A 40,945-nucleotide genomic window follows, 5' to 3' on the forward strand; every position below is an offset into this window, starting at 1 on the left:
AGGAACTCCTCTGCCACGGCGACAACCCGCTCGCGATCGCGGGGCACCAGGCCGATGCGGGTCCGACGGTCGAGGATGTCGTCCACGTCGAGCGCGCCCTCATGGGTCACCGCGTATTCGAACTCCGCCCGGGTGACGTCGATGCCCTCCGCGACAGGGTCGGTCGGCCGCTCACAACTGGCGGTGGTGATGACGTTGGACGCCTCAGCCCCGTAACGATCCACCAGCGAAGCGGGCCAACCCGCACCCGGACCTGCGGCTGGCCCGGGGTTTGCCGGCGCTCCGATCAGCGGCAGGTCGCGAGTCCGGCAATCCGCGGCGCGCAGGCCCCGCAACTGGATTGCGCGGTCGAGGACATCCTCTGCCATGTAACGGTATTCGGTCAGCTTGCCGCCGATCACGCTGATGACACCGGAGGGCGACTCGACCACGGCGTGATCGCGGGACACGTCGGCGGTACGACCTTCGCCGGCATCGATCAGCGGTCGCAGGCCGGCGTAGGCGCCGATGACATCGCTGGATTCCAACGCGGTCCCCAACGCGGTGTTCACCGTGTCGAGCAGGAACGCGACCTCTTCCGAAGAAGGTTCTGGCACATCGGGAATCGGCCCGGGGGCGTCTTCGTCGGTAAGCCCGAGATAGACCCGGCCCAACTGCTCGGGCATGGCGAACACAAAGCGGTTCAGCTCGCCTGGGATCGGAATGGTCAGCGCCGCAGTCGGATTCCCAAAGGCTTTGGCGTCGAACACGAGATGTGTTCCGCGGCTGGGGCGTAACTTCAGTGCGGAATCGATCTCACCCGCCCACACACCTGCAGCGTTGATGACGGCACCGGCCGACACGTCGAACGACTGTCCCGTGCGCTGGTCGGTCAACCGCACCGAGGTACCGGTGGCTTCTGACGCCGCCACGTAGGTGAGGATCCGTGCGCCGTGCTGCGCTGCGGTGCGTGCTACCGCGTTGACCAGGCGGGCGTCGTCGATCAACTGCCCGTCGTAGGCGAGCAATCCGCCGGCCAGGCCGTCGCGCCGGACGGTAGGAGCCATTTCCACGACACGCCGCGCTGAAATCCGGCGCGACCGGGGCAGCGTCGATGACGGTGTGCCCGCCATCATGCGCAACGCATCGCCGGCCAGAAACCCGGTGCGCACCAGCGCGCGGTTGGCGTGATTCGTCGACGGCAGCAACGGAACCAGCTGTGCCATCGCATGAACGAGGTGAGGGGCATTGCGTGTCATCAGGATTCCGCGCTCGATGGCGCTACGTCGCGCGATTCCGATGTTGCCACTCGCCAGGTACCGCAGGCCGCCATGGACCAGCTTGGAACTCCAGCGGCTGGTGCCAAAGGCCAGGTCGTGCTTTTCCACCAGTGCCACCCGCAGGCCTCGCGACGCGGCATCCAAGCCGATTCCCACGCCGGTGATACCGCCACCGATCACGACGACGTCGAGTGGTTCGCCGTCGGCAAGGGCCTGGAGTTCGGCGGTCCGACGCACGGCGTTGAGAGCGGTCGGGTCAGTCATCACGACAGGTATCCGTTCAGTGAGTAGGCGAGTTCGGTGGCCAGCGCCTCGGCATCGAGGACGGGCCGGACGATGTCGGCGGATTGAATGGTCGACTGGGCGATGAGCAACACCATGGTCGCGAGCTGCCGGGGGTCCCCGGCTCGGACGCTGCCGTTGTCTTGCGCGACCTTCAACCGCGCCGCCAATCCCTCGATCAGGAACTGCTGGCTGGCCCCCAATCGCTCGGTGATGTACACCCTGGCCAACTGCGAGTGCATTACTTTCGCGATCAGTTCGTCGCCCCGCAACCGGTCGGCCACCGCGACGGTCTGTTTGACCAGCGCCTCGCGGTCGTCCCCGTCCAGAGGCACGGCCCGCATCACCTCGAGGACATGGCCGGTCAGCAGCGCCGACATGATCGACTGCGTATCCGGCCAACGGCGGTATACCGTCGGCCGGCTCACGCCCGCGCGCCGTGCGATCTCGGCGAGCGTCACCCGGTCGACGCCGAAGTCGAGGACACAACTCGCCGCTGCCGCAAGAATGCGGTCCCCGAGATCTTCGGGCGCGTTACTGATTGACAACATGTGTAATACTGTAACGCATGACGCACCCAGAGGAACTCCTTCCGCCGATGAAATGGAACGCGTGGGGAGATCCCGCAGCGGCCAAGCCACTCTCCGACGGAATCAAGGCTCTGCTGAAGCAGGTTGTGGGCCTTGAGGATTCGGGCGAGCCCGAGCTCGGCCCCGACCAGGTGAAGCTGCGCCCGTGCGCCCTGTCGCAACCGGATCAGGACGAACTAGCCAAAATTGTCGGCGCAGAATACTTCCGCACCGCGGATCGCGACCGGTTGCTGCGTGCCGGCGGCAAGTCCACGCCCGACATGCTGCGCCGAAAGGACCGCGGCATCCAGGATGCGCCCGACGCGGTGTTGCTTCCGGGTGACGAGGACACCGTCGCAGCGATCTTGCGCTACTGCTCCGACCAGGGCATCGCCGTCGTCCCGTTCGGCGGCGGCACCAACGTCACCGGTGGGCTCGATCCCACCCGGGGTCCGTTTCGCGCCGTGATCTCGCTGGATCTACGCCGCTTCAACGAGCTCAATTCGCTCGACGAGGTGTCCGGCGTCGCCGAATTGGGCGCCGGTGTCACCGGCCCGGACGCCGAACGCCTCCTGGGCGAACGCGGGTTCTCGCTCGGGCATTTCCCGCAGAGCTTCGAGTACGCCACCATCGGCGGTTTCGCGGCAACCAGGTCGTCGGGCCAGGACTCCGCAGGGTACGGCCGCTTCAACGACATGATCATCGGGCTGCGCATGGTCACGCCGGTGGGCGTGCTCGATGTGGGCCGGGTGGCGGCCTCGGCGGCCGGCCCCGACCTGCGCCAATTGGCGATCGGCTCGGAAGGCGTCTTCGGCGTCATCACCAAGGTGCGGTTGCGGGTGCACCGCGTGCCGGAGACCACCCGCTATGAGGCGTGGTCATTCCCGGACTTCGCGACCGGAACCGCGGCCCTGCGTGCCGTCACCCAGATCGGCACCGGACCCACCGTCGTGCGGCTTTCCGACGAGGCCGAGACCGGAGTCAATCTCGCCACCACCGAAGCCATCGGCGAAAACCAGATCACCGGCGGCTGTCTGGGATTGACGCTGTTCGAGGGCACCAAGGAACACACCGAAAGCAGGCACGCCGAAACACGGGCGCTGCTGGAGTCCCTCGGTGGCAAATCGCTGGGCGAAGGACCCGCGCAGGCGTGGGAACGTGGCCGGTTCGCCGCGCCCTACCTGCGCGACTCGCTGCTGGCCGCAGGGGCACTGTGCGAGACGCTGGAGACTGCCACCGACTGGTCCAACCTCCCCGCGCTGAAAGCGGCCGTGACCGACGCACTCACCACCTCACTGGCCGAGTCGGGCACACCCGCGCTGGTGATGTGCCACGTGTCGCATGTCTACCCGACTGGCGCTTCGCTGTACTTCACGGTGCTCGCCGGACAGCGCGGCAATCCGCTCGAGCAGTGGATGGCCGCCAAAAAGGCCGCCTCCGAAGCGATCATGGCCACCGGGGGAACCATCACCCACCATCATGCGGTCGGCGCCGATCACCGCCCCTGGATGCGCGACGAGGTGGGCGAGCTGGGAGTGCAGCTGCTGCGCGCGGTCAAGACGACACTGGATCCGGCCGGAATTCTGAACCCCGGCAAGCTAATTCCGTGAACCGGCGTGAGATCAGCAAGGTCACCGCGCTGACCAATCCCCTGTCGGGGCACGGCGCGGCGGTGACGGCTGCACAACTCGCCATCGCCCGGCTACAGCACCGCGGTGTCGAAGTCATCGAGATCGTCGGCGAAAACGCGGAAGACGCACGATATCTCGTCGCCGCAGCTGTCGAAAAGGGAACCGACGCAGTGGTCGCCATCGGCGGTGATGGCGTCATCTCCAACGCGCTGCAAGTGCTGGCCGGCACCGATGTTCCGCTGGGCATCGTCCCGGCGGGCACCGGCAACGACCACGCTCGTGAGTTCGGCATTCCCACAAAGGATCCCGAAGCCGCCGCGGATGTCATCGTCGACGGGTGGATGAAAACAATTGACCTGGGCCGCATTCGTGACCGCAATGGCGTAACCAAGTGGTTCGGCACCGTGGCGGCAACCGGATTCGATTCTCTGGTCACCGATCGGGCCAACCGGATGACGTGGCCGCACGGGCGGCTGCGCTACTACGCCGCGATGCTTGCCGAACTGTCGCAGCTGCGACTGCTGCCGTTCCGGTTGGTGCTCGACGGAGGACAAGAAATCGAGGCCGATCTCACGCTGACCGCATTGGGTAATACCCGTAGCTATGGCGGCGGGATGATGATCTGCCCAAACGCCGATCCCTCCGATGGCCTGCTCGACATCACCATGGTCGCGTCGGCCTCCCGGACGAAGCTGGTCCGCTTCTTCCCCACCGCGCTCAAAGGAACCCACGTCGAACTGGACGAGGTGACCACCGCGCGCGCCAAGACCGTCGAGGTCGAGTGCCCCGGCATCAATGTGTACGCCGACGGCGACTTCGCGTGCCCGCTACCCGCGGAGATCTCCGCGGTGCCGGCTGCGCTCCATATTCTGCGCCCACACCGCACTAGCGCCTGACTGCCAAATCGCTCGGCCGCCAACGCCCGCCGGGCTCGCTCTAAGCCCCATCGGCCTCAGCATTCCCACCGGCCACTGAAAAGGCCGCTATGTCCGTTCAGGGACGTGATATCGCCGGTGATATCGCATTTCGGAAGAGGTTATGCCTCCCGCGGCGGTGCTGAAGTGACGCCTGTGACTACCAGCCGAAGCGGCCCGACCGCTTACCCGACGCCCCGGCTGAGCCAGGTCACTTCACCGGCGTCGCCGCCGTCGCGATAAACCTCGAGCGCCTCATCCCACGCCGTTCCCAAAACCGAGTCGAGCTCGGCGGCAAGAGTATCGGCACCCTGCGCCATCATCGCCCTCAGCCGCATTTCCCCGACCATGATGTCGCCGTTGGCGCTCATCGACCCGCTCCACAAGCCAAGCTGCGGAGTGTGGCTGAACCGCTGACCGTCGACCCCCGGGCTGGGGTCCTCGGTGACTTCGAATCGCAGCACCGACCAGGAACGCAACGCGTTGGCCAGCCGCGCACCCGTGCCCACCGGCCCGACCCAGTTGGTGACCGCGCGCAGCTGTCCCGGCATCGCCGGCTGCGGCGTCCACACCAGGTTCGCCTTGGATTGCAGGGTCGACGACAACGCCCACTCGACATGCGGGCACACCGCCGCGGGCGAGGCGTGGACATACACCACGCCGGTCGTCACGTCGGCAAATTGATTCGACGCACGCATCTGTTGCTCCTTCGGTTCCACGAGGGACGTCTTCCCCAACGGCCTGGTGGACCCGATAAGCAGGATGCAAATTGATACTTTTGTGTCTTGCGTGTCTATTGTGCCTTGTGAGACCCCTGTTGCGCTAGTGTGCAGTCCCTATCAGATGTATTGCGATATGACTGCGTCGGACAGCGCAGGCCAGATATCCAGCGCCCACTCGCCGAATTCGCGGTCCGTCAGCACCACCAGCGCCAGGTCAGCCTCGGGATCTGCCCAGATGAAGCCGCCTGCCTGGCCGAAATGACCGTAGGTCCGCGCCGAGTTCCGGGCCCCGGTCCAGTGCGGTGATTTCGCATCTCTGATCTCGAAGCCCAGCCCCCAGTCGTTGGGCCGCTGGGCGCCGTATCCAGGCAATACACCGGCCAGCCCGGGAAACTGCACGCTGGTCGCGTCGGCGTGCATCTGCGTCGATACGGTCGACGGCCGCAGCAAGTCTCCGGCGAAGGCGGCCAGGTCAGCCACCGTCGAGGTGGCCCCGAACCCGGCGGCAGATGCGCCGCCGTCCAGCTTGGTGGCCCGCATCGCGAGCGGCTCGCACACCGCCTCAGCCAGGTACCGCCCGAACTCGATCCCCGACTCCTGCTGCACGGTCTCGGCCAGCACGGTGAACCCCGTGTTGGAGTACATCCGCCGGGTACCTGGCTTGGTCAGCGCCTGCTCGGAAGTCATCGCCAGACCCGAGGCATGCGCCAGCAAATGACGGACCGTAGAGCCCGGCGGGCCGGCCGGGGTGTCCAGCTCGACCACCCCTTCTTCGACGGCGATCTGCGCCGCCCGGGCCACCAGCGGCTTGGTGACCGACGCCAATGCGAAAACCCGGTCGGTGTCGCCGTGGGTGGCCAGCACCCTGGTCGGTGCTACTACCGCCGCGGCGGCCGCCGATACCGGCCACTCATCCAAGACCTCGAGAGCGGACATTAACTTCTCGGCTATTTCCGGGCGATGTAGTAGTTGTTGATGGGATCCGACTCGACCTCGGCCACCACCACGTCGTCGAATCCGGCGTCGGCAAGCATCGACGTGGCCAGCTGCCGCCCCCAAACCGCCCCCAACCCGGCGCCGTCCATGGCCAGCGACACCGTCATGCAGTGCATCATCGAGGTGACGTACAGGTACGTGCTCATCGGGACGCCGACGTTTTCCTCGAGTCGGCTGGACGCCTTGATGTCGGCCATCAGCAGGACACCGCCGGGGCGCAGGGCGCGATAGATGTTTTCCAGCACGCGCGCCGGCTGCGCCTGGTCGTGGATGGCGTCGAATACCGTGATCACGTCGTAAACGGCAGCCTTGTCCAATTCGGCCAGATTGTGGCTCTTGAAGCTTGCGTTGGTCAGACCCAGTCCGGCCGCTTCCGACCGGCCGGTAGCGATGGCCTCTTCGGAGAAGTCGATGCCGGTGAATCGGCTGGCCGGGAACGCCCGGGCCATCAGGTTGATCGCATGGCCGCTACCGCAGCCGAAGTCGGCCACGTCGGCTCCGGCCCGCAGGCGCTCGACCAGGCCGTCGACCAACGGCAACACCACATCGATCAGCGCCGCATCGAACACCACACCGCTCATCTCGGCCATCAGCGCATGGAAGCGGGGAAATTCGCTGTACGGCAACCCGCCGCCCACCCGCACGCAATCGATGATCTTCTGCTCGACTTCGCCGAGCTGCGGAAGGAACGTGGCCACCACGGCGAGGTTGTTCGGCCCGGCGGCGCGGGTCAGCACGCCGGCGCGGTGCGCGGGCAACGAGTAGGTCGCGGTCTGTGCGTCGTAGTCGAGGACGTGTCCGGTGGTCATGCCGCCTAGCCATTCCCGGACGTAGCGCTCGTTAAGACCAGCAGCGGCAGCGATTTCGGCGCTGGTGGCCGGCGGCAGCCCGGCCATGGTGTCCAGCAGCCCGGTCTGATGTCCAATGCTCAGCAGAATCGCCAGGCTGGCGCTGTCCAGGGCCGCGGTCATCCGCTCGGTGAATTCCTCGGCGGTCTCGGTCATGCTCAGCGACGCTACACCCGCTCGTGGCCACCACCGCAGCCTCGACAATTGGCTCCGAAGTAGGTTGGTGCCCATGAGTCAGACAGTGCGCGGCGTGATTTCACGTAAAAAGGGTGAGCCGGTCGAATTGGTCGACATCGTCATCCCCGACCCAGGGCCCGGCGAGGCCGTCGTCGACATCACCGCCTGCGGGGTCTGCCACACGGATCTGACCTACCGCGACGGCGGCATCAACGACGAATACCCGTTCCTGCTCGGACACGAGGCCGCCGGGACCGTCGAATCGGTCGGGCCCGGGGTGACCGCCGTACAGCCGGGCGACTTCGTGGTCTTGAACTGGCGCGCCGTCTGCGGCCAGTGCCGGGCCTGCAAGCGCGGCCGGCCTCGCTACTGCTTCGACACCTTCAACGCCGAACAAAAGATGACGCTGACCGACGGCACCGAACTCACCCCGGCGCTGGGCATCGGGGCATTCGCCGACAAGACGCTGGTGGCCGAGGGTCAATGCACCAAGGTCAACCCCGACGCCGACCCCGCCGTCGCCGGCCTACTCGGCTGCGGGGTGATGGCCGGCATCGGTGCGGCAATCAACACGGGCGCCGTCACCCGCGACGACACGGTCGCCGTCATCGGCTGCGGCGGGGTGGGCGATGCCGCGATTGCCGGTGCGGCGCTGGTCGGAGCCAAACGGGTCATCGCCGTCGACACCGACAACACGAAACTGGAGTGGGCCCGTAAGTTCGGCGCTACCCACACCGTCAACGTCCGCGAGCTTGCCGACGGCAAAGACCTGGTCAAGGCTATCCAGGACCTCACCGACGGCTTCGGCGCCGACGTCGTGATCGACGCCGTCGGCCGGCCCGAAACCTGGAAGCAGGCCTTCTACGCGCGTGATCTCGCCGGAACCGTGGTGCTGGTGGGCGTGCCCACGCCCGACATGCGACTGGACATGCCGCTGGTGGACTTCTTCTCCCACGGCGGGGCGCTGAAGTCGTCGTGGTACGGCGATTGCCTGCCCGAACGCGACTTCCCCACCCTGATCGACCTCTACCTGCAGGGCCGGCTACCGCTGGACAAGTTCGTCTCCGAACGCATCGGGCTCGGCGACATCGAGGAGGCATTTCACAAGATGCATGACGGCAAGGTGCTGCGTTCGGTGGTGATCTTGTAATGGTTGCCGTTGACAAGACCGTCACGCACGGGACTTTCGAACTGGACGGTGGCAGTTGGGAAGTCGACAACAACATCTGGCTTGTCGGCGACAACTCCAATGTCGTGGTCTTCGACGCCGCGCACACCGCGGCGCCGATCATCGAGGCCGTCAACGGCCGCCACGTGGTCGCGGTGGTGTGCACGCACGGCCACAACGATCACGTCACGGTGGCGCCCGAGCTGGGCGAGACGCTCGACGCACCGGTGCTGCTGCACCCCGCTGATGACGTGTTATGGCGGATGACGCACCCCGACAAGGACTTTCGCACCGTTTGCGACGGGGACGTGCTCAGAGTCGCGGGCATGGAATTACAGGCGCTGCACACTCCGGGCCACTCTCCCGGATCGGTGTGCTGGTATGCCCCCGACCTGGGTGTGTTGTTCAGCGGTGACACCCTGTTTTCCGGCGGGCCGGGTGCGACCGGACGCTCGTACTCCGACTTCCCGACCATTCTGCAGTCGATATCCGAACGGCTCGGAAAGTTGCCCGGCGACACCGTCGTGCATACCGGTCACGGCGACGACACAACCATCGGCGACGAAATAGTCCACTACGAGGAGTGGGTCGCCCGCGGGCACTAGACCTGGTAAGGCCCGCCCACCACCGCCGACATCGCCGTGCGTCTGGTGCGACCCAGCCACATCACCGAAAGCGCCAGATCCAGCAGTCCCACCACGAACAACCCGACGAACACCCACACCAGATAGCCGTACGAGCTCTGATGGCCGAAGGCCAGCCGCGGGTTGATGTATCCGTTGACCTGGCCGTCGGTGGTGACCTTGTAGGTACCCTCGGCCGGAATATGAACCGCCCAGACCCGCACATGCGCATCGTTGTTGACAGTCGTTGTACTGCCGATGCTTTCGGTGACCACCGGCTGCGCCACACCCTCCGGCGGGATGATCGTCACGCCGAGCGGCGGCACCGGCAGACCGCCGCCGTTGGGACTGCTTATGACGACCGTGTGCAGGCTGGCGGTGACCTCTCCGGCGGGCAGATGCACACTGCCCGACCCCGGGATCGGCACCTCACCGTATGCGTTGTACTCGTCCAGAAAGAATGCGTTGAGGACCAACGTGGTGATGAAGCCGGCCACCGACACCACCAGCAGCACGATGGCTGCGGCCAGCGAGGATTTGGCGAGCCGCCTGCTGGTCATCCACGCAGTGTGCCACGCGCAAGATTTCGACGACGACGCAGTACGGCCAGGCCGACAGCCCCGGCCGTGACCACAAACACGGTCACCACGACCCAGTCGCCCATCCGTTGGTACAGCGTGACATTCGAGCTCAGCGGAACGCTCGCGACGGCGACACCGCGAAAGTCCGACGAACACCACGCCAGCACCCGGCCCCGGGCATCGAAGACCGAGCTGTCGCCGGACAGCCCCACGTGTACGGCCGGGCGGCCCACCTCGACGGCACGCACCGCGGGCTGGGCGGCCAACTGCGGCTGTGCCCAACTCCCTTGGAACGACGATGTCGAACTCTGATACACCAGTAGCTCGGCACCGAGCCGTTCCTCGCGCCTAGTTAGATCAGGAAAGGTTGTCTCGTAACTGATCAACGGGCCGATGGCGAGCTTGCCTGTATGCAGGACCACCGGCTCCGCGCCCCGTTGCCGGTCCTCGGCGGCGGCCTTGCTGTGTCGGGTAATCCAGCCGAAAAGTGGTCGCAGGGGTACATATTCGCCGAACGGCACCAGCCGGGTTTTGCGATAGCTGCCTACTGATCCGTGTTCGCCGACGAGCACCGCCGACTTGTAAATGCCACCGCCGGGTACCGGCGCATCGACGTTCACCAGCAGGTCCGCCCCCACCCGCCGCGACAATCCCTTGAGGCGGTCCAGGATCTCCGGGTGGCTGTCGAGGTCTTGTCCGACACTGCTTTCACCCCAGACCACCAAGTCCACCCGCTGACCGGTCAACGTCGCGGTGAGCGCTTCGCTGGCCGCCAGACGCGCTGCCGCATCGGCGATGTCGCCGGTTTGCACCAACGCCACACGCACCGTCGGAGCGTCGACTGGCACCGGACCCAGCAGGTAGCAGGCCGGGCCGAGTGCCGCGCACGCCAGCGCACACACCGACATGACCAGGCGACCGGCCAGCCCCCTTTGCAGGATCACGCCGACGATCGCGGTATTGGCCGCCACCAGAACGAAACTCGTCAGCCACACCCCGCCCAAGGAGACCGAAGCCAGCGTCACGGGCTGGTTCCACTGCGATGCACCCAACGCTGCCCACGGACCGCCCAACCACGGCAGGGATCGCACCGCTTCGGCCGCCACCCAAGCGTTGGGCACCACCACCAATGCGGCAAGCGTGCGGCCGATGGGCAGCGGCGACGACAGCATCCAGTGCGCAATCCACCCCCACGGCAGCCACAGCGCGCCCAGTCCGACGGCCAACAACACCAGCGCCGGACCGATGCTGCTCGCCAGCCAGTATTGGTTGGTCAGCACGAATGCGCCCATACCCAGCCATGCCCGCCCCGCGCCGGCGCACGACGACGGCGCGGATCGGACCACCAACAGCAATGGGGCCAAACCGATCCAAGCCAGCCACCAGCACGACGGAGCCGGAAGGGCGAAGGCGGGTAAGGTCCCGGAGACGAATGCAGCCACCCAACCGGGGAAGCGCTGTCGAAGTGCCTCCCAGCGCAGGCCCATGCCGACCAGAATGCCGCCCCGATTCGCGTACGGCGAGGGAAAGAGCAAACTAGGACGGGATTACCGGAAAGGAGTCATACGCATGGCCAACGAACTCGTCGCCACGGTGCCCGATCTGTCCGGCAAGCTAGCGGTCATCACCGGAGCCAACAGCGGTCTGGGCTTCGGGCTGGCCCGACGGCTGTCCGCGGCCGGAGCCGATGTGGTCATGGCGATCCGTAACCGCGAAAAAGGTGAGGCGGCGATCGAGAAAATCCGTGCGACGGTTCCCGACGCCAAGCTGACCATCAAGCCCCTCGACGTGTCGTCGCTGGCGTCGGTCGCCGCGTTGGGCGAACAACTCAATTCCGAGGGCCGCCCGATCGACATCCTGATCAACAACGCCGGCGTCATGACGCCGCCGGAACGCGACACCACCGCCGACGGCTTCGAATTACAGTTCGGCAGCAACCATTTGGGACACTTCGCGCTGACCGGACACGTGCTACCACTGTTACGCGCGGCCGACGGCCCGCGGGTCGTCTCGCTCAGCAGTCTCGCGGCCCGGCAAAGCGGCAAAATCCACTTCGACGACCTGCAATTCGAGAAGTCCTACGCGTCGATGTCCGCCTACGGGCAGTCGAAGCTGGCGGTATTGATGTTCGCCCTCGAGCTGGAGCGCCGCAGCCGCGCGGCGGGCTGGGGCATCCTGTCCAGCGCCGCACACCCCGGCTTGACCAAGACCAACCTGCAAATCAGTGGACCTTCACACGGCCGCGAGAAGCCCGCGCTGATGGAGCGTTTGTACAAGACCTCTTGGAAATTCACACCTTTCCTCTGGCAGGAGATCGACGAGGGGATTCTGCCCGCGCTCTATGCGGCCGCAACGCCGCACGCCGATGGCGGCGCCTTCTACGGACCCCGCGGCGCCTACGAGCTCGCCGGTGGCGGCGTGAAACTTGCGAAGGTTCCCAAGCGTGCCCGCAACGAGGCCGACTGCCAAAGGCTGTGGGAGATTTCCGAGCAGTTGACCGGCGTCAGCTTCCCCAAGTCCGGCTGATATGCCGCCAGAGGTCCGGCTGCCCGAATCGAGCATTGTGGTTCGGCCGGAGCCGATGGAGAGCGCGACCTACACCGAGTCCTCGCGGCTGCAGGCCGCCGGCTTGGCGCCGGCCATTGCGTTGTTGCAGCAGGCTGCCCAACAGGTGCCGCTGCCTAAACCACCCCAGCCGATCGTCATCGCCGACTACGGCGCGGCAACGGGCCACAATTCACTCAAGCCGATGTCTGCGGCGATCGAGGTGCTACGTCGGCGTACCCGTCGTGATCACGCAATCTTGTTGACGCACAGCGACGTTCCGCAAAACGACTTCACCGTGATGTTCCAGACGTTGGCCGACGACCCGGACAGTTACCTGCACCGGGACTCGGCCTGCTTCGCGTCGGCCATCGGCCGCTCGTTCTACAGCCAGATCTTGCCGTCCAATAGCGTCAACCTCGGCTGGACGTCGTGGGCAATCCAGTGGCTGAGCCGGATCCCGGCCGGAGCCCCCGAACTCACAGACCATGTGCAGGTCGCCTTCAGCAAGGATGCCGCGGCCCGCGACGCGTACGCTCGCCAGGCCACCACGGACTGGCAGGACTTTCTCGCCTTCCGCGGACGGGAGCTGTGTCCTGACGGCCGGCTGGTGGTGCTGGCGATGGCCCTCGACCAAGACGGTGAATTCGGCTACCGAGCAATGAACGACGCCCTGTATGCGGGACTCAACGATCAGGTCAACGATGGCCTGTTGCGTCCAGATGAGTTGCGGCGCATGGCGATCCCCGTTTTCGCGCGCAGCGAAAAAGACTTTCGCGCCCCATTCTCCCCCCAGGGCCGCTTCGCGGGTCTGACGATCGAGCATCTCGAGGTCTTCAACGCCGATGACCGGTTTTGGGCACGGTTTCAATCGGACGGCGACGCAGAGACTTTCGGCGCACAGTGGGCAGCATTCGCGCGGGCCGCTCTCTTCCCAACCCTGGCGGCAGCGCTGGACGGCGGGGTCGGCGATCAGCGGGCGACCGAGTTCGTCGTGCGGCTCGAGGCCGCCATCGCGCGACGGCTGGCGAGCGCGCCCGAGCCAATGCGAATTCCGCTCGCGTCAATTGTGCTGGCCAAGCGCGAATAGTCCTACGTTTCGACACCACGCTGCAGCGGGTAACCCGGACCGAGGGGTGGTCGCAACCCACAACTCCAAGGGGGTAGAGAGCATGAGCACCCGAGAAGAAGACGAGGTATCCGGCCAGACCGATGGGCCAGAGGATTCGTCTGACAAACCAGAGTCTTCGTCCGATAAGGAAAAGACCCCAACTGACAAAGAAGAGGCTTCTTCGGACAAGTCGGACAAATCAGACAAGTCAGACAAGTCGGACAAGTCAGACAAGTCGGACGAACAGTCCGACAAAGACGAGACCTCGTCTGATTCAGACGCGGAAACCGAGAAGCCAGAGCCGGACGAAGAGGACAAAGAAAAGGCCGCGGAAATGATGACGGCCTACGAATACCGGCCGACTCTGGTGCTGCCAGGCACTGGTGGCGCGGTCTCGGGTACCGCAGTCAATGACTGGCTCGACGATGAGGGAAATCCCAGCGCCATGGGAGATGACGATGCCCCAGCGGCCAAGGCCAAGAACGACGAGGGCGAGTCTGAAGACAAGGGCGGCAAGGACGAGGCCGCAGACCAGGGCGACTCCGCCGAGAGAAGTGAGTCTTCAGACGAGACCCCGTCATCCGATGACCAGAAGTCATCCGATGATGAGTCGTCGGACGAGGGCCTGTCTACCGAAGAACAGATAGAAAAAGACAAGGAATACAACGAGGCGGTCAGGGAGCAGGCTGAACGCGACAAAGACGTCAGCGAGGAAGAGAAGGCCGAAGCCGAAAAAGAGGAGAAGTCCGTAACCCGCTAGTTCAGTGGGTGTCTTCCGGACCGCACGCTGCCCGCAGCGCGCCGCCGACTGCTGCCGTTAGTTGCGGCCGTGGCGTCGTGACCACCGGGACCCGCAGCCGTCCCGACAGTGTGGTGCTCACCGCGGGCACGTTGGCCACGCCCCCCACCGCAATCACCGCTGCCAGATCTGCGCCGCTAATTCCGTTGTGCAGCAAGGTATCTTCCAGCACCGCGGTGAGGTTGTCCAGCGGATCCCGAATGGCTTCGTCGAGTTCGTTCCTGGTCAGCCGGATGTCGCCGCCGGGGCTGTGCGACTCGTCGGACAGCGTGGTCGCCATGCTCGACGACAGCTGCTCCTTGGCGACTCGGCATCCGGCCCGCAGCCGGCTGAGGGAGCCAACCGCTGAGGTACCGGCCCGCACGAACGGGCCCGCACTCGGCATGTTGTCCAGGACCGCAGCCAATAATGCCTGATCTACCAGGCCGCCGGAGAAGTCATGGTGCCGCACGGTCGGGGCCACGGGCTGATATTCCCCGGCGGCGTCGACCAGGGTGATACTGGTGCCGCTGCCGCCGAAATCGCACACCGCAATGATCCCGCTGGCAGGTATGCCCGGGCTGGCCCGCACCGCGAACAACGTCGCCGCGGCATCTGGGATCAGGGTCAGCGGCCGCGCGCGATTCGACCATTCGGACACCCGGCTCAGTGCCGAGCCCAGCGCGTCCACCGCCTTGGGCCCCCAGTGGGCCGGATAGGTCACCGCGACACTTTCCGGCATGGGGCGCCCGCCGGTTGCCGCGTAGGCGAGCGCCCGCAGCCCGTCGGCAACCAGGGCCTCGCTGCGGTGCGCCGAGCCGTCGGCCGCCACGATGCCGACCGGGTCACCCACCCGGTCCACGAAGTCGCTGATCACCAGGCCGGGTTCGTCCAGCCTCGGGTTCTCCGACGGCACGCCAACCTCGGGCGGGCGTTGGCGATACAGCGTCAGGACAGGCTTACGAGTGATGGCCTGATCAGGAGTTACGGCAGCCAGGTTGGTGGCACCAATCGACAACCCCAGCGCGGGTCTCGTCGGCTCAGCCATCTCCAATCCCGTGCCGTCAGCGGATGGTTCCGGCACCGGGTATCAGTGGAAGATCCAGCGGCGTGACCCAGCCCGGCGCCAGCTCGTTGACCGCCGGAACCGCATTCAGCGCCCGCATCCCGGTGGCCAGGCACCCGGCCGCGGCCGGGTCGCGGCCTGAGCTGTCGGTGAACCGGAACGCGGTCTCCTGGAAAATGCTGGGGGTTCCCTCGATATCCACGCGGTAGACGTCGTTGTCGTGACCCATCGGCCAATCGGGAGCGGCGTCGAGGCCGATGCGGTTGACATGTTCCAGCTGTATGCGCGTCTCGCCCTGGTAGATGCCGTTGATGGTGAACCGTACGGCCGCGACGTGGCCGGGCTTGATGACGCCCTTCGCGGTGTTGCGTTCGGTGGGCGTTACCCACTTGTCCCAGGTAGTGGTGATTTCGTCGAGCATGATCCCGGCGGCGTGGGCGATCATCGGGACCGTGGCGCCCCACGCGAAAATCAGGACGTCGCGGTTTTCCAGCATCGGACTGTATTCGGGCTCGCGGCCGATGCCCATCTCGACTTCGTAGTCGCCTTCGTAGTTCGTGTAGTCCAACAGCTCGGAAGCCCGCACCCGCCGCACCTCGGCACATAGGCCCATCAAGGTCATCGGGAACAGGTCATTGGCGAAGCCGGGGTCGATGCCCGTGGTGAAGCACGACGACTCCCCCAGCTCGCAGGCTTGCGTGATGGGCTCGATCCACTGCGGTGGATTCAGGTGCATCGTCGGCCACACCCAGGGCGTCATCGCGGTCGAGCACACGTCGATGCCGGCCCGCAGGAAGCGGGTGATCAGCGAGATGTTCTCCTTGGCCTTCATCGCCGTCGGGCCGTAGTGCACCAACGCGTCGGGTTCGAGCGCGATCAGGGCGTCGACGTCGTCGGTGGCGATGATGCCCACCGGTTCGGCCAGCCCGCAGATGTCGCCGACGTCGCGGCCGACTTTGTCGGGGTTGCTGACGCCGACGCCGACCAATTCGAACGTGGGGTGCTTGACGATCTCGGCGATAACCATCTTGCCGACGAACCCGGTGCCCCAGATCACCACTCGCTTTGTGTCGCGTCCCGACATGCTTCCGTCAGCCACCTTCCGAATCACCAGTCCGCTTGCCCGCTTCAGCCCGATTCACCATAAGCATGTCGTGCGGGTGCGCCGAAGCGTGTCCGGCTGTTGAGAAAAAGCTCGCGTGCGCTCGTGCGTGGTGACAGCATGGGAAACCATGAAACATCTTCGCGGACCCTCGGCCCTGTTCGCTTTGTGCATCGCATTCGCGGCGACGTCGGGTGTGGCACACGCTGGCGACTTTCCGGAGGTCCGCTACGAGGTGAGTGGCAGCGCCGGCGTCGCCGAGCTGATCAACTACCAAACCGATACCGGTCAGCAGCGGGCGGTCAATGCGCAGCTGCCATGGTCGGCGAATTTCACCTCTTTCGGGGGCCAGGTATTCGTGCTCAGCGCACAGTCGCAAGGGACTGTGACCTGCCGGATCATTGTCGACGGCAACGTGGTCAAGGAAGCGACGGCCAACGGGACCCCGGCACGAACCGTCTGCACGCATTGAGTTCTCTGCCGAGCAGAGGCAAAAGCTCCCATTTCGTGCCGAAGTGAGGGGCTTTCGCTGCTCGCCGCCGTAAGACTAGGAGGTTCGTTGTGACGACCGGTATTGCGAGCCGGGTGAACGGAGCCGTGCCGCCGGAGATTCCGCTTGCCGACGTCCAGCTCGGGTCACTCGAGTTCTGGGAGCTCGACGACGATGTGCGCGACGGCGCGTTCGCCACCCTGCGGCGGGAGGCGCCAATCTCGTTCTGGCCGTCGATCGAAATGGAAGGGTTTACCGCGGGCAGCGGACATTGGGCCCTGACCAAGCTCGACGACGTCTTCTTCGCCAGCCGTCATCCGGAGATCTTCTCGTCAAGCCCCAACATCACGATCAACGACCAAACCCCGGAAGTAGCCGAGTACTTCGGTTCCATGATCGTGCTCGACGATCCGCGGCATCAGCGGTTGCGCTCGATCGTGAGCAGGGCGTTCACCCCGAAAGTCGTGGCCCGCATCGAAGCGTCGGTGCGTGAGCGGGCCCATCGGCTGGTCGCATCGATGATCGCGAACCATCCTGACGGAAAAGCCGATCTGGTCAGCGAACTCGCCGGACCGCTGCCGCTGCAGATCATCTGCGACATGATGGGGATTCCCGAGGAGGACCATCAGCGGATCTTCCACTGGACCAACGAGATTCTGGGATTCGGCGACCCCGATCTGGTCACCGATTTCGAGGAGTTCATCAAGGTTTCGATGGATATCGGCGCCTACGCCAGCGCGCTGGCCGAGGACCGACAAAGCAATCACCACGACGATCTGACGTCGAGCCTGGTGGAGGCCGAGGTCGACGGCGAACGGCTGACCTCCGCGGAGATCGCCTCGTTTTTCATCCTGCTGGTGGTGGCCGGTAACGAGACCACGCGCAATGCGATCAGCCACGGCGTGCTGGCTCTGACCCGTTATCCCGAGCAGCGGGAAAAGTGGTGGTCGGACTTCGACGCGTTGACGCCGACGGCGGTCGAGGAGATCGTGCGGTGGGCCTCGCCGGTGGTCTACATGCGGCGCACTCTGACCGAGGACGTCGAGCTGCGCGGCACCAAGATGGCCGCGGGCGACAAGGTCTCGCTGTGGTACAACTCGGCCAATCGCGACGAGTCGAATTTCGCCGATCCCTGGACTTTCGATGTGGCGCGCAACCCCAATCCGCATGTCGGTTTCGGCGGCGGCGGCGCCCACTTCTGCCTGGGCGCAAACTTGGCCCGCCGCGAGATCCGGGTGATGTTCGAGGAGCTACACCGCGAGATCCCCGACATCGCCGCCACCGCCGAGCCGTCGCGGCTGCTGTCGCAATTCATTCACGGCATCAAGAGCCTGCCGGTCGCCTGGACTAGATAGTCGCTATATCGGGCGAGCAGACGCAAAAGCTCCCGTTTGCGGCGCGAAATGGGAGCTTTTGCGTCTGCTCGGCATTGACTGGCAGGCGCTGGACCGGTAGGCCTAATCAGCATGGCTGACGTCGACGTTTGCGTGGTGGGCGGGGGTTTCGCGGGGCTGACCGCGGCCCTTCGCCTCAAGCAGGCCGGCCAGTCGGTGGCTTTGCTGGAAGCACGCGATCGCGTCGGCGGCCGCACCTACACCGTGACCCGCGACGACGGATCGTGGATCGACAAGGGCGGCGCGTGGGTCGGCCCGACGCAGGACCGCATCTATGCGCTGATGGACGAATTCGGCGTCCCGACCTTCAAGCAGTACACCGACGGCCAATACATGATGGTCGTCGACGGCAAGCAGTACCGCTACCGGGGCACGATCCCGTGGAGCATGAGCCCTTGGGCGTCGCTGAATTTAGGCGCGGGTTTTTTCGGAATCAGCCAGCTGTGCAAGTCGATCCCGCTCGACGCACCGTGGGAGGCCAAGAACGCCGCAAAGTGGGATCGCATGACGCTGGCGCAGTGGTTGGACAAGAACGTCATGTCCAGGGCGGCGCATCACCTGCTGGACACGGCGGTCGGCGGCTGTTATACCTCCGCCGCCTCCGAGGTGTCGATGCTGTTCGTGCTGTATCAGATGGCATCGGGCGGCGGGCCAAGCTTCGTGCTTGGCGGCAAGGGCGCATCCCAGGACGCGCGGATCGTCGGCGGAATGGGTGCGATCTACCAGCCGATGGCCGCCGAACTGGGCGGTGCGATCCAGCTCTCGCAACCGGTACGGCAGATCACGCAGGACGCGGACGGGGTGACGGTGCGCTCCAAAGGCAGCAGCATCCGGGCCCGCCGCGTGATCGTCGCGGTGCCGCTGGCAATCGCCAGCCAAATCGTCTATAAGCCAATGCTTCCCACGGACCGATCATTCCTGCACCAGCGAATGCCGGGCGGGGCGATTGTCAAGATCTCGATCGTCTACGACGAACCGTTCTGGCGAGCCGACGGTCTGTGCGGCCAGTCCGCGGCCCCGGGCACGCTGGCACAGGTCACGATCGACGCCTGCACCGACACGGGCACGCCGGGCATTCTGTGCGTGATCATCGAAGGCCCAACGGCACGGGAATACGACCGCCTCGACGAAGCCGAGCGCCGCCAGGCGGTGCTCGACACATTGGTCGAGCGGTTCGGCGCCAAGGCCGGCAAGCCCGTCGAGTACGTCGAACAGAACTGGAGCCGCGAACCTTACTCCGGCGGTGGGATGCTCAGCCACGCCCCGCCCGGTGTGCTCACCGAATTCGGCCACGCGCTACGCGAACCGTGCGGCCGCATCCACTGGGCCGGCACCGAGAGTTCGGCCAAGATGTGCGGTTGGGTCGACGGCGCGGTTCGCTCCGGCGAACGGGCGGCCAGCGAAGTGATGGCCAGCGAAGCGCTGGCAGCGGTATAAAGCCAACTGCGCGTGGGGACATAGGACGGCGAGCAGACGCAAAAGCCCCCGAAACTGGCAGTTTCAGGGGACTTTTGCGTCTGCTCGCAAGGCAACTTTCAGCAGCCGAGCTGGTCGGCGAGGTCGAGGAAGTCGCAGGCGTTGATGTCGAACTCGTCGGAATAGTCCACATCCGCCGTGCCATCGAGGCCGAACTCCAGCGGCCGCGCGACGAACGCGGTGCTAAAGCCAAGTCCTCCCGCGGCGCGGATGTCGTACTTATGGCTTGCCACCATCATGATCTCGGCCGGCGGTAAACCGAGGTAAGTAGCGGCCATCCGATAGATCGCCGGGTCCGGCTTGAACACGCCGGCCATTTCGGCGGCGAAAATCGCATCCCACGGCAAACCCGCGCGTTTGGAGATGTTGACCACCGCGCAGACATCGGCATTTGACAGCGTGGCCAACGTGTACTTCGTTTTCAGACGGGTCAGTCCGGGCACCACATCCGGCCATGGCTTCAGGCGCTGCCACGCCAAGGTGAGCTCTTCGCGTTCCGCGTCCGAAAGGCCGGTGATCCCGAACTCCTGCAGCACCGTGTCTAATGCGTCGCGATATATCGAGTGCACAGAAGTCCACTCGTCGCCGCCAGCCGACTCCAATGCGTCGAAATAGCCTGCGCGCCAACGTGTTACCAGTTCCGGCCAATCGACGTCCGAGTACCGTCCGGCGCTGATCCGCTGCGCTTCGCCGCACACCGTCGAATGAAAATCCGTCGCCGTACCTTGCACGTCGAACAACAACGCGTTAATCACGTGCGTCATCATGCAATTTTCCCAGAACGCGAATCTACGATGTGCCTTGTGGCCAACAACACCACCAAACCCGCCGGCCCTGAAGGCCCAGAAGATTCAGAGGGCCCAGCGGCGATCGAGCCCGACTACCGATTCACCCTGGCCAACGAGCGAACTTTCCTTGCCTGGCAACGCACTTCGCTGGGATTGCTCGCCGCAGCGGTCGCACTGGTGCAGCTGGTACCGGAGCTGACGGTCCCCGGCGCGCGCCGCATGCTCGGCATCGGGCTGGCTGCGCTGGCCATCGTCACCAGCGGAACGGGGCTGGTGCGCTGGCGGCAAGCGGATCAGGCCATGCGCCGCGGCGAGCCGATGCCCCGGCACCCCACGCCAGGCTTTCTCGCAGTGGGCCTCATCGTGCTCGGGCTCGTCGCACTCGGATTGGTCATCGCGAAGGCGGTCATGGGTTGACCCCGCCGACGACGACGGACACGCCGGATTCGGGACTACAGGCCGAACGGACCCGACTGGCCTGGACCCGAACATCGTTCGCGTTCCTAGTTAATGGCGCGCTGCTGGCGCTCAAGAACGTGCACTATTCCGAAGGTTTGGTGGCACAGATCCCGACGGTGCTGGCGGCCGCAGTTGCGCTGTGCACCTACGTGATCGCTTTGCAGCGTGAGCGGACCCTGGCCAATCGCCCACTTCCGCCGCGAATCACGCCACGCCGCCAGGTTTACATCATTGGGATAAGCGCGCTGGCACTGATCGTCGTGACCGCGATCGCACACCTGATCTAGCGCGAGCACTCACCAGAGATAGACGATCGCCTCGCTTCCACCGGTGCACTTGATCCACGGGTTGGCGCCGTCCCCGGCGCACTGCATGAGAAAGTTCGCACTATTGCTCGGATCGCAATTGGTGGCACCCGGGACGGTGTTGCAGGCCACGGCTCCGGACGCCGATACGGTTCGCGACGCGAGGCTGGCATTGCCGTATCGGCTCCAATACGCGTTCAAGACGGAGTTCGCGAAAAAGCAGGATGTTCGGGCCGAGCCACGCCCGGCGCGCGTCCCGAATCCGCTCCTATCCGGCTGCTGAAAGGTGTCGCAAGTTTTGCGGTCCGGACTCGCGTCAGGACCGGTCAGATACGGCGGAGGGATGTTTCCGCTCGGGAGCGATTCCGTCGTAGTGAATGGCAACTGGGTTCCGGTTGAATTTGCCGCGGGGAATGTGGTGGACGTCGTCGTCTCGGCGCTGGTTGCCGGTGTGGAATTCATCTTCGCGACAAGACCGATGATCACGCCGACCGCTCCGAGAACCAGCGCCGCCGCGACCAAGATAACGGTCGGCACCAGCCACCGTGGTCCGTCGGCCTTTTCGCTGTGAGCGACGGGCGCGGGTACGGGTGCGTGTACCGGTGCGGTTGGTGGGAAGTATTGCGGGACGGCCGGTTTTGGCTGTACCTGCGGCCGCGGCGCGTACTGGGTCGGCCCCGCGTCCGGCATGTGCACTTCGGTGCCGCCGGTGCCGCGGCTGCCGCCCATGCCGTCCGTGCCGCCGATGCTTCGCAGTGCGCGAGTGGCCGCCCGCCCCAATGCGCCTGCGCTGCCATACCGATCGTCGGGTTCTTTGGCCATGCCGCGAGCTATGACCTCGTCGAAGGCCGGCGGAATTCCCGGGTTTGTGTCACTCGGTCGAGGCGGCGGCATCGTGATGTGCGCCGCGATGATCGACTGATGGCTACCGGTGGCGAACGGCGCCGCACCCGTCAGGCATTCGTAGAGCACACATGCCAGCGAGTAGATGTCGACGGCCGGGGTGAGGTCTCTGTCGCCGAATCGTTCCGGCGCCATGTAGGCCCAGGAGCCGATAGCGGCGCCGACCTGCGTCAGGCGGGTGTCGCCGATCACTTCAGCGATACCGAAATCGACCAGGTACGCGAAATCAGCCGGTGTGACGAGGATGTTCTGCGGCTTGACATCGCGATGAATCAGGCCCTCGGCGTGTGCCGCGTCCAACGCCGCGGCGACCTGATTGAGTATGCCGACGGCTCGCTCTGGATCGAGGGGCCGCTCTTCGAGCATGGTTTGCAAGTCGGTGCCACGGACCAGACGCATGTCGATGAACAGGCAGCCGTCGATCTCGCCGTATCCGTGAATTGGGATGACATGCGGTTCTTGCAGCTTCGCTGCGGCGTGTGACTCACGCTCGAAACGCAGGCGGAATCTGCGGTCGTCCGCGAACTGACTTTTGATGATCTTCAGCGCGACGGTTCTGCCGATCTCGTTGTCGTGAGCTTCGTAGACTTCGCCCATTCCGCCTTTACCGACAACGCCGATAATTTTGTACTTGCCGAATGTCGTGCCGACACGTGGATCCGTCGCAGCCACCGTCACCTCCTATTGCACGGACAGTATGCGGCAAACGACCGACGTGTGTCCTAGCCTTTCCCGTCAACGATGTTCCGGTCAGCCACCGCACTTCCCGGCGGGCAGCGTCCCGAAGTGTTGGGACAGCCAGGTGGCCACCTCGGTGAGATCCTTGGTGCCGTCGGCAAATTGCCCTGATCCGGGTTCCACGGCGATAGCCGCCGCGATCTTGCCGGTCGGAGTGGTGAGGATGCCCATCTGTCGCACAAGGTATTTGCCGGTCGGCGACGGTCCCCATCCGCCTTTGAACTGTGTGTCGGGAATGGTCCCGAGCCCCCAACTCTGGCTGGATATGACCTGACCCATGAGAGCGAATACCGGGTCGTTCTCGCGATTGCAGAAAGCGCTCGCGATGAACCGGACCTGATTGGCCAATGACCACTTGGTCTGCCCGAAAGAGGTGAACTCCGGCCGCACTTTCCGGTACTCGACCGCCGTCGGGTCGCCGTTTTCCTGCAGGACTTGTTCAACTTTTCGGGCGGCCACGGTGGGCTCACCCAGTTGCCCCCATACTCTTTCGGCTGCCGGGGTGTCGGATTGGGTGATCGCGGCCTTCATATTGTCGGTGATTTGTTGCGGGTTCTCCTGCCGGTAGGCCGCGATGACCAGCGGCACTTTGATCGTCGACCAGGCCGGTCCCTCCGTCCACTCCCCCAGTGTGGTGGGTGTTTGCCCGTTGCCGAGGGCGCTGACGACCACGCCCACCTTGGCATTGAGCCTGGCTTCCAATTGGGCGAATTCCGCTACCAACTGGCCGGTCGGCGACGCCTGCGGTGGCGACGCCTGCGGTGGCGCTTGTGGCGGGGACGCCACCGGCGTCGCGGGCGGCGAGCTCAACGGCGAGGTGACCGACGGCCTCGTCGAAGGTTGTGGTGCGTGGTCGTAGGCGTACACGGCGGACAGCGTCACGATCGCGGCCATCACAACCAGGGTTGCGAGAATCGCGGTCACGCGTCCCGGATGCCAGCCTCGCCGGCGGCGGGGCGCGACGCTGTGCCGCCCACCGGGCTTCCCAGTGCGCGTCACAGTCGGCACACCACCGGGTTGCTGCGGCGAATCGCTGTCATCGTGAGTTGACGATGCGGTACCGCACCATTCGCTGTCAACGCACCCCTGCTAGCCGGTCGGGGCTTTGCCAGTCAGATACGCCGTGATCCCTTTGACGACGGCGGCGGCGTATTGCGCCCGGCCATCGGCGCTTTCGATCTTTGCCGCATCCTCCGCATTCCGCATATTGCCGAGCTCGACCAGAACTGCCGGGTACTCCGCCAGATTCAGGCCGGCGAGGTCGGCGCGACCATACAGTCCGTCGGACCCGATGTAGTTGGCCGGCTGCAGGCCTGACGCGGCCAACGCGTCGCGCATCGTATGCGCCAACTGGACCGCGGGGCCGGATTGGGCGTCGTTGAGCGGCGGGCTGGAGTAGTTCACGTGGAAGCCATGCCCGGAGGGGGGTCCGCCGTCGGCGTGGATGCTCACGATCGCGTCCGGCCGCATCGCATTGCCCAGCGCGGCCCGCTGATCGACACAGGGTCCCGCGGAGTTGTCGTCGCTTCGCGACAGTTGGGTGCGCACGCCCAGCCCGTTGAGCGCCTCCGCAATCCGCGCGACCACATCCCAGGTGAACGCATGCTCTGTATAGCCGCTGTTGGTTGCGGTCCCCGACGTGTTGCACTGCTTCGTGCCGCCCCGGCCGTTGGGGACTTGCCGGGCGGTAGAAGCGTCGTTCACGGCGTTGTGGCCCGGGTCCAGGAAGACCGCCATCCCGGCAATGCCCGCCGACGCACGTGGGGGGTCGATCAGCACCGCGCCCAGTATGGCCGGTGCGACACCGGCGTATCTCAAGATGTCGCGCCTGGTAACTGGGCGCTTCAGGCCAGACCACACCGGATCGCTCACCGCGCGATGGTAACAATCGGGCCGTTTCGGCGCCCCTCACGCCGTCAGGGTCCCCGACTGGACCGCGTGATCGGGCGCTTGGCCACGTCCAGCGCCGGATACAGAAAGTGCATGAGTTTGGCTCCTTCGATGCCGTAGATCCCGCGGTCGTCGCCCTGCAACACCCAGCGGTGCTGCTCGTCGGCGCGCGCAGCGACCGCATCCCGATACCGCGCGAATTCAGCCGCGCGGATGCGGTACCACCGCGCAATCGCACGTCCGAGGAAGAAGAGGCCGACAAGGACCAACGCCCCAAGAATCCACCAGATGAACTTGATAATGGCGCCGATGAGTAACAGCAGCCCCAGCAACCCGCCGATCCCGCTGTTCCCGTTGGCTCTGGAACTACTCATGCCCGCAAGCTACTCAGGCCCACCGACAAATTTGTTGTCCCCGACCGACCGACAACGCTTAAGTCAGTTGTCGACGCCGAAACGACCGGTCAGTGCCGGCAATACCGTCGACCATCGACGACCGTGCACTGCTGATAGACGGCCGGATGCGCGTCCGAAAGTGTGGCGCGCGGTGTGAACAGCAGTGGACTCCCAGTGCCCGACGCAGGCGCCCCGACTATAGCGATTGCAGACCAGCCGAACAAGAACAACGCACTGGCTGCAACCGACGTCAGTCGGGCAATGCGCACCTTACGAAGCAAGGCACCTTCTCTCATGCGTGCGGTTTGCGATCTAAAGATCATAGGTCATCGTCGGCATTTTGACGGGCGACACTTGGGGCACGGATCGTCTACATACTAAATAGTATGGTGCGGTAACGGCATGCCTCTGGTCGAGAGCCGTCCAACGCACGGAATCACCGACGAATTCGTCGCGCGGTTGGCAGAGCGCGCGGAGGAGGCCGAACGGCTGCGCCGGTTGCCCGCGGACACGATCAGCGAGTTCCGGCAGACCGACATGTTTCGGCTGTTGCTCCCGGCCCGGTTCGGCGGTATCCAAGCATCGTTTCCCGAACTGCTGGAACCGATTCGGCGGATGGCGCACGGATGCGCGTCGAGCGCGTGGACGCTGGGTTTCTATGCGCTGCACAACTGGATGCTGTCGTTGTTCGATCCACGGCTGCAAGAGGAAGTGTTCGCGTCGGGTCCGGTACTGGCACCCGCTCCGCTGGCCCCAACCGGTCGTGGCAGCCCGGCCGACGGCGGCGTGCGCCTGACCGGTCGGTGGTCGTGGGCGACGGGCTCGATGGATGCGGATTGGGTGATCGTCGGGGCGCTCATCGAGCGCACCGACGGGATCGACCCGGCACTCGTGGTGGTGCCCGCCGGCGAGGTCACGGTCGACGATGTCTGGCACACCGCGGGCATGCGGGGCACCGGTTCACACGATGTCGTCGTCACCGACGCCTTCATACCCGAGCACCGCATTGTCGCGGTCGCCGACATCTACGGCGGCACATCGCCCGGCGCGCGTGCGCACGGGGTGGCCACCTACCGGTGGCCGATGGTTCCCGCCCTCGCCCTGGTCGCATCGATGCCGGTGCTCGGGGCCGCCGAACGAGTGACCGAACTCTTCGCCGAACGGCTTGGCGCCCGAGTGCTGGCATATAGCGGCGTAGCACAGAAAGATCAGCCGTCCGCACAGATCAGGCTGGCTAATGCCCGGGTGCGGCTACGGGCCTTGCGGGCGCTGATCCACGAAACCGCTGACGGCATAGAGCAACTCGTCACCGACGGCACACGTGTCACCCGGTCGGTACGCGCCGACGCACGACTGGCGGCTGCCCACACGGTGCGCGAATCCCGCTCGATCATCGCCGATCTGCTAGAGGCGTCCGGTGCCAGCGCGCAGTTCCTGTCAAATCCCATGCAGCGCTTCAAGCGTGACGTGGATATCGCCGCGGGGCACGTGGTGTTCGACTACGACATGAGTTGCGAGTTGGCCGGTGCGCTCGCAATCGGCGCGAAGATCTCTCCGATCGCGATGATCTGACGAATCAGCCTGCGCGCGCCCGCAAAGCGCGATACGCAGCACGGCCGACGATGTCGGCGAGCGCATCTGGCGACCACTCCTCCGGCTGCTCGAGCATCATCCGCGCGGCGGTTTCGCACATGCCGACGAAGATTTCGGTGAGTACCGGAGCGACGCTGTCGATCTCGTCGACCTGCCATCGTTCGAACAGCGGGCGCATCACCGTGGCGACCTGCTCGCCGATTCGGCGTCGACCGAGCGAGATCGCCTCGGCGAGCAGCGGTTCGGGGTCGTTGGCGAAGATGATCCGCCAGGACGCGGGGCGCCGCTTGACGTCGTCGAGGAGGGATCGGAACCCGTCGACGAACATCTGCTCCACCGAAGTCGTCTTCAGCGGCGGCAGGATCGCCAGCAGCGCGTTGAGTGCTACGTCGGTCTCGCGATCGAGCAGGGCCCGCAGCACCTCACCCCGACCGCTGTAGCAGTCGTAAACGACCGGGCGGCTCACGCCCATGCGCGACGAAATGGCTCCCATGGTGACCGCGGAAACCCCGTCGGCGGCGGCGATCTCGAGTGCTGTGTCGAGGACCTGAGGTCGACGGCGCTGCGGGCCAAGGTGTTCGGCCCGTTGACGGTCGCTTGGGGCGCTGCGCGGGGTCACACCACAGAACCGAGGATCGGCTGAGACTCGATGATGCCTTCGTTGCTGGGAGCCACGCCCTCATCGAACACCCTGGCCTTCTGGCGGTCACGGAACTGCTTGTGCGCCACCGCGGGAGCATCGAAACCGAGCTGAGCCTGGGCCAGGCTCGGCGTGGTGGTCACCGGATTATGAGCAGGAACGGAGCACAGCACCGGAGCGGCGACCGCGACGGTGGTGGGTGAGAGCAGCTGCAACAGCATCAGCTGGAACCGCGTGCTCATGCTGACCGCCTTGAACGCAGCGCGCAATACTGGGACCACCGCCGCGTCGAGCACGGGATTGACTGGGAGACCGGACATCTGGCGCATCCACTTGGGCATCGTGGCCAGCGTCCCGCGCCGCAGGAATGCGGCGATCACCAGGGAGCCGGGCCGCAGCGGTGCCGGCATCGGCGGCAGCATCACCTCGGCGCGCAACAGGTGGTTCATCGCTTTCTTGGCGATGTCGGAACCCCGCAACTGGGGCCGCATTTCGTCGAAGTATCGCCGGATACCCTCGCGGGTAGCCGGCACGTCGGCGGGATCGCAGGTTTGCAGTTCAGCAGCCAGCGCGCACTCGGACCAGTACTGCTTCTCCTCCTCCGGCGAGAGCTTGCCGGGCCCGTACTTCTCGTACGCGACGAGAATGGAGTGCCACGCCGTGAGGTGGATCCACAACTGCGACGCCGGGTCGTTCGCGTCGTAGCGGATGCCGGTTACCTCGTCGGTCCCGACCGCCTTCGAGTGAATCTTCACCAGCACATCGGCTGCCTGCACGGTGGATCGGCTGTCGCCGAAAGCGACCATCGCGAAGTAACGCAACGTCCGGTCGTAGCGGGTGCGGGGACGTTTGTATATTTCGCTGGTCTTATCGACTGCCGCCACCAACGCGGGGTCGAGCTCTTCAATTACCACGGAGCGCTGAAAGCCTACGGTCAGCGAGGTCGGATAGCTCCACACCTTCCACGTCACCGAATCGGGGCCGAAGAAACCGTAGTCTTCGGCCGCTGTGACCTGCGGCAATGACATCAACTCGCGGATCCCGATCATGCGGCCCCCCTGTTTCCGACACTGTGTAGGAATTTCCGACACTGTGTAGGATACGCGGTTATTACGCCCACCTGTCAAGGCGGCTAGCGTCATGAGTCGGCAATTTGGTGTGCGTTGTCGCTGCTCGCCCAACGTGGGCGCTATGGATGCAAAGCGATGTGGAATTCGTACCTACACCCCACGCTCGACGGCCCACCTGTCAAGGCAGCCCGACGGGCTACTTCGGATCGGCCAGCATGAGATCGAGGAATTGTTCGCGTTGGGCCGCCTGTTGCGCCTCAGCGGCCGAGCCGGCGAGATGCAGCAGCCCGATTCCGGCGGCGAAGGTCAGGTCTGCGCGCAGCTTGGCGTCGGTAGAGCTGAAGCCGTAGTCGGCGTAGGCCTTGGAAACGGAGCGAAGCAGGCGCCGGTCGGCTGCGCGGATATTGGTGGCGGCGACGGGGTCGGTGCGCGCCCATTCGCGCATCGCGCGTTCCAGCATCCAGTGCTGCGGGCTGGTCAGCGCAGTCATCATGGCGGATAACCGTTCTCGGGGTGGCAACGCGTCGAGTTCGTCCCGCGAAAGACGGTCTTGTTCCAAAAACGTGTTCCACGATTCGACGAGCGCGGCCCGGTAGCTGTCCATGTCCTCGAAATGCCAGTAGAAGCTGCCCCGGGTGACACCCACCTGCTGGCAGAGGGTTTCGACTTTCAGCGCGCGTACTCCCTGCTCGGCGAGCAGCGTGTAACCGGCTTGCAGCCAATCCTGAACTGAAAGCCGAGACTGGGGCTTCTGCGCTGCCACGCGTGCAACGTTACGGGTGACGCTCGTCCTCCCGGCCCTCGGCTTCGGCCACGGTCAGGGGCAGTGCCAGCTCTTCCAGCGGCCGACGTTCGGCCGCGACGCCGAGCCAGATCTCCACCAGGCCACCAATCGCCATCACCACCGCCCCGATCAGGAAGGACCAGACCACCTGACCGCGCTGGCCCGAATTGATCAACTCGCCGAACAACAACGGCCCGGTGATTCCGCCGATCGCCGTTCCCACCGCGTAGAAGAATGCGATCGCCAGCGCTCTGGTTTCCATCGGGAAGATCTCGCTGACGGTCAAATAGGCCGCACTCGCACCCGTCGAGGCCAGAAAGAACGTCGCGGCAAGCACCGCGATGAACAGCCAGACACCGCCGGTCTGATTCATGAACAGCACCGCGAGCACAACCGCTAGGACCGCCGAGCCCAGGTAGGAAGTCGCGATCATCGGTTTCCGGCCGACGGTGTCCATCAGCCGCCCGAGGATCAGTGGGCCGAGGAAATTGCTCAGCGCCCACAGGATGAAGAACAGCGGCACCATCTCGGCAGTGACCGAGTAAAACCCTTTCAACAGCGTGCCGAGGTTGAAGGTCACGCCGTTGTACAGGAACGCCTGCCCGATGAACAATGCAAGTCCCAGCACCGCGCGCCGCGGATAGAGCTTGAATGCCACCTTGGCGATCTCGACAAACGAAATCGTCTCGCGCTGCCTGATTTTCAGCGGCTTCCCGTGCGGCTCGGGTAGCGGTTCGCCGGTTTGCGCCTGTACTTCCGCTTCGATGTCGCCGACCACTTCTTCGGCTTCCTCGTTGCGCCCGTGAATGAACAGCCAACGCGGACTCTCGGGAACGTTGCGCCGCACAACGAGGACGAAAATCCCGAAAACGGCGCCGATGCCGAAGGCCAGACGCCATCCGATGTTGGCCGGAAAGTTTGACGTGCTCAACAGCACCAGTGCGCCGGCTGCGCCAAGGGCCGACCCAAGCCAGTAGGTCCCGTTGATCACCAGGTCGACACGACCGCGCACGCGGGCGGGGATCAACTCGTCGATCGCCGAGTTGATGGCGGCGTATTCGCCCCCGATGCCCGCGCCGGTGAAGAAACGGGTGAGGAAGAAATACCAAGGCGCGAAGGCGAATGCGGTGGCAACGGTGGCGGTCAGATACACCACCAGGGTCAACACGAACAGATTGCGCCGTCCGAAGCGGTCCGTCAGGTGACCGAAGAACAGTGCGCCCAGGCATGCTCCGGTGATATAGATCGCGGCCGCCATGCCAATGTCCGCGGCGTCGAGGTCGAGGCCGCTGCCCTTTTCCGTGAGGCGCGCCGACACGTTGCCGACCATCGTGACCTCGAGCCCGTCGAGAATCCAGACGCCGCCCAATCCCACAACCACGCGCCAGTGAAACCGCGACCAGGGCAGTCGGTCCAGCCGTGCCGGTACCTGCGTGGTGATCGTTCCGGTTTGCACACCTTCGCTCATGGATACCTCTTACCCATCACGGGCGCAGATTGCACGCCTGAAACCCCGTCGGCTAAAGGCGTACGACATCGAGCGCAACCTCGCTCGCGGCGCCGCCGGCTTTACTTTCTACGAAATACGCTCCACCATCTCGGTTTTCCGCTACGGCACCGGCGAAAGTCGTACCACGATAGATCACGCCGACGCCGTCGTCGGTGGCATACCCCGACGGAATGACTCCCTCGGCGATCAGCTGGTGAAACAGGGGTCTCCGCTGGGATTCCGAGTCATAGTGCACGCCGTTGGAATACGGCACCAAGCCGAGCCCGTCTGTCACCGGACGCAACTCCGGCCCATAGGAATCGGTTGTTCCCCCAACGTGCCAACAGATCGAGCCCGCCGAGACCCCGGTCAGGACGACACCGGCCTGCCAAGCCGAGGCCATCGCGACGTCAACCGCGTGCAGTCGCCACAGCGCAAGCAGAGCCGCGACGCTGCCGCCACAGACCCACACCACATCGCTGCTCAGCAGTTGGGCGGTGATGTCCTCAACGTTGGGCATCGGAACCAAGGAAACGTGTGACGCGTGGAAACCACGCTCCTGCGCCGCGGAATAGAGGTGGAACACCGCCGTCGGGCTATCGCCCTGTGCGGTGGCGAGAAAACAGACGCGCGGCGCTCGCCCGGAAACCCCCGCCAGATCCACCGCATGCTCAGTCAGCGCGCTGAATTCCCAACGGATGCGCTGCCCCTCTTTGAGCCCACCGCTGGTGGCCAGGATCGTCGGCTCGTCTGCTGGCATGCCGCAAACCTACCCGTTGACCACTGCCGCGCTCGATCGTCGGCCGTCATTACTCAGCTACCAATGTTCCTCGTCAAAACTCTGCGAGCCGGATTCACTCAGCGGATACTTGCCGAAGCGAGAAAAGGGGGTTTCGTGAAGTCGCTCGTCGGCGGGACGTTCGGTAAATACCGCATCGACCGTATGCTCGGCAAAGGCGGCATGGGCGAGGTGTACGAGGCATACGACACCGATAAGCGCCGGACCGTCGCCCTGAAGGTGCTCGCCGATCAGTACGCACAGGACGACACTTTCCGGACGCGGTTCCTGCGTGAGTCTCGCGCGGCAGCGGTCCTGCAAGAGCCGCACGTCATCCCGATCCACGACTGGGGCGAGATTGACGACACGCTCTACATCGACATGCGACTGGTTCGGGGTCAGACCCTGCACGAGATGCTGAAAACGAGAGCCCTTGAACCGCAACGGGCTGTCGATATCGTTCGGCAGGTCGCGGCAGCTTTGGACGCTGCCCACGCCGAAGGGCTGATCCATCGTGACGTCAAACCGCAGAACATCATCGTTACCCCAGACGATTTCGCGTATTTAGTGGACTTTGGTATCGCCGAAAACCGAGGTGACACCCACCTGACCATGACGGGTTATCACATCGGCAGTTTCGACTACATGGCACCGGAGCGATTCCGCGACCAGGAAGCAACTTCGGCTGTCGATACCTACGCGCTGGCGTGCGTCCTCTACGAAGCGTTAACCGGCCGCAAGCCGTTTCCCGGACCCAGCGAGCAGGTCCTTGCGGGTCACCTTTCGGCGCCACCTCCGCGGCCGAGTGAGGTGAATCCCCGAGTTCCGGCATCCCTTGACGACGTCATCGCTCGCGGCATGGCGAAAGAGCCGGATGACCGTTACGGCAGCGCCGGAGCGCTGGGACGGGCCGCCACGCGCGCGCTGACAGATGTACCGACCGCGCCGCGCGCCGCGCGAACGATGCCGGCTGACGAGTACATACCTCCTCCCCGCAACGTGCCTCCTCCTCCTCCTCGAAATGTCGGCGCGCCTAGTGGTCCTCCGCCCTACAATGCGCAATACCGTGCTCCGACAACGGGTCCCGAGGCTGTGGTGAGTTACCCAGCTACGGAGGAACGTTCGAGAAGTTCTGCAGTGCCGATCATTATCGCGGTCGCGGCGGCGGTGGTGGTGGTTGTTATGGGTGTGACGATAATCGCGCTCGTCAATCAAAAGTCCGAACCCGACAACACAACGTTGCCGACCACCGCATACGCGACGCCCAGCTCGAACCCCTACGACACAGGGTCGCCCTCGACAACCTCGCGGAGCACGGCGGCCCCCACTGTCCAGGATCCCGCCGCTCAGCTGCAACAAATCGCTAGTGGCGACCGCTCGTCGGTGACCGCTCAGTTGGCGGATCGCTGGGTGCCGCAACTGAGTTCGAAGCAACTCGGCAAGTTTGCCGAAGGCAAGGTGTGGGATAACGCCGCGATACTGCAAGATCATCAGGAGTTGCGGCAGCGGTACGGGGCGAGGCTGCTTTGGTCGAGTGACTGGTCGACGTTCTCCCCGGGCTACTGGGTCACCGTGGCGGACATAGCCTTTAGCAACTCCGCGGGTGCGCTGGCGTGGTGCAGGGATAAGGGATTCGATCGGGACCACTGCATCGCCAAGATCGTCAGTACGACGCATCCGGTTGAGGGAAGTACTGCGTACAACTGAGATGACCCCTGGCAGTCCGTGACACCGTGAATCTATTTGACTGCCTTGCCTGTTCCCGGACGAGGGTGTCTAGCCTCACTTTGGGATGGAATCTTGCGGCCTCGTGGTACAGGGCGGCGATTGCTAGCTTCAGCCCCGTGGGAACGGCGGTACTAGCTTGTTCGACAGACGTGTTCGATCGTTCTGTCTGTCGGGCGGAATCTGGCGACAGGGAACCTATGATAGGGACCATGACGGATACTCCGCACCAGGCTGGATTGAGTTATCACGTGCTCCCCGACGATCCACTGGGTGCTCTCAATATCTTGCGGGAGGCGGGAGGGTTGGAGCCGTTGTCTGAGGACGACCCCCAAGCTGTGCAACCCGATGGCGACACCGCAGGTTGAGATCGCCTATCGATTTGAGGGGCCGCAAAGGTAGTCCGTTCCAACCATAGCCGGGACTTCGGGATGGTTCGGCTCACTCCGCCCTCGGCGCGCGCACCGTCGAGGACATGCGGCCCATCGCCACGCTCAACGTGTTTGTCCAAACAGCGCAAAACCAGACCACCCAGCGCGACGTGGACCTGATCTGAACTGAGGGTGCTTCATGAGATACCGTCGCGAAGCTTCGACTCGGGGTCCGGCTGTGTCGGCTTGCCGGCGTGACGCTTTCCCTCACTCCTCGGTTTCCTTCGGTGAGCGGACGTCGACCAAGTAGCCCGTCTTCGGCGTCGCACTGGCTGATGGTGCCGCCAACGGCATGCAGCGCCCGATGTACACGATGGCCAGTCGAGCCCTGGCACCCTGACGCGACGCTGGCCGATTCGTGCCCTTCGGTGATGAGGGCGACGCGATCCCGGCGTCGACATCGTCGATCTCAGGGAGCACACCCCGGTCATGCCGGCTACCTGCTCGGCGAGGGCGACGACACGAAATCTCTTTTCGGGTAACACGGTCCACAGCTACGCCGAGCAGCTGAAACCCGTTTTGGTTTAGGTCCCGGTCACGGATTGTCCGATCGCATGTTCCAACGCGTCGATCGCATCTTGAAGCTCGACGACCATCCCCTTATGGCACCCTCGCTTCTTGTAGACGTCGAGTAGGGCGCGGTAGTAACACAAATGCTGTTGCGGGTCTTTCTCGTTGAAGCGGTTCCACACGTCCTCGCCGACATCTCGGAAATCGCGGAGGATTGCGCGTGCATTGTGCAACTTGTCGGCCAGCGAGACTAGCAGGGCGTCATCAGACGCCTCGGGCAGGTGGTCGATGTACTTCTGCTTCCGTTCGCGCCACGGCGGCTTCGGCATCTCGAACGTGTCGCTGCATTCTTTAACGATCTGTGCGACGCCGTCGCCGAACTTATTGCGGATCTCGGCCAACGTTTCTTCACCGCCCTGGTCCTCCGCGGCGTCGTGCAGCAACGCTGCGATGGCCTGTTTCTCCGTCCCGCCGGCATCAATTACCAAGCCGGCCACCGTCAGGAGGTGTCCCAGGTAAGGGATCTCGCTGTTGCCCTTGCGGGTCTGCGTGCCGTGCTTATCCATCGCGTAATCGACGGCTTTGAGGAAATCGCGTGTGAGGCGACCTGACGCGGATTGACTGCTCATTCTTCCCTCCCGTTGACCGGCTTCGTCGTTGCCAGCTTTGCACGCGGGTATGACACGTCAAGCCTTTGCCTACGGCAACGCAACGACTGCTCCGGAGGAACTGTGCCGCACGATGAAGGAACGGCAGCGGCGATAGCAGCTCCTTGTCGTACCCGGTCGATAGCCTCGAAGTGAAGAAACGTGGACAAGGTCGTCGACTCAGGGGACGAGCATGAGTGCTAGGTATGTGGAGTTTTGGGACTACGACAGCAGCCGCGATGTCCCACTGACATGCCCTTCATGCGGCTGGAAAGGCTTGGGAGCTGAGCACGAAGAGCACTACTCGGACCTACTAGACGTCTGCTGCCCCGACTGCGAGCGGATGCTTCTCATCGTTCCCTAACCGTCGAAGGCACAGACCGAAGCCGCCGCAGCATCGGGTAGCGAGCGAGCGCGAGAAGCATTACCAGAATTCGAAGCTCGCGAGTCGTTTTTGCGACGGGCGTACACGACGCAGTTGGCCGAAGCCAGTCAGCTGCCAGATCTTGAGGGCGACCGGCTGGTCATAGACTGGGACTTCGAAGAGCGTGACGACGAACATTGGACCGTACTGCGACATGAGGGTCGCGAAATATGGCGTGAGATAGCGTATTACGAGGGTTACCGTCGTTTCGCTGAGGACTTCGAGATCTTGCGAACTCGGTATGGAATTACGCCTCGCCGAAGTCCGGCCTACCTCTGAGAGCGGCACCTTCCTCTATGGCGATGCGCTAAACGCAGTCCAGATTGTCAGCGACCTGAACGCGTCTTTATCAGAGGAGTGACGCCCACGCGTCAGTTGTGCACCTTGCGACTTCGGGACGGTTATCGTAAGCACATCGCTTTGCCTGCCGTCTGACAATCTCGGTTGAGCCGGGTGGCGCGCCCGCTACGTTAACGACGCCGTGATCGTGGGCTGTCCCGGCGACGGAACAGCTCGGCGGGACGGCCTCTGCCGGCGGTGATCGGGATGCCGGTTGGAACGAGGTGGGGTTGCATCGTGCGGCGGAACGCGTCACGCATCAGCGCTCCACCTGCAATCGCTTCGTGTGCCAGCCGTAGTTCGCGCAGTGTGAATTCGTCGCCCAGCAGCTGGTCGGGATCGGGCTCGCGTCGGTAGCGAACCCGCAAGTAGTCGACGGCGCGCTCTATGATTTTGCGGTGGTCGGGGAAGCTGAGGCGTCCAGGTGCCGCCGCCGGCATCAGCCTGGTGGTCTCGGCGAAGCGCGACGCAAGCCGGTCCAGCCGCACGACGTCCACGTGCGCAACCGACAGGACCCATCCGCGATGATCGCGATCAGGGTCGTCGAACACGTGCAGCTGGCGTGGCTGCAGCCCACGGACATTGGCTTTATCACGCAGTGACCGGTCAACGGCGTCAGCCAGTGTCTCGCGCTTGTGCAGGAAGGTGCCCGGCAGCGCCCAACCCGGCCCATCTGGTCGGCGCACCTCAAGCACCACCAGCCCGAGGGCGGGGTCCAAGGACAGCACCGCGGTGTCAACTGCCACCGACGGGCGGACGAACTCTTGTAGGGTGCGCCCCTTGCTGTCACGCCACGCTTTCATATCGGTACCCTAGAGTTCGCTTCGGAGATTTAGCGCGATAATACGCAATATACAGGCTGCGCTCAAGCCTTCTGAGCCGCCATGTTTCGCGCGCTTGTCCTGCCCGATCCACTCGGGCGCACCTTCTCACGGGCGGGGGATCTAGCGCTTGTCGGACCATTGGTCTACACTGATCACTTAATTAGCGCACATGCGCGCAAAACACTACTCGCGAGAGGAGATGATCCGATGACGTTCTACCAGAACCTCGTAACGAATACTGTCCCGTGGCCCGGGGTGCTCGACGCGGCACTTCTTCCCAAGTCCACTTTGGATGCAGGCCACTGTCTCGCTAATAGAGCTAAGGCCGGCGACTGGCACGCGGTGATCAAGCTCCTCCATGAGGACAAGGTGGTACTCCCCCACCAGTGGCGCCCAGGCGGCAAAACCTGGTTTACAGTCCTGCATCAGGCGGCCTGGCATGGCGCGCCGGCTGAGGTCGCCGACACTCTGATCAAGCGCGGTGCCCTGAGGTCATTGCGAGATGCCAAGGGCCGCACTGCATTCGACGTTGCAGCAGAGCACGATCAGCCCTATGTATTACGTACACTGCTGAAACCTTCGCCTTCACCACTCGCACCTCACCGGATCGACGAGATCAATGCCCACCTCAACGAGGTCATCGATGGCCGCGTCGGCAAGCTATTCGGCAACCGGATTCCGCGTTATACCCTGCGGTACCCGTCGGTGGAGATCCTGCACGAGCTACCCCACTGCAGTGTGTGGTTTCCGGTACCGCACATGAACGGCGGATTCCACATCGAGTTGCGCTACCAGTTCCTCGAGGTGATCAATTGGAACCTGGAACCGGGCGGTCTGCGGCAGATGCATGTGATCACTCACGAGGGCGCCGTTCTCGTTGACGAGGGGCCAGCATGAGCGACTGGTTCGAACGCCTCACCGGCTTCCGCGAGGGCGACTACGCATCGACACAAAGCCGCCTGCGCGTAGAGGGCAGCGAATTGGTGTCGACGGTCAACAACAAGCGATACGCCTGCGGAGACCTGTCCATGCCTACCCTGGCTGAGCTGCGATCAAGGGTGAAGGTGCCTGTAGCACAACGCAGCACCGTGAAATCGCTCGTCGGCGACGCCAGAGCACTACACGCCGAGCCCGAATTCGCCGGAGCGCTGTTTCAAGTCGCGTCCCAGTTCAACCTGCTGGAAATGACCGGGCCTAGCGTGCGACCCGAGGACGGCGTCGCGGGGTACGCGTACGACCACACGCAGGGCCCAGCGTGCGCGATTGCGGCCGGCGCCGCCACGATCTACCGGAACTACTGCGTCCCGGTCGGAGTTGGAATCGGCCAGACCGGTGACCGACAGCTTGACGCGCTGGCCCATTTGGGCAACGCGCTCTCATCGGAACTCAGACAACCGGTCAGCGCTCTATGGACGATGAGAAACGGTTACGCGCTGTGCACCGAGGAGGGCCTCGGTGCGATTACTAGCGTGCTGTTGAATGCGCCCGACGACCATCGAGACAGCTTGCGGGGACAACTCGCGATTGGTTTGCACCGCAATGTCGAGGTCACTGATGTGGCACAGGGCCCACGGCGCATCGTCTCCCAAGCGTTCTGCTCCGCGCTGCCGGTGGCCTATTCGTCGGTCCCAAAGCTTGCATGGGAGCCGTTCGCACGCCTCGTTCTTGAGGCCGCGTACGAAGCGACCCTGCTGGCGGCGGCGGAGCAGGCCGCCACGGGCGGCTCGAGCACGGTGTTGCTAACCCGTCTAGGTGGCGGAGCTTTCGGCAATGCTGACGCCTGGATCGACGACGCGATGAGACGCGCGCTGTCCATCGTGGAACACGCCGGCTTGGATATACGGGTTGTCGGCTACGGCAGCATCCATCCCTCAGTTCGCGCAATTATCGACGATTGGAGCTAACACCATGACAGAAACCAACTTTCAAAATGCAACACCATCCTGGCCGCATGACGAGATCATTCACGCGTGGTGGGTGGAACTCGGTCGATTACTGGCTGGTGAGTACCCAGGCTCGCTTTCGAACGAGATGGCAAAGGAGAAGGTTCGCATTCTTGTCGAGGCCGGTATCGACTCGTTCGTGGATCTCACCGAAGCCGGCGAAATGTCGCGTCCTTACGAGCCGAAGCTGTTGGTCGAAGCGGCCGAGAACGCTGGGCTGCCGGTGCCGAGTCACCATCGGTTTGGTATCCGCGACAACAACGTCCTCCCCGACGACAGTGGTTACGACCATATCGTGGAGCACATTCGAAGCGAGCTCGACGCCGGCAAGGTCGTGTATGTCCACTGCTGGGGCGGCAAGGGCCGCACCGGAACTGTGATCGGATGTTGGCTGATCGACAACGATGGCTTGGACTACAGGAGCGCGGTCAAGCACATGGAGGAACTGCGGGTCGGGACCAAGAAGTTTCGCGCTAACCCGCGCATCCCCGACACTCGGGAACAGCACGACGTCCTTCGCCGACGAGCAGTACGCCGCTCAAGTCTTCCGCAGCTTCACTGAATCAACTCGATTGTTCGCCAGCTCAGGAAAACTGGTGCGTCGAATCCTTCAGTGATCATTTGGGGCCAGGGAAGAGGCATACGAGCGTGGGGTTGACTCCTAATGCACACAGCGTTTTACAGATTGGGCGCCCGGCATATCGGCATCCGTCGTGCCTCAGGACATTCGCCCGTAGCAGGATTTCGTGTAGATTGAGTGTGCTTCATGAGTTGCCGTCGCCAAGCTCCGACTGGACGGCGCGCCAACCCCACGCTCGTGGGTGGCTCGGATGACGAAGCGGCTGACACCAACCGGTGACAGCAAGAGCGCCTCCCTGAACGGAGGCCCGATCTTTCGGGAGTATTGCGATGTCTTCTGGGAATCGTCCGGTGAACGAGGGACAGTGCCCGACCGGTGCCCCGCCAGACGGTGATTACAGCGTCACGGCGTGGGCGGAGCGTCACAGGCTCGTAGGCCATCATCCATACCCCGCACCGACGAAGGAGAACCCGGAGCAGTGGGAATGCAAATGCGACCCGGATGCGGTTTGGATTGCTGTGTGGCGCATCCTGACGCCCGAGCAGATCCGGCAGAAGTTCGCACACCTGGCGACGCCCCCAACCCGGCCAGCGTTGCGCCGTCTGCCGAGCCCGCCGCCGGTGCAGACACCGCCGATTCCGCGGCGCACTGGTCCGATCCCACCGCTGCGCATTGCCGACCGGTATGCGGATGGGATCCGCCGCAGGACACTGAATCGCCCTGGAAATCCCGGAGACTCCTGACCTTGGAAACGAGGATGCAGGGATGCCCACGGAACCGTCATCGGGAAAGAAGCCGACCAGCCGCAGATACAGCCCCGAGGAGAAGTCCGCTGCGGTGCGGATGGTCCGCGCCTTGCGCGCAGAATTAGGCACCGAGCAGGGAACGGTATCGCGGGTGGCCCGCCAGCTCGGCTACGGCGTGGAGTCGGTACGGAGCTGGGTGGGTCAGGCCGACATCGACGACGGATACGCACCAGGGGTCTCGACGCAGGAGTCGGCAAGGGTCAAGCAGCTTGAGCAGGAGAACCGAGAACTCAAGCGCGCCAACGAGATCCTGAAACGAGCGGCCAGTTTCTTCGGCGCGGAGCTCGACCGCCAACACAAGAAATAGTCGACTTCATCGACTCCCATCGCGAGGAGTTCGGGGTCGAGCCCATCATCGCCGTCCTGCGCACCGCAGGGGTGACGTTGGCCCCGAGCACCTACTACGACACCAAAACCCGGCCCCCGTCGGCACGGGCGCGTCGCGACGCCGAGCTGGGCCCAGCCCTGGTGGCGCTCTGGGACGACAACTACCGGGTCTACGGGACGCGCAAGCTGTGGAAGGCCGCCCGCCGTGGCGGGCACGACGTCGGCCGTGATCAGGTCGGGCGCCTGATGCGCGCGGCCGGCATACACGGGGTGCGTCGCGGCAAACCGGTCCGCACCACCAAGTCCGATCCGGGTGCGCCACGCCATCCCGATCTGGTGTGTCGCAACTTCACCGCGACGTCACCGAATCAACTGTGGGTCACTGATCTGACCTACGTGCCGACGTGGGCCGGGGTCGCCTATGTCTGTTTCATCACCGATGCCTTCAGTCGGATGATCGTGGGCTGGCGGGTCGCCTCGCACATGCGGACCACCATGGTGCTCGATGCGATCGAGATGGCTCGCTGGTCGAGGGGAAACACGTTGAGCGGCTTACGGTGTCACTCTGACGCCGGGTCGCAATTTACGTCCATCCGCTACGGCGAACGTCTGGCCGAGATCGGTGCGGTGCCCTCCATCGGGACCGTCGGTGACAGCTTCGACAACGCGCTCGCCGAGACGGTCAACGGCTACTACAAGTCCGAACTGATCTACGGACCCGCCCGCCCTGGGCCATGGAAGACCGTCGAGGACATCGAGCTGGCCACCCTGAGCTGGGTGCACTGGCACAACACCCAGCGTCTGCATGGCTATCTTGAAGACCTAC

Annotated in this window: 38 protein-coding genes, 2 pseudogenes, 1 riboswitch and 1 other annotated feature; of the genes and pseudogenes, 19 read left to right on the plus strand and 21 right to left on the minus strand. The window is 64.4% G+C overall.

Features of this window, described 5'->3' with window-relative positions:
* A partial coding sequence (locus tag AC5Y21_RS23800; RefSeq protein WP_499916186.1) for a glycerol-3-phosphate dehydrogenase/oxidase occupies nucleotides 1-1,523 on the minus strand: 1,523 nt, incomplete at its 3' end.
* Nucleotides 1,523-2,092: a TetR/AcrR family transcriptional regulator gene (locus tag AC5Y21_RS23805; protein WP_499916188.1), complete on the minus strand. Its 570-nt coding sequence runs from the start codon at nucleotides 2,090-2,092 to the stop codon at nucleotides 1,523-1,525. The genes AC5Y21_RS23800 and AC5Y21_RS23805, both read right to left, overlap by 1 nt.
* Before the next feature lie 47 nt (nucleotides 2,093-2,139).
* Between AC5Y21_RS23805 and AC5Y21_RS23810 the strand changes: the two genes are divergently transcribed.
* Nucleotides 2,140-3,720, plus strand: a complete 1,581-nt coding sequence (locus AC5Y21_RS23810; protein WP_499916264.1) for an FAD-binding oxidoreductase — start codon at nucleotides 2,140-2,142, stop codon at nucleotides 3,718-3,720.
* Nucleotides 3,717-4,637: a diacylglycerol kinase gene (locus AC5Y21_RS23815; protein ID WP_499916191.1), complete on the plus strand. Its 921-nt coding sequence runs from the start codon at nucleotides 3,717-3,719 to the stop codon at nucleotides 4,635-4,637. The genes AC5Y21_RS23810 and AC5Y21_RS23815 overlap by 4 nt, the downstream gene beginning before the upstream one ends.
* Before the next feature lie 203 nt (nucleotides 4,638-4,840).
* Here AC5Y21_RS23815 and AC5Y21_RS23820 read toward each other — a convergent pair whose 3' ends face one another.
* From AC5Y21_RS23820 to AC5Y21_RS23830, 3 genes are all read right to left on the minus strand, one after another.
* Nucleotides 4,841-5,353, minus strand: a complete 513-nt coding sequence (locus AC5Y21_RS23820; protein ID WP_499916193.1) for a DUF3145 domain-containing protein — start codon at nucleotides 5,351-5,353, stop codon at nucleotides 4,841-4,843.
* Between the two features lie 141 nt (nucleotides 5,354-5,494).
* Nucleotides 5,495-6,313 (minus strand): serine hydrolase domain-containing protein, encoded by an 819-nt coding sequence (locus tag AC5Y21_RS23825; protein WP_499916195.1) that lies wholly within the window; start codon nucleotides 6,311-6,313, stop codon nucleotides 5,495-5,497.
* A gap of 11 nt (nucleotides 6,314-6,324) precedes the next feature.
* Nucleotides 6,325-7,377 carry a class I SAM-dependent methyltransferase gene (locus tag AC5Y21_RS23830; protein WP_499916199.1) on the minus strand — a complete coding sequence of 351 codons (1,053 nt, stop codon included), beginning with the start codon at nucleotides 7,375-7,377 and terminating at the stop codon, nucleotides 6,325-6,327.
* A gap of 73 nt (nucleotides 7,378-7,450) precedes the next feature.
* Between AC5Y21_RS23830 and AC5Y21_RS23835 the strand changes: the two genes are divergently transcribed.
* Nucleotides 7,451-8,548, plus strand: coding sequence for an S-(hydroxymethyl)mycothiol dehydrogenase (locus tag AC5Y21_RS23835; RefSeq protein WP_499916201.1), 1,098 nt, complete (start codon nucleotides 7,451-7,453; stop codon nucleotides 8,546-8,548).
* The gene (locus AC5Y21_RS23840) at nucleotides 8,548-9,171 is read left to right on the plus strand and encodes an MBL fold metallo-hydrolase (RefSeq protein WP_499916202.1); all 624 of its coding nucleotides are present in this window, start codon (nucleotides 8,548-8,550) and stop codon (nucleotides 9,169-9,171) included. The genes AC5Y21_RS23835 and AC5Y21_RS23840 overlap by 1 nt, the downstream gene beginning before the upstream one ends.
* Here the strand turns inward: AC5Y21_RS23840 and AC5Y21_RS23845 are convergent.
* Nucleotides 9,168-9,749, minus strand: a complete 582-nt coding sequence (locus tag AC5Y21_RS23845) for an SHOCT domain-containing protein (RefSeq protein WP_499916204.1) — start codon at nucleotides 9,747-9,749, stop codon at nucleotides 9,168-9,170. The genes AC5Y21_RS23840 and AC5Y21_RS23845 overlap by 4 nt on opposite strands.
* Nucleotides 9,745-11,257, minus strand: a pseudogene (gene lnt / locus AC5Y21_RS23850) (apolipoprotein N-acyltransferase); the annotation flags it as partial. The gene AC5Y21_RS23845 and the pseudogene lnt, both read right to left, overlap by 5 nt.
* An 82-nt stretch (nucleotides 11,258-11,339) precedes the next feature.
* On the opposite strand from lnt, the gene AC5Y21_RS23855 reads away from it, so the two are divergent.
* The 3 genes from AC5Y21_RS23855 to AC5Y21_RS23865 all read left to right on the plus strand — a co-directional run bounded on the left by AC5Y21_RS23855 (nucleotide 11,340) and on the right by AC5Y21_RS23865 (nucleotide 14,185).
* Nucleotides 11,340-12,296 carry an SDR family oxidoreductase gene (locus AC5Y21_RS23855; protein ID WP_499916206.1) on the plus strand — a complete coding sequence of 319 codons (957 nt, stop codon included), beginning with the start codon at nucleotides 11,340-11,342 and terminating at the stop codon, nucleotides 12,294-12,296.
* Between the two features lies 1 nt (nucleotide 12,297).
* Nucleotides 12,298-13,404, plus strand: a complete 1,107-nt coding sequence (locus AC5Y21_RS23860) for a class I SAM-dependent methyltransferase (protein WP_499916208.1) — start codon at nucleotides 12,298-12,300, stop codon at nucleotides 13,402-13,404.
* An 82-nt stretch (nucleotides 13,405-13,486) separates the two neighbouring features.
* On the plus strand, nucleotides 13,487-14,185 hold the full coding sequence (locus AC5Y21_RS23865; protein ID WP_499916266.1) for a hypothetical protein: 699 nt from the start codon (nucleotides 13,487-13,489) through the stop codon (nucleotides 14,183-14,185).
* A 7-nt stretch (nucleotides 14,186-14,192) separates the two neighbouring features.
* Here AC5Y21_RS23865 and AC5Y21_RS23870 read toward each other — a convergent pair.
* Nucleotides 14,193-15,251, minus strand: a pseudogene (locus AC5Y21_RS23870) (Hsp70 family protein); the annotation flags it as partial.
* A 16-nt stretch (nucleotides 15,252-15,267) separates the two neighbouring features.
* Nucleotides 15,268-16,353, minus strand: coding sequence for an NAD(P)H-dependent amine dehydrogenase family protein (locus AC5Y21_RS23875; RefSeq protein WP_499916211.1), 1,086 nt, complete (start codon nucleotides 16,351-16,353; stop codon nucleotides 15,268-15,270).
* A gap of 148 nt (nucleotides 16,354-16,501) precedes the next feature.
* Here AC5Y21_RS23875 and AC5Y21_RS23880 point away from each other — a divergent pair, with 148 nt between their 5' ends.
* The 3 genes from AC5Y21_RS23880 to AC5Y21_RS23890 all read left to right on the plus strand — a co-directional run bounded on the left by AC5Y21_RS23880 (nucleotide 16,502) and on the right by AC5Y21_RS23890 (nucleotide 19,692).
* Nucleotides 16,502-16,843, plus strand: a complete 342-nt coding sequence (locus tag AC5Y21_RS23880) for an MmpS family transport accessory protein (RefSeq protein ID WP_499916213.1) — start codon at nucleotides 16,502-16,504, stop codon at nucleotides 16,841-16,843.
* Between the two features lie 89 nt (nucleotides 16,844-16,932).
* Nucleotides 16,933-18,216 carry a cytochrome P450 gene (locus AC5Y21_RS23885; RefSeq protein ID WP_499916215.1) on the plus strand — a complete coding sequence of 428 codons (1,284 nt, stop codon included), beginning with the start codon at nucleotides 16,933-16,935 and terminating at the stop codon, nucleotides 18,214-18,216.
* Between the two features lie 111 nt (nucleotides 18,217-18,327).
* Nucleotides 18,328-19,692 carry a flavin monoamine oxidase family protein gene (locus tag AC5Y21_RS23890; protein ID WP_499916217.1) on the plus strand — a complete coding sequence of 455 codons (1,365 nt, stop codon included), beginning with the start codon at nucleotides 18,328-18,330 and terminating at the stop codon, nucleotides 19,690-19,692.
* Between the two features lie 98 nt (nucleotides 19,693-19,790).
* On the opposite strand, the gene AC5Y21_RS23895 is transcribed toward AC5Y21_RS23890, so the two are convergent.
* The gene (locus AC5Y21_RS23895) at nucleotides 19,791-20,495 is read right to left on the minus strand and encodes a haloacid dehalogenase type II (RefSeq protein ID WP_499916219.1); all 705 of its coding nucleotides are present in this window, start codon (nucleotides 20,493-20,495) and stop codon (nucleotides 19,791-19,793) included.
* Nucleotides 20,496-20,525: 30 nt separating this feature from the next.
* On the opposite strand from AC5Y21_RS23895, the gene AC5Y21_RS23900 reads away from it, so the two are divergent.
* Together AC5Y21_RS23900 and AC5Y21_RS23905 are read left to right on the plus strand one after the other, a co-directional pair.
* Nucleotides 20,526-20,936: a YidH family protein gene (locus AC5Y21_RS23900; RefSeq protein ID WP_499916221.1), complete on the plus strand. Its 411-nt coding sequence runs from the start codon at nucleotides 20,526-20,528 to the stop codon at nucleotides 20,934-20,936.
* Nucleotides 20,933-21,265, plus strand: a complete 333-nt coding sequence (locus AC5Y21_RS23905; protein WP_499916223.1) for a DUF202 domain-containing protein — start codon at nucleotides 20,933-20,935, stop codon at nucleotides 21,263-21,265. Before AC5Y21_RS23900 ends, AC5Y21_RS23905 begins: the two co-directional genes overlap by 4 nt.
* Nucleotides 21,266-21,274: 9 nt before the next feature.
* Here the strand turns inward: AC5Y21_RS23905 and AC5Y21_RS23910 are convergent, their stop codons facing one another.
* The 4 genes from AC5Y21_RS23910 to AC5Y21_RS23925 form a co-directional block, all read right to left on the minus strand.
* On the minus strand, nucleotides 21,275-22,858 hold the full coding sequence (locus AC5Y21_RS23910) for a serine/threonine-protein kinase (protein WP_499916225.1): 1,584 nt from the start codon (nucleotides 22,856-22,858) through the stop codon (nucleotides 21,275-21,277).
* 78 nt (nucleotides 22,859-22,936) lie between these two features.
* Nucleotides 22,937-23,848, minus strand: coding sequence for a serine hydrolase (locus AC5Y21_RS23915; protein WP_499916227.1), 912 nt, complete (start codon nucleotides 23,846-23,848; stop codon nucleotides 22,937-22,939).
* A gap of 165 nt (nucleotides 23,849-24,013) precedes the next feature.
* Nucleotides 24,014-24,796: an Rv3717 family N-acetylmuramoyl-L-alanine amidase gene (locus tag AC5Y21_RS23920; protein WP_499916229.1), complete on the minus strand. Its 783-nt coding sequence runs from the start codon at nucleotides 24,794-24,796 to the stop codon at nucleotides 24,014-24,016.
* Nucleotides 24,797-24,840: 44 nt separating this feature from the next.
* Entirely contained in the window at nucleotides 24,841-25,188 is a 348-nt protein-coding gene (locus AC5Y21_RS23925; RefSeq protein ID WP_499916231.1) for a hypothetical protein, read from the minus strand.
* A 423-nt stretch (nucleotides 25,189-25,611) separates the two neighbouring features.
* Between AC5Y21_RS23925 and AC5Y21_RS23930 the strand changes: the two genes are divergently transcribed.
* Entirely contained in the window at nucleotides 25,612-26,781 is a 1,170-nt protein-coding gene (locus AC5Y21_RS23930) for an acyl-CoA dehydrogenase family protein (RefSeq protein ID WP_499916233.1), read from the plus strand.
* Nucleotides 26,782-26,785: 4 nt separating this feature from the next.
* On the opposite strand, the gene AC5Y21_RS23935 is transcribed toward AC5Y21_RS23930, so the two are convergent.
* The 5 genes from AC5Y21_RS23935 to AC5Y21_RS23955 form a co-directional block, all read right to left on the minus strand.
* Nucleotides 26,786-27,421 carry a TetR/AcrR family transcriptional regulator gene (locus tag AC5Y21_RS23935; protein WP_499916235.1) on the minus strand — a complete coding sequence of 212 codons (636 nt, stop codon included), beginning with the start codon at nucleotides 27,419-27,421 and terminating at the stop codon, nucleotides 26,786-26,788.
* On the minus strand, nucleotides 27,418-28,491 hold the full coding sequence (locus tag AC5Y21_RS23940) for an oxygenase MpaB family protein (RefSeq protein WP_499916239.1): 1,074 nt from the start codon (nucleotides 28,489-28,491) through the stop codon (nucleotides 27,418-27,420). The genes AC5Y21_RS23935 and AC5Y21_RS23940 overlap by 4 nt, the downstream gene beginning before the upstream one ends.
* Before the next feature lie 217 nt (nucleotides 28,492-28,708).
* On the minus strand, nucleotides 28,709-29,275 hold the full coding sequence (locus AC5Y21_RS23945) for a TetR/AcrR family transcriptional regulator (RefSeq protein WP_499916242.1): 567 nt from the start codon (nucleotides 29,273-29,275) through the stop codon (nucleotides 28,709-28,711).
* A gap of 10 nt (nucleotides 29,276-29,285) precedes the next feature.
* Nucleotides 29,286-30,764: an MFS transporter gene (locus tag AC5Y21_RS23950; protein ID WP_499916244.1), complete on the minus strand. Its 1,479-nt coding sequence runs from the start codon at nucleotides 30,762-30,764 to the stop codon at nucleotides 29,286-29,288.
* Between the two features lie 52 nt (nucleotides 30,765-30,816).
* The gene (locus tag AC5Y21_RS23955; RefSeq protein WP_499916246.1) at nucleotides 30,817-31,545 is read right to left on the minus strand and encodes a Type 1 glutamine amidotransferase-like domain-containing protein; all 729 of its coding nucleotides are present in this window, start codon (nucleotides 31,543-31,545) and stop codon (nucleotides 30,817-30,819) included.
* A 135-nt stretch (nucleotides 31,546-31,680) separates the two neighbouring features.
* On the opposite strand from AC5Y21_RS23955, the gene AC5Y21_RS23960 reads away from it, so the two are divergent.
* Both AC5Y21_RS23960 and AC5Y21_RS23965 read left to right on the plus strand, forming a co-directional pair.
* Entirely contained in the window at nucleotides 31,681-33,270 is a 1,590-nt protein-coding gene (locus AC5Y21_RS23960; protein ID WP_499916248.1) for a serine/threonine-protein kinase, read from the plus strand.
* A gap of 230 nt (nucleotides 33,271-33,500) precedes the next feature.
* Nucleotides 33,501-33,656: a hypothetical protein gene (locus AC5Y21_RS23965; protein ID WP_499916250.1), complete on the plus strand. Its 156-nt coding sequence runs from the start codon at nucleotides 33,501-33,503 to the stop codon at nucleotides 33,654-33,656.
* Between the two features lie 587 nt (nucleotides 33,657-34,243).
* Here AC5Y21_RS23965 and AC5Y21_RS23970 read toward each other — a convergent pair.
* Together AC5Y21_RS23970 and AC5Y21_RS23975 are read right to left on the minus strand one after the other, a co-directional pair.
* Nucleotides 34,244-34,858, minus strand: coding sequence for an HD domain-containing protein (locus AC5Y21_RS23970; RefSeq protein ID WP_499916252.1), 615 nt, complete (start codon nucleotides 34,856-34,858; stop codon nucleotides 34,244-34,246).
* 912 nt (nucleotides 34,859-35,770) lie between these two features.
* Nucleotides 35,771-36,442, minus strand: a complete 672-nt coding sequence (locus AC5Y21_RS23975; RefSeq protein WP_499916254.1) for an NUDIX hydrolase — start codon at nucleotides 36,440-36,442, stop codon at nucleotides 35,771-35,773.
* A gap of 228 nt (nucleotides 36,443-36,670) precedes the next feature.
* Here AC5Y21_RS23975 and AC5Y21_RS23980 point away from each other — a divergent pair, with 228 nt between their 5' ends.
* The 4 genes from AC5Y21_RS23980 to AC5Y21_RS23995 form a co-directional block, all read left to right on the plus strand.
* Complete coding sequence (locus AC5Y21_RS23980; protein WP_499916256.1) at nucleotides 36,671-37,360, plus strand: ankyrin repeat domain-containing protein; 690 nt, start codon at nucleotides 36,671-36,673, stop codon at nucleotides 37,358-37,360.
* The gene (locus AC5Y21_RS23985) at nucleotides 37,357-38,367 is read left to right on the plus strand and encodes a hypothetical protein (RefSeq protein WP_499916258.1); all 1,011 of its coding nucleotides are present in this window, start codon (nucleotides 37,357-37,359) and stop codon (nucleotides 38,365-38,367) included. The genes AC5Y21_RS23980 and AC5Y21_RS23985 overlap by 4 nt, the downstream gene beginning before the upstream one ends.
* Nucleotides 38,309-38,968 carry a protein-tyrosine phosphatase family protein gene (locus AC5Y21_RS23990; protein ID WP_499916260.1) on the plus strand — a complete coding sequence of 220 codons (660 nt, stop codon included), beginning with the start codon at nucleotides 38,309-38,311 and terminating at the stop codon, nucleotides 38,966-38,968. The genes AC5Y21_RS23985 and AC5Y21_RS23990 overlap by 59 nt, the downstream gene beginning before the upstream one ends.
* Nucleotides 38,969-39,168: 200 nt before the next feature.
* Nucleotides 39,169-39,280, plus strand: a riboswitch (SAM riboswitch).
* A gap of 471 nt (nucleotides 39,281-39,751) precedes the next feature.
* Nucleotides 39,752-40,945, plus strand: a protein-coding gene (locus AC5Y21_RS23995) for an IS3 family transposase (RefSeq protein WP_499916262.1) whose coding sequence is annotated in 2 segments (ribosomal slippage) — nucleotides 39,752-40,058 and nucleotides 40,058-40,945 — 1,195 coding nt annotated over the 2 segments. Because the reading frame shifts where the segments join, the coding sequence is not laid out codon by codon here. This gene is flagged as partial in the annotation.
* Nucleotides 40,054-40,185, plus strand: a sequence feature (AL1L pseudoknot). It overlaps the preceding gene by 132 nt.

This window comes from Mycobacterium sp. NGS41, assembly GCF_059812725.1.

What these genes read in the sequence shown, in the direction of transcription:
- AC5Y21_RS23805 (WP_499916188.1), bottom strand. Translation starts at nt 2,092, where the DNA reads ATGTTGTCAATCAGTAACGCGCCCGAAGATCTCGGGGACCGCATTCTT.
- AC5Y21_RS23810 (WP_499916264.1), top strand. Translation starts at nt 2,140, where the DNA reads ATGAAATGGAACGCGTGGGGAGATCCCGCAGCGGCCAAGCCACTCTCC.
- AC5Y21_RS23820 (WP_499916193.1), bottom strand. Translation starts at nt 5,353, where the DNA reads ATGCGTGCGTCGAATCAATTTGCCGACGTGACGACCGGCGTGGTGTAT.
- AC5Y21_RS23825 (WP_499916195.1), bottom strand. Translation starts at nt 6,313, where the DNA reads ATGTCCGCTCTCGAGGTCTTGGATGAGTGGCCGGTATCGGCGGCCGCC.
- AC5Y21_RS23830 (WP_499916199.1), bottom strand. Translation starts at nt 7,377, where the DNA reads ATGACCGAGACCGCCGAGGAATTCACCGAGCGGATGACCGCGGCCCTG.
- AC5Y21_RS23835 (WP_499916201.1), top strand. Translation starts at nt 7,451, where the DNA reads ATGAGTCAGACAGTGCGCGGCGTGATTTCACGTAAAAAGGGTGAGCCG.
- AC5Y21_RS23840 (WP_499916202.1), top strand. Translation starts at nt 8,548, where the DNA reads ATGGTTGCCGTTGACAAGACCGTCACGCACGGGACTTTCGAACTGGAC.
- AC5Y21_RS23845 (WP_499916204.1), bottom strand. Translation starts at nt 9,749, where the DNA reads ATGACCAGCAGGCGGCTCGCCAAATCCTCGCTGGCCGCAGCCATCGTG.
- AC5Y21_RS23855 (WP_499916206.1), top strand. Translation starts at nt 11,340, where the DNA reads ATGGCCAACGAACTCGTCGCCACGGTGCCCGATCTGTCCGGCAAGCTA.
- AC5Y21_RS23860 (WP_499916208.1), top strand. Translation starts at nt 12,298, where the DNA reads ATGCCGCCAGAGGTCCGGCTGCCCGAATCGAGCATTGTGGTTCGGCCG.
- AC5Y21_RS23865 (WP_499916266.1), top strand. Translation starts at nt 13,487, where the DNA reads ATGAGCACCCGAGAAGAAGACGAGGTATCCGGCCAGACCGATGGGCCA.
- AC5Y21_RS23875 (WP_499916211.1), bottom strand. Translation starts at nt 16,353, where the DNA reads ATGTCGGGACGCGACACAAAGCGAGTGGTGATCTGGGGCACCGGGTTC.
- AC5Y21_RS23880 (WP_499916213.1), top strand. Translation starts at nt 16,502, where the DNA reads ATGAAACATCTTCGCGGACCCTCGGCCCTGTTCGCTTTGTGCATCGCA.
- AC5Y21_RS23890 (WP_499916217.1), top strand. Translation starts at nt 18,328, where the DNA reads ATGGCTGACGTCGACGTTTGCGTGGTGGGCGGGGGTTTCGCGGGGCTG.
- AC5Y21_RS23895 (WP_499916219.1), bottom strand. Translation starts at nt 20,495, where the DNA reads ATGACGCACGTGATTAACGCGTTGTTGTTCGACGTGCAAGGTACGGCG.
- AC5Y21_RS23900 (WP_499916221.1), top strand. Translation starts at nt 20,526, where the DNA reads ATGTGCCTTGTGGCCAACAACACCACCAAACCCGCCGGCCCTGAAGGC.
- AC5Y21_RS23925 (WP_499916231.1), bottom strand. Translation starts at nt 25,188, where the DNA reads ATGAGTAGTTCCAGAGCCAACGGGAACAGCGGGATCGGCGGGTTGCTG.
- AC5Y21_RS23930 (WP_499916233.1), top strand. Translation starts at nt 25,612, where the DNA reads ATGCCTCTGGTCGAGAGCCGTCCAACGCACGGAATCACCGACGAATTC.
- AC5Y21_RS23940 (WP_499916239.1), bottom strand. Translation starts at nt 28,491, where the DNA reads ATGATCGGGATCCGCGAGTTGATGTCATTGCCGCAGGTCACAGCGGCC.
- AC5Y21_RS23950 (WP_499916244.1), bottom strand. Translation starts at nt 30,764, where the DNA reads ATGAGCGAAGGTGTGCAAACCGGAACGATCACCACGCAGGTACCGGCA.
- AC5Y21_RS23955 (WP_499916246.1), bottom strand. Translation starts at nt 31,545, where the DNA reads ATGCCAGCAGACGAGCCGACGATCCTGGCCACCAGCGGTGGGCTCAAA.
- AC5Y21_RS23965 (WP_499916250.1), top strand. Translation starts at nt 33,501, where the DNA reads ATGACGGATACTCCGCACCAGGCTGGATTGAGTTATCACGTGCTCCCC.
- AC5Y21_RS23970 (WP_499916252.1), bottom strand. Translation starts at nt 34,858, where the DNA reads ATGAGCAGTCAATCCGCGTCAGGTCGCCTCACACGCGATTTCCTCAAA.
- AC5Y21_RS23975 (WP_499916254.1), bottom strand. Translation starts at nt 36,442, where the DNA reads ATGAAAGCGTGGCGTGACAGCAAGGGGCGCACCCTACAAGAGTTCGTC.
- AC5Y21_RS23980 (WP_499916256.1), top strand. Translation starts at nt 36,671, where the DNA reads ATGACGTTCTACCAGAACCTCGTAACGAATACTGTCCCGTGGCCCGGG.
- AC5Y21_RS23985 (WP_499916258.1), top strand. Translation starts at nt 37,357, where the DNA reads ATGAGCGACTGGTTCGAACGCCTCACCGGCTTCCGCGAGGGCGACTAC.